The 47,252-nt window shown below is 60.7% G+C and carries 48 protein-coding genes and 1 pseudogene (1 of these 49 only partly in view); 34 read left to right on the top strand and 15 right to left on the bottom strand.

Annotated elements, in window-relative coordinates; all coding sequences use genetic code 11:
- The 3 genes from EI969_RS13605 to EI969_RS13615 all read left to right on the top strand — a co-directional run.
- Nucleotides 1-37 carry the final stretch of a chemotaxis protein CheW gene (locus tag EI969_RS13605; protein ID WP_007980742.1) on the top strand. It extends 449 nt beyond the left edge of the window, so the window shows 37 of its 486 coding nt (coding positions 450-486); the start codon falls outside the window, past its left edge; its stop codon occupies nt 35-37.
- The gene (locus tag EI969_RS13610) at nt 38-430 is read left to right on the top strand and encodes a DUF2802 domain-containing protein (RefSeq protein WP_160388261.1); all 393 of its coding nucleotides are present in this window, start codon (nt 38-40) and stop codon (nt 428-430) included.
- Nucleotides 431-859: 429 nt separating this feature from the next.
- Nucleotides 860-3,313, top strand: coding sequence for an RICIN domain-containing protein (locus EI969_RS13615; protein WP_160388262.1), 2,454 nt, complete (start codon nt 860-862; stop codon nt 3,311-3,313).
- 55 nt (nt 3,314-3,368) lie between these two features.
- On the opposite strand, the gene EI969_RS13620 is transcribed toward EI969_RS13615, so the two are convergent.
- Entirely contained in the window at nt 3,369-3,698 is a 330-nt protein-coding gene (locus EI969_RS13620) for an EscU/YscU/HrcU family type III secretion system export apparatus switch protein (RefSeq protein ID WP_160388263.1), read from the bottom strand.
- Nucleotides 3,695-5,269, bottom strand: a complete 1,575-nt coding sequence (locus EI969_RS13625) for a flagellar hook-length control protein FliK (protein WP_160388264.1) — start codon at nt 5,267-5,269, stop codon at nt 3,695-3,697. Before EI969_RS13625 ends, EI969_RS13620 begins: the two co-directional genes overlap by 4 nt.
- Nucleotides 5,270-5,468: 199 nt before the next feature.
- Between EI969_RS13625 and ccmA the strand changes: the two genes are divergently transcribed.
- The 23 genes from ccmA (at nt 5,469) to phnP (ending at nt 24,227) form a co-directional block, all read left to right on the top strand.
- The gene (gene ccmA, locus EI969_RS13630; protein ID WP_160388265.1) at nt 5,469-6,104 is read left to right on the top strand and encodes a cytochrome c biogenesis heme-transporting ATPase CcmA; all 636 of its coding nucleotides are present in this window, start codon (nt 5,469-5,471) and stop codon (nt 6,102-6,104) included.
- The gene (gene ccmB, locus EI969_RS13635) at nt 6,101-6,769 is read left to right on the top strand and encodes a heme exporter protein CcmB (RefSeq protein ID WP_007980754.1); all 669 of its coding nucleotides are present in this window, start codon (nt 6,101-6,103) and stop codon (nt 6,767-6,769) included. The genes ccmA and ccmB overlap by 4 nt, the downstream gene beginning before the upstream one ends.
- A gap of 73 nt (nt 6,770-6,842) precedes the next feature.
- Nucleotides 6,843-7,598 (top strand): heme ABC transporter permease, encoded by a 756-nt coding sequence (locus EI969_RS13640; RefSeq protein ID WP_150716474.1) that lies wholly within the window; start codon nt 6,843-6,845, stop codon nt 7,596-7,598.
- Nucleotides 7,595-7,771, top strand: coding sequence for a heme exporter protein CcmD (gene ccmD / locus EI969_RS13645; RefSeq protein WP_007980758.1), 177 nt, complete (start codon nt 7,595-7,597; stop codon nt 7,769-7,771). Before EI969_RS13640 ends, ccmD begins: the two co-directional genes overlap by 4 nt.
- Nucleotides 7,768-8,223, top strand: a complete 456-nt coding sequence (gene ccmE, locus EI969_RS13650) for a cytochrome c maturation protein CcmE (RefSeq protein ID WP_008052305.1) — start codon at nt 7,768-7,770, stop codon at nt 8,221-8,223. Before ccmD ends, ccmE begins: the two co-directional genes overlap by 4 nt.
- Before the next feature lie 3 nt (nt 8,224-8,226).
- Complete coding sequence (locus tag EI969_RS13655) at nt 8,227-10,215, top strand: heme lyase CcmF/NrfE family subunit (protein ID WP_160388266.1); 1,989 nt, start codon at nt 8,227-8,229, stop codon at nt 10,213-10,215.
- A complete protein-coding gene (locus tag EI969_RS13660; RefSeq protein WP_160388267.1) occupies nt 10,212-10,748 on the top strand; it encodes a DsbE family thiol:disulfide interchange protein in 537 nt (178 codons plus the stop codon). The genes EI969_RS13655 and EI969_RS13660 overlap by 4 nt, the downstream gene beginning before the upstream one ends.
- On the top strand, nt 10,745-11,218 hold the full coding sequence (locus tag EI969_RS13665; protein ID WP_160388268.1) for a cytochrome c-type biogenesis protein: 474 nt from the start codon (nt 10,745-10,747) through the stop codon (nt 11,216-11,218). Before EI969_RS13660 ends, EI969_RS13665 begins: the two co-directional genes overlap by 4 nt.
- Complete coding sequence (gene ccmI, locus EI969_RS13670) at nt 11,211-12,413, top strand: c-type cytochrome biogenesis protein CcmI (RefSeq protein WP_160388269.1); 1,203 nt, start codon at nt 11,211-11,213, stop codon at nt 12,411-12,413. The genes EI969_RS13665 and ccmI overlap by 8 nt, the downstream gene beginning before the upstream one ends.
- A gap of 14 nt (nt 12,414-12,427) precedes the next feature.
- A complete protein-coding gene (locus tag EI969_RS13675; protein WP_160388270.1) occupies nt 12,428-12,835 on the top strand; it encodes a hypothetical protein in 408 nt (135 codons plus the stop codon).
- Between the two features lie 859 nt (nt 12,836-13,694).
- Nucleotides 13,695-14,528, top strand: a complete 834-nt coding sequence (phnC, locus tag EI969_RS13680) for a phosphonate ABC transporter ATP-binding protein (protein ID WP_160388271.1) — start codon at nt 13,695-13,697, stop codon at nt 14,526-14,528.
- A gap of 44 nt (nt 14,529-14,572) precedes the next feature.
- Nucleotides 14,573-15,574, top strand: a complete 1,002-nt coding sequence (gene phnD / locus EI969_RS13685; protein ID WP_160388272.1) for a phosphonate ABC transporter substrate-binding protein — start codon at nt 14,573-14,575, stop codon at nt 15,572-15,574.
- 128 nt (nt 15,575-15,702) lie between these two features.
- Complete coding sequence (gene phnE / locus EI969_RS13690) at nt 15,703-16,497, top strand: phosphonate ABC transporter, permease protein PhnE (protein ID WP_178120662.1); 795 nt, start codon at nt 15,703-15,705, stop codon at nt 16,495-16,497.
- A 38-nt stretch (nt 16,498-16,535) separates the two neighbouring features.
- Nucleotides 16,536-17,240, top strand: coding sequence for a phosphonate metabolism transcriptional regulator PhnF (gene phnF, locus EI969_RS13695; RefSeq protein WP_178120663.1), 705 nt, complete (start codon nt 16,536-16,538; stop codon nt 17,238-17,240).
- A gap of 11 nt (nt 17,241-17,251) precedes the next feature.
- Nucleotides 17,252-17,701 carry a phosphonate C-P lyase system protein PhnG gene (gene phnG / locus EI969_RS13700; protein ID WP_256678312.1) on the top strand — a complete coding sequence of 150 codons (450 nt, stop codon included), beginning with the start codon at nt 17,252-17,254 and terminating at the stop codon, nt 17,699-17,701.
- A complete protein-coding gene (phnH, locus tag EI969_RS13705; protein WP_160388275.1) occupies nt 17,701-18,291 on the top strand; it encodes a phosphonate C-P lyase system protein PhnH in 591 nt (196 codons plus the stop codon). The genes phnG and phnH overlap by 1 nt, the downstream gene beginning before the upstream one ends.
- Nucleotides 18,291-19,367 (top strand): carbon-phosphorus lyase complex subunit PhnI, encoded by a 1,077-nt coding sequence (locus EI969_RS13710; protein ID WP_160388276.1) that lies wholly within the window; start codon nt 18,291-18,293, stop codon nt 19,365-19,367. The genes phnH and EI969_RS13710 overlap by 1 nt, the downstream gene beginning before the upstream one ends.
- Nucleotides 19,360-20,232, top strand: coding sequence for an alpha-D-ribose 1-methylphosphonate 5-phosphate C-P-lyase PhnJ (locus EI969_RS13715; RefSeq protein ID WP_160388277.1), 873 nt, complete (start codon nt 19,360-19,362; stop codon nt 20,230-20,232). The genes EI969_RS13710 and EI969_RS13715 overlap by 8 nt, the downstream gene beginning before the upstream one ends.
- The gene (gene phnK / locus EI969_RS13720) at nt 20,229-21,035 is read left to right on the top strand and encodes a phosphonate C-P lyase system protein PhnK (protein WP_160388278.1); all 807 of its coding nucleotides are present in this window, start codon (nt 20,229-20,231) and stop codon (nt 21,033-21,035) included. Before EI969_RS13715 ends, phnK begins: the two co-directional genes overlap by 4 nt.
- 28 nt (nt 21,036-21,063) lie before the next feature.
- Complete coding sequence (gene phnL / locus EI969_RS13725) at nt 21,064-21,783, top strand: phosphonate C-P lyase system protein PhnL (RefSeq protein WP_160388279.1); 720 nt, start codon at nt 21,064-21,066, stop codon at nt 21,781-21,783.
- Nucleotides 21,773-22,918 carry an alpha-D-ribose 1-methylphosphonate 5-triphosphate diphosphatase gene (locus EI969_RS13730; RefSeq protein ID WP_160388280.1) on the top strand — a complete coding sequence of 382 codons (1,146 nt, stop codon included), beginning with the start codon at nt 21,773-21,775 and terminating at the stop codon, nt 22,916-22,918. The genes phnL and EI969_RS13730 overlap by 11 nt, the downstream gene beginning before the upstream one ends.
- Nucleotides 22,918-23,487: a phosphonate metabolism protein/1,5-bisphosphokinase (PRPP-forming) PhnN gene (gene phnN / locus EI969_RS13735; RefSeq protein WP_160388281.1), complete on the top strand. Its 570-nt coding sequence runs from the start codon at nt 22,918-22,920 to the stop codon at nt 23,485-23,487. The genes EI969_RS13730 and phnN overlap by 1 nt, the downstream gene beginning before the upstream one ends.
- Nucleotides 23,478-24,227: a phosphonate metabolism protein PhnP gene (phnP, locus tag EI969_RS13740; RefSeq protein ID WP_160388282.1), complete on the top strand. Its 750-nt coding sequence runs from the start codon at nt 23,478-23,480 to the stop codon at nt 24,225-24,227. The genes phnN and phnP overlap by 10 nt, the downstream gene beginning before the upstream one ends.
- 129 nt (nt 24,228-24,356) lie before the next feature.
- Here the strand turns inward: phnP and EI969_RS13745 are convergent, their stop codons facing one another.
- Nucleotides 24,357-25,562: an MFS transporter gene (locus tag EI969_RS13745; protein WP_160388283.1), complete on the bottom strand. Its 1,206-nt coding sequence runs from the start codon at nt 25,560-25,562 to the stop codon at nt 24,357-24,359.
- 208 nt (nt 25,563-25,770) lie between these two features.
- On the opposite strand from EI969_RS13745, the gene EI969_RS13750 reads away from it, so the two are divergent.
- A complete protein-coding gene (locus EI969_RS13750; protein WP_160388284.1) occupies nt 25,771-26,214 on the top strand; it encodes a hypothetical protein in 444 nt (147 codons plus the stop codon).
- Nucleotides 26,215-26,345: 131 nt separating this feature from the next.
- Here EI969_RS13750 and EI969_RS13755 read toward each other — a convergent pair whose 3' ends face one another.
- The 8 genes from EI969_RS13755 to gcl form a co-directional block, all read right to left on the bottom strand.
- Complete coding sequence (locus EI969_RS13755; protein ID WP_150716452.1) at nt 26,346-27,344, bottom strand: sulfate ABC transporter substrate-binding protein; 999 nt, start codon at nt 27,342-27,344, stop codon at nt 26,346-26,348.
- Between the two features lie 93 nt (nt 27,345-27,437).
- Nucleotides 27,438-28,265, bottom strand: a complete 828-nt coding sequence (locus tag EI969_RS13760; protein ID WP_160388285.1) for an ion transporter — start codon at nt 28,263-28,265, stop codon at nt 27,438-27,440.
- Between the two features lie 21 nt (nt 28,266-28,286).
- Nucleotides 28,287-29,201 carry an urea transporter gene (locus tag EI969_RS13765; RefSeq protein ID WP_160388286.1) on the bottom strand — a complete coding sequence of 305 codons (915 nt, stop codon included), beginning with the start codon at nt 29,199-29,201 and terminating at the stop codon, nt 28,287-28,289.
- Nucleotides 29,202-29,318: 117 nt separating this feature from the next.
- Nucleotides 29,319-30,734 (bottom strand): pyruvate kinase, encoded by a 1,416-nt coding sequence (gene pyk, locus EI969_RS13770; RefSeq protein WP_046037667.1) that lies wholly within the window; start codon nt 30,732-30,734, stop codon nt 29,319-29,321.
- Complete coding sequence (locus tag EI969_RS13775; protein WP_160388287.1) at nt 30,724-32,004, bottom strand: glycerate kinase; 1,281 nt, start codon at nt 32,002-32,004, stop codon at nt 30,724-30,726. The genes pyk and EI969_RS13775 overlap by 11 nt, the downstream gene beginning before the upstream one ends.
- Before the next feature lie 144 nt (nt 32,005-32,148).
- Nucleotides 32,149-33,042 carry a 2-hydroxy-3-oxopropionate reductase gene (locus tag EI969_RS13780; protein WP_150716447.1) on the bottom strand — a complete coding sequence of 298 codons (894 nt, stop codon included), beginning with the start codon at nt 33,040-33,042 and terminating at the stop codon, nt 32,149-32,151.
- Between the two features lie 150 nt (nt 33,043-33,192).
- Entirely contained in the window at nt 33,193-33,975 is a 783-nt protein-coding gene (gene hyi / locus EI969_RS13785) for a hydroxypyruvate isomerase (RefSeq protein ID WP_160388288.1), read from the bottom strand.
- Nucleotides 33,976-34,112: 137 nt separating this feature from the next.
- Complete coding sequence (gcl, locus tag EI969_RS13790) at nt 34,113-35,888, bottom strand: glyoxylate carboligase (RefSeq protein ID WP_160388289.1); 1,776 nt, start codon at nt 35,886-35,888, stop codon at nt 34,113-34,115.
- Between the two features lie 281 nt (nt 35,889-36,169).
- Here gcl and EI969_RS13795 point away from each other — a divergent pair, with 281 nt between their 5' ends.
- Together EI969_RS13795 and EI969_RS13800 are read left to right on the top strand one after the other, a co-directional pair.
- On the top strand, nt 36,170-36,610 hold the full coding sequence (locus EI969_RS13795; protein ID WP_103394780.1) for a heme-binding protein: 441 nt from the start codon (nt 36,170-36,172) through the stop codon (nt 36,608-36,610).
- Between the two features lie 206 nt (nt 36,611-36,816).
- Entirely contained in the window at nt 36,817-37,275 is a 459-nt protein-coding gene (locus tag EI969_RS13800; protein ID WP_160388290.1) for a transposase, read from the top strand.
- Nucleotides 37,276-37,401: 126 nt separating this feature from the next.
- Here the strand turns inward: EI969_RS13800 and EI969_RS13805 are convergent, their stop codons facing one another.
- A complete protein-coding gene (locus tag EI969_RS13805; protein ID WP_160388291.1) occupies nt 37,402-38,010 on the bottom strand; it encodes a TetR/AcrR family transcriptional regulator in 609 nt (202 codons plus the stop codon).
- A 135-nt stretch (nt 38,011-38,145) separates the two neighbouring features.
- Here EI969_RS13805 and EI969_RS13810 point away from each other — a divergent pair, with 135 nt between their 5' ends.
- The gene (locus EI969_RS13810) at nt 38,146-39,060 is read left to right on the top strand and encodes a DUF808 domain-containing protein (RefSeq protein ID WP_160388292.1); all 915 of its coding nucleotides are present in this window, start codon (nt 38,146-38,148) and stop codon (nt 39,058-39,060) included.
- Nucleotides 39,061-39,121: 61 nt separating this feature from the next.
- Here the strand turns inward: EI969_RS13810 and EI969_RS13815 are convergent, their stop codons facing one another.
- Nucleotides 39,122-39,910 (bottom strand): VacJ family lipoprotein, encoded by a 789-nt coding sequence (locus tag EI969_RS13815; protein WP_160388293.1) that lies wholly within the window; start codon nt 39,908-39,910, stop codon nt 39,122-39,124.
- A complete protein-coding gene (locus EI969_RS13820) occupies nt 39,903-41,201 on the bottom strand; it encodes a serine/threonine protein kinase (RefSeq protein WP_160388294.1) in 1,299 nt (432 codons plus the stop codon). Before EI969_RS13820 ends, EI969_RS13815 begins: the two co-directional genes overlap by 8 nt.
- Before the next feature lie 225 nt (nt 41,202-41,426).
- Here EI969_RS13820 and EI969_RS13825 point away from each other — a divergent pair, with 225 nt between their 5' ends.
- A complete protein-coding gene (locus EI969_RS13825; protein WP_160388295.1) occupies nt 41,427-41,795 on the top strand; it encodes a hypothetical protein in 369 nt (122 codons plus the stop codon).
- A 124-nt stretch (nt 41,796-41,919) separates the two neighbouring features.
- On the opposite strand, the pseudogene EI969_RS13830 reads toward EI969_RS13825, so the two are convergent.
- Nucleotides 41,920-43,516: pseudogene (locus EI969_RS13830) on the bottom strand (beta (1-6) glucans synthase).
- Between the two features lie 287 nt (nt 43,517-43,803).
- On the opposite strand from EI969_RS13830, the gene EI969_RS13835 reads away from it, so the two are divergent.
- The 3 genes from EI969_RS13835 to EI969_RS13845 all read left to right on the top strand — a co-directional run bounded on the left by EI969_RS13835 (nt 43,804) and on the right by EI969_RS13845 (nt 46,851).
- Nucleotides 43,804-44,655: a glycine betaine ABC transporter substrate-binding protein gene (locus EI969_RS13835; protein ID WP_150716436.1), complete on the top strand. Its 852-nt coding sequence runs from the start codon at nt 43,804-43,806 to the stop codon at nt 44,653-44,655.
- A 229-nt stretch (nt 44,656-44,884) separates the two neighbouring features.
- The gene (locus tag EI969_RS13840; RefSeq protein WP_008061165.1) at nt 44,885-45,196 is read left to right on the top strand and encodes a DUF485 domain-containing protein; all 312 of its coding nucleotides are present in this window, start codon (nt 44,885-44,887) and stop codon (nt 45,194-45,196) included.
- Nucleotides 45,193-46,851, top strand: coding sequence for a cation acetate symporter (locus EI969_RS13845; protein WP_160388297.1), 1,659 nt, complete (start codon nt 45,193-45,195; stop codon nt 46,849-46,851). The genes EI969_RS13840 and EI969_RS13845 overlap by 4 nt, the downstream gene beginning before the upstream one ends.
- Nucleotides 46,852-47,252: the final 401 nt, after the last annotated feature.

The raw sequence follows: 47,252 nt of genomic DNA on the forward strand, positions 1-47,252 counted from the left end.
GAGCGAAGAAGAATGGTCGGAACTGGAGAGTATCTGATTGATTCTCGAGGTTGCGGTCATTGTCCTGTTCCTGTTCTGGGCAGGCACGCTGGCAATGTTTCTGGGCTACATTCGCGCGCAGAAGCAGATCGCCGCGCAACAGGCCCAGGGTGATGCGCTGCGCGACCAGCGCATCAAGGACCTGGGCAAACGCGTTGACAACTACCAGAACGGCAACGTGCGCATGGGTGAAGACCTGCATGAGCTGCGCGCGATCGTCGCGCCGTTGCCGGACAAACTGGCGCAGCTGGAGCAACGCGATCCGACCAGCCTGTCGTTTGCCCAGGCAGCGCGGCTGGTGGGCATGGGCGCCAGCGTCGACGAACTGACCCAGTCCTGCGGCTTGACCCAGGCTGAGGCGGAGTTGATGAGCAAGCTGCACAAGAACTGATTCTTGCGCTTGGCCTGCGATCCACTTCGCGGGCAAGCCCGCTCCCACACTGGATCAATGTCGTACACAAAATTTGTCCTCACAGAAGACCAAATGTGGCAGCAACTGTCTTGACCATGCCACTCGTCATCGCCATTCGGCACCTTCCCGCAACATGGCATTCAGCCTGATCAGCAAGACACAAATGCAGGCAAGAGCGCGACTTTCGCGCTCTTGCCTCGCTCCCGATCATTGCCTGCTTCAAAAATCACACCGCACTCAGTGACCGCTCGTCTCAACTGGTATTTCTGACAGTAGTAAAGTGCGCTGGACGTAATAATACTCGAACATTATTTGGTGACGTTGGATTGGACTTTTCGTTCTAGTGCAAAGGGTTGGTTTTCTATCTGTCCGTGAATGATTACCGCTCTATTAATGGAGGACTCGTGTATGGAAACCAAGCTGGAGTATGGGGTTAAACTTTTTTTGCTGCGGCGTGCAAGAGCATTGGCGATACTGGTGCTCGCATTGAGTGGCACCGCTTTCGCAAGTGAGTCATTTAAGATAATTCCCTACGGTGGGTTGAATCCAGAACGTGCAGCTTGTTCTGGAAATCATCTTGTTAGTGTTGTCGCTCATATGGATGATGATCTGCTATTTGTTGAATCCGGCATATCAGAGGTCTTGGCTCAAGGTGGTTGTGTTACGGTTATTTTTATGGTTGGTGGGAGTTCTGGAGCGGGGTTTGAGTATGTGCTGAAACGAGAAAGAGCCTCCGAAAAAGCTTACGAAAGGATGCTGGGAGTCCGTACGGAATGGGCACCTTCTATAATTGAAGTCGGTCTCGTGAGCTTGAGAAGTGTAGTGGCTACTGCTAATTCAAGGTTAAGGTTGATTTTTTTAAGGGTGAAAGGTGGGCATGTCAGAGGTGGAGAAGTTCCTTTGGCAGATATGTTTGATTCTAACAGTCATGTGGTTAGCTGGTCGTATACAAATGATGTCTCGGGCCCAGCGAATATTTATACCAAGGCTACATTGGTTATGAACCTGGCGAAAATTATCGAGGGGTTGGGTGCAACGAAAGTGTATGCCTTGAATCCTGATACAACTCCCTATATTGAACACCCGGATCATATTTACTCAGCCCGATTTGCGCGTGCTGCTCTTCGTAATGTGAGTCGAGATATTCCGGTTGCCTATCATGAAACCTATCCATCCGCCGGCGGTGTTGCATCGCTATCTCCAGAGGCTACACAGCGTAAGCGCGATATCGCTGCTACCTATTTTCATTATGAAGGAGCGGAGCCGGTAAGCAGTGTCTTTAGTGAGGCTACGTGGAATGGGAATTGGGTGGCTCGCAGGAATTTTAAACTGAGCAACGCTCACGAATTAGTACCAGAGGTAAACATCCCGCTGGAGCCTTTGGTTAACTTTGAAACTCAGCGGTGTTTGACTTCTAATGGAGAGGGAACAGAACCAGTCCTGTATGGGTGTAAGAAAGACGATGCACAGCTTTGGTCGTTTGTGCCCTCGTCAATCAAAGTGGGAGAAATGGGGGCTGCACTGTTAAAGAGTAAGTCGGGGCAGTGTGTTGCGATTGAAAATAATAGGTTAATCGAAAGGGGCTGCTCTGGAGGTGATGTCGCCCAGCAATGGACACCATGGGATTTCGGAAAAATATTTACGCCGCCGGTAGGCGCCGGTCGTTGCCTTGATGCATCGGCTGAATCATTAGTTAGCCATTGTGCACAGTTCAATGGTGCCGCGTTATGGACAAGGAAAATAATTAATGTCGATAGCGACACAAAAGTCGAAGTTGCATTGGTAGGCGATGTTGTTGGTGATGGAACAAGTAGTTTGGTGAAGGTGATCAGGCGTTCGGACGGCCCAGGGGTCGATGTATGGGTCTCTTCAACTAAAGATGGAATGGTTGAAAGTAAAGAGTGGTATGCAGGGCGAGTGGCTTTTGATGCGGAGTCTTTACAGTTTACGTGTGGAAATAATGAAATTTGTTATGATCAATCTCGTTATTTGCTGGCTGATTTTGATGGTGATGGCAAGGCTGATTTAATGGCAATTTCACCGGGAAAAGGCGGCGGAACTCTGTTCAGTCTGATGAAGAACCTTAACAATAATTTCGACCATCCTGAAGTATGGGCGACGTTAACTTCTCCATTTGATTATGAGCTTGCCCAGCAATACTTGGCGGGTGACTTTCGTGGTGTCGGCAAACAGGATGTGTTGATTGCGCATACCCGTGGCGATTCAGGTTTGAATTTTTGGGTGATGACGAATGAAGGAGGGGGGTTGAACGCTCCTTCCCTTTGGGCTCAAGCAGCAGGCCTTGGCAAGGCCGCGCATCTTTTTGTGGTTAATTCCGAGGGGGATGGTTTTTCAGATGTACTTGCGGTTGACTCGGTTGATGAGCATTTGAGGATGTCAGTACTTAAAAGTACGGGAAGCGGGTTTGTTGTTGGTCCGCCAAGAAATTACGTTGATTTTCACTATGCTCGATCAAAAATCGTCACAGTTAACTCACCTGTTACTCATCTGACGGATGTTTGGGTTTTGCACGCAAGGGGCGACGGGGCTGCAACTAATTTTTGGAGGCTTGCCAATAATGGTGATGGATCATTTACGCCATCTGGATCTCCTGTCTACCAGGATGCTTCTCTAGCGTGGGCCGATATACAGCCCTATGCACGAACGTCAGGGACAGGTAGTCAAATTTTACTGGTCCATCGTGTTAATAACCCCGTTGGGGAATATTATTGGCGAGTGGGTCCTGTCGGCGTGAAAGCGCTTAATCTGAATGCTACCGGAGTTCCATTGGATTTAATTAATTATGGTCAATTAGGCCTGTTTCAGTGGGCGAATCTGAAATGGCGGGCTCGTTTGAATTGAAAGAGGAACCGTGCGGATTTATATGAGCAGTGCAACATGGCGATGTGTAAAGTAGTTAGTAGTCATCGCCACGTTCCGTTATGTCTTTTTCCTGCAAGGGCATCTGCGGCCCTATCGCCGTCGGAAACTTCCCCTTCAAACTCCACGCAAACGCAATGATCTCGGCAATCGTCAGATAGAGCTCCTGGGGAATGCTGTCCCCCAGTTCCATTCTCGCCAACAGTCTCACCAGTTCGGCGTTTTCGTAGATCGGCACTTCGCAGTCGCGGGCGATGCGCAGGATTTCTTCCGCGAGCTCCTCGTCGCCCTTGGCGGTGAGGGTCGGGGCGTGGGTGCCGTCGTATTTGAGGGAGATGGCCTGGCGTGGGGTGTTGGGGTTTTTCATGCGGTTTCGTCGACCCAGCGTTGTTCGAGGCGGGTTTGTGGGCCTTGGGGTGGCGTGCCGAGGTGGCAATCGAGGTCGCCGACGTTGAGGCCGGCGGACAGCAGGCGATCACGCAGCCCGGCCAGGTTGCTTTCGATCAGGCTGGCGGTGTACGGCTTTTCGGCCCAGAGCTGGCCGGAAAGGCTGCCGGTGATCAGTTGCGCCTGGATTTGCAGCGGCCCCAAGGGCTCCATGGCGAAGGCCAGTTCCACTCGCCACAGCTGTTGCTTGGGTTCGCGTTCTTCGCGACGTTCCTTTGGCTGTTCTTTTTCGGGTGAGTCTTCACGCTGGAACTTGACCTGCAGCGGCACGATGTCTTGCATGTTGCGCATCGGGATTTCCATCTGCCAGGTGCTCATCAGCCGTCCGTCGGCGGTGACGCCGGTTTGCTCCAGGCTCGACAGCTGATGGCTTTGCAGGCGCGAAACCGCGGCGGCGGCCAGGCGCAGAAGGTGTTCGAGGTCGCCTTCACCGTCGGAGCTTTGCAGCAGGCGTTCGGGCAGCGGGAAGCCGCTCGGCGACGGTTTGGCACTGACCTGGCCGAGCATGCCCAGGGCATTGCGGACAAAATTCGGCATGGCCTGGGCCAGGGTATTGGCGGCGATGATCGCGCCGAGGCTGGTGTTGGCCGGCAAGCCCTGACTCAGTTGCGCGACCAGTTTGAGCAAATCGCCTTTCATGTCCGGCGTCAGCGTCGGGTTTTGCCCGCTCAACAGTTTGCTTTCGAGAAAAGCGCCGCTGCCGGCCAGCGCCAGCGCCAGGCCCTTGGCAGTGCTCAGTTGCTGGACATCCGGCAGGCCGGCGAGCAGGCGGGTGGCGGCGCTGCGCAGTTCGGTGGAGGTCTGGTCCGAGGCAGGAAGGTTCTGCAGTAGCTTGAGCAAGCCATCCAGCGAGCCCTGGCGGCTTTGCTGGTCGACCAGTTGCCGGGTCACCGCCAGTTGTTCCTGGCGGCTGCTCAGTGGCACGAATTTCAATGTCTGGCTGTCCTGCACCTGCGCACTCAGCAGGGTGCCGATGCGCAAGGGCTGCGAACTGTCGATGTTCAGGGTGCTGCCGCTCAGTGCGGTGTTGAGCAGGCTCACCATCGAGCGAAACACCATGGGCTGGCCCGGCACCTGCGGCAGCACTTGCGAGGTCAGCACCTTGCCCTGCAGCAGGGTGCCCACGGGCAATTGCGCGGTATCGATGCGGGTGAGGGTGGCAACACTGGAGGCAATGGCCTGTTGCACCGTCACGGCCAGGTTGCCGGCCGAGGGCTGGCTGACGAGCAGCGTCGTGCCCTGGGCGAGCGGTTGATTGCTGGTGGTCTGGACCGTGGTCTGGCGTCCGCTGTCGAGGGTGACCTTGAGCAGCATCTGGAAAGTCTGATCCGCCTGCTTGAGCGACAGCACTTCGGCCTGGGCGGTCTGACCGACGCTGATCAAACCTTCCACCGGCGTCAGCAACTTGAGCAGTTCACCGCTGACCGCCGGCGCACGCGAGGTCGCCGGGAGGGTTTGCGGTAGCGGGAGGATGTTCATTTCGCCTGTCATACGCGGTCACAACCTGAGGAAAATGCACTCTTTAGAGTAGGATCTGGCATGTATAATGCCGCGCCGTTGTATCCAAAAATGGCGAAAACTTTGCAATTGTTTGACGCAGCTCTCTAGAACAAGACGTCATTGCATCTATGCTGCATCTCTTTAACGGCCGCGCCAGTGCCGACTTGAACCGTATAAGGCCCGTGAACCCTTGACCAGTCCTGTCCTGCAAACCGTTGCCCTTGCCTGTGAGCGAGACCTTCGGCTGCTCTTCGAAAATCTCGATTTGCGACTGGCCAGTGGCGAAATGGTACAAATCAGCGGCCCCAACGGCAGCGGCAAGACCAGCCTGTTGCGCCTGCTCTCGGGGCTGATGCAGCCGACCGCCGGTCAGGTGCTGCTCAACGGCCAGCCGCTGAACGAGCAACGCGGTGAGCTGGCGCGCAACCTGCTGTGGATCGGCCACGCGGCCGGGATCAAGGATTTGCTGACGCCGGAAGAGAACCTGAGCTGGCTGTGTGCCTTGCATCACCCGGCAAGCCATGAGGCGATCTGGCAGGCGCTGGCCGCGGTCGGGCTGCGTGGTTTCGAGGATGTTCCCTGTCATACGTTGTCCGCTGGTCAGCAGCGCCGCGTCGCGCTGGCGCGCCTGTACCTGGACAGCCCGCCGCTGTGGATCCTCGATGAACCCTTTACCGCCCTCGACAAGCAGGGCGTTGCGCAACTTGAAGAACACCTGGCCGGCCACTGCGAGCGCGGCGGCATGGTGGTGTTGACCACTCATCACACGCTGAGCCGGATGCCGGCCGGTTATCGTGACATCGATCTGGGGAGCTGGGCCGTATGAGTGTTTTCGGCCTGTTGGTCGCCCGTGAGGCCCGTCTGCTGTTCCGCCGTCCTGCGGAGCTGGCCAATCCGTTGGTTTTCTTCGCCATTGTGGTTTCGCTGTTCCCGCTGGCGGTCGGCCCCGAGTCTCAATTGTTGCAAACCTTGTCTCCGGGGCTGGTCTGGGTCGCGGCTCTTTTATCGGTTTTGCTCTCGCTGGACGGGCTTTTCCGCAGTGATTTCGAAGACGGATCCCTCGAACAGTGGGTCCTTTCGCCGCACCCCCTGGCTCTTCTGGTTTTGGCCAAGGTGCTGGCACACTGGGCTTTTTCCGGCCTGGCACTGGTTTTGCTCGCACCCTTGCTGGCGTTGATGCTCGGTTTGCCTGCCGCCTGTCTGCCGGTGTTGCTGCTTTCGCTGCTGCTCGGTACACCGGTACTGAGCCTGCTCGGTGCGGTGGGGGCGGCACTGACCGTGGGCCTGAAGCGCGGTGGCCTGTTACTGGCACTGCTGATTCTGCCGCTGTACATCCCGGTGTTGATCCTTGGCAGTGGCGCCTTGCAGGCTGCCTTGCAGGGCATGCCGGCGACCGGTTATCTGTTGTGGCTTGGTAGCCTGACCGCCCTGGCGATAACCCTGACACCCTTTGCAATAGCTGCTGGCCTGAAGATCAGCGTCGGCGAATAATGAGGTCTGATCAAATTTTGATCAGCAAAGACCCAAGCTCTTCACAGTAAAGAGCAACCGTGATGGAAACAGTATGAACTGGACGTGGTTTCACAAACTCGGCTCGCCCAAATGGTTTTACGGCATCAGCGGCAGAATGCTGCCCTGGTTGAGCGTCGCGGCGTTGCTGCTGATCAGCGTTGGCGTGGTCTGGGGCCTGGCCTTCGCGCCGCCGGACTATCAGCAGGGCAACAGCTTTCGCATCATCTATATCCACGTCCCGGCCGCCATGCTGGCGCAGTCCATCTACGTGATGCTGGCCGTGTGCGGCATCGTCGGTCTGGTATGGAAGATGAAACTGGCCGACGTCGCCCTGCAATGCGCGGCGCCCATCGGTGCCTGGATGACCGCCGTGGCGCTGGTCACCGGGGCGATCTGGGGCAAGCCGACCTGGGGCTCGTGGTGGGTCTGGGATGCACGCCTGACGTCGATGCTTATCCTGCTGTTCCTGTACTTCGGTCTCATTGCACTGGGCAACGCCATCAGCAATCGTGACAGCGCCGCCAAGGCCTGTGCGGTGCTGGCGATCGTCGGCGTGATCAACATCCCGATCATCAAGTACTCGGTGGAGTGGTGGAACACCCTGCACCAGGGCGCAACCTTCACCCTCACCGAAAAACCGGCGATGCCCGCCGAGATGTGGCTGCCATTGCTGCTGACAGCGTTGGGTTTCTACTGTTTCTTCGGCGCGGTGCTGTTGCTGCGCATGCGTCTTGAAGTGCTCAAGCGCGAAGCCCGGGCCAGTTGGGTGAAAGCGGAAGTGGAAAACAGCCTGGAGGTCGCTCGATGAGTTTTGCTTCATTCGGCGACTTCATCGCCATGGGTCATCATGGCCTGTATGTCTGGTCAGCCTATGGCATCTGCCTGGCGGTATTGGCCCTCAACGTGGCGGCGCCGATCCTGGCCCGCAAGCGGTATCTGCAACAAGAGGCGCGTCGTCTGCGCCGGGAGAACGGCAAGTGAATCCGCTGCGCAAAAAGCGTCTTATCATCATTCTTGCGATCCTGGTCGGGGTCGGCGCTGCCGTTGGCCTGGCCCTGAGCGCCCTGCAGCAGAACATCAACCTGTTTTACACACCAACGCAGATCGCCAATGGCGAAGCGCCACAAGACACACGCATCCGTGCCGGCGGCATGGTCGAGGCCGGTTCCTTGCAGCGCTCCGGCGACTCGCTGGACGTGAAATTCGTCGTCACCGATTTCAACAAATCCGTGACCATCACTTATCGCGGCATCCTCCCGGACCTGTTCCGCGAAGGGCAGGGCATCGTCGCCCTGGGCAAGCTCAACGCCGATGGCGTGGTGGTGGCCGATGAAGTGCTGGCCAAGCACGACGAGAAATACATGCCGCCGGAAGTGACCAAGGCGCTGAAAGACAGCGGCCAGTCGGCACCCACTCCCGCGAAAGAGGGCTAACTGATGACAGCTGGAATCTTCATCCCCGAATTGGGCCACCTGGCCATGATCCTGGCGCTGTGTTTCGCGCTGGTCCAGGCCGTGGTGCCATTGGTCGGTGCCTGGCGCGGTGACCGCTTCTGGATGAGCCTGGCCCAGCCGGCCGCGTGGGGGCAGTTCGCGTTTTTGCTGTTCGCCTTCGGCTGCCTGACCTACGCCTTCATGGTCGATGACTTCTCCGTGGCCTATGTGGCCAACAACTCCAACAGTGCCTTGCCGTGGTACTACAAGTTCAGCGCGGTGTGGGGTGCCCACGAAGGGTCCCTGCTGTTGTGGGCCCTGATTCTCGGCGGCTGGACCTTCGCGGTGTCGGTATTTTCCCGGCAGTTGCCGCAGGTCATGCTGGCCCGCGTGCTGGCGGTGATGGGCATGATCAGCACCGGTTTCATGCTGTTCCTGATCATGACCTCCAACCCGTTCAAGCGCATCCTGCCGCAAATGCCCACGGACGGCGCCGACCTCAACCCGCTGCTGCAGGACATCGGCCTGATCGTGCACCCGCCGATGCTGTACATGGGCTACGTCGGTTTCTCGGTGGCCTTCGCCTTCGCCATCGCCGCGCTGATGGGCGGTCGCCTGGATGCCGCGTGGGCGCGCTGGTCGCGGCCGTGGACCATCGTGGCCTGGGCGTTCCTCGGTATCGGCATCACCCTCGGCTCGTGGTGGGCGTACTACGAACTCGGCTGGGGCGGCTGGTGGTTCTGGGACCCGGTGGAAAACGCCTCGTTCATGCCATGGCTGGTGGGCACCGCACTGATTCACTCGTTGGCGGTCACGGAAAAACGTGGCGTGTTCAAGAGCTGGACCGTATTGCTGGCCATCGCCGCATTCTCCTTGAGCCTGCTGGGGACCTTCCTCGTGCGTTCCGGCGTGCTGACCTCGGTGCATGCGTTTGCGTCCGATCCGGAGCGCGGCGTGTTCATCCTGATTTTCCTGCTGTTCGTGGTCGGCGGTTCATTGACGCTGTTCGCCCTGCGCGCGCCGGTGGTCAAGAGCCAGGTCGGCTTCAACCTCTGGTCCCGGGAAACCCTGCTGCTGGGCAACAACCTGGTGCTGGTGGTGGCGGCTTCGATGATCCTGCTCGGCACCCTGTATCCGCTGATTCTCGACGCCATGACCGGCGCCAAGCTGTCGGTCGGCCCGCCATACTTCAACGCGCTGTTCATTCCGTTGATGGGGTTGCTGATGGTGGTGATGGCGGTAGGCATGCTGGTGCGCTGGAAAGACACGCCGGTGAAATGGCTGGTGAGCATGCTCACTCCGGTGCTGCTGGGCAGTGCGGCCATGGCCGTGGTGGCGGGTGTCGCCTACGGTGATTTCAACTGGGCCGTACTGGCGACTTTCATGCTCGCCGCCTGGGTGTTGCTGGCCGGTGTGCGCGACATCTTCGACAAGACCCGCCACAAGGGCCTGATCAAAGGCTTGCCGACCCTGACCCGCAGCTACTGGGGCATGCAGGTCGCGCACCTGGGCATTGCCGTGTGTGCGCTGGGCGTCGTGCTGTCGAGCCAGAACAGTGCCGAGCGCGACCTGCGCCTGGCGCCGGGCGAGTCCATGGACCTGGCCGGTTACCACTTCGTCTTCGAGGGCGCCAAACACTTCGAAGGCCCGAACTTCACCTCCGACAAGGGCACCGTGCGGGTGATCAAGGGCGGCAAGGAAGTCAGCGTGCTGCACCCGGAAAAACGCCTGTACACCGTGCAGAACTCGGTGATGACCGAAGCCGGCATCGACGCCGGGTTCACTCGCGATATCTACGTTGCCCTCGGCGAACCCCTGGGTGACGGCGCCTGGGCTGTGCGCGTGCACGTCAAACCGTTCGTGCGCTGGATCTGGTTCGGCGGTTTGCTGACAGGTTTCGGCGGCTTGTTGGCGGCGCTGGATCGGCGTTATCGGGTCAAGGTAAAATCCAAGGTGCGTGATGCACTGGGCATGTCGGGAGCCACTGCATGAAGCGTTGGTTGATGTTGTTGCCACTGGCGATTTTCCTGGTGGTCGCTGTATTCCTTTACCGTGGGCTGTACCTGGATCCGGCCGAGTTGCCTTCGGCCATGATCAACAAGCCGTTCCCGGAGTTTTCCCTGCCGTCGGTGCAGGGCGACAAGACCCTGACCCGCGCGGACATCCTCGGCAAACCGGCGCTGGTCAATGTCTGGGGCACCTGGTGCATTTCCTGCCGGGTCGAACACCCGGTGTTGAACAAGCTGGCCCAGCAGGGTGTGGTGATCTATGGCATCAACTACAAGGACGTCAACGCCGATGCCTTGAAGTGGCTGACGGACTTCCACAACCCGTATGCGCTGGACATTCGTGACGACGAAGGCTCGCTGGGTCTGAACCTCGGCGTGTACGGCGCACCGGAAACCTTCTTCGTCGATGCCAAGGGCATCATCCGCGACAAGTTCGTCGGCGTGATCGACGAGCAGGTCTGGCGGGAAAAACTGGCGGGCAAGTACCAGGCGCTGGTCGACGAGGCCAAGCCATGAAGCGCTGGTTTGCTGCCGTTGTGCTGGGCTTGAGCCTGGCCGGCGTGGCCCACGCGGCCATCGACACTTATGAATTCGCCAAGGAAGGCGACCGCGAGCGTTTTCGCGAGCTGACCAAGGAGCTGCGTTGCCCCAAGTGCCAGAATCAGGACATCGCCGATTCCAACGCACCGATTGCCGCCGACCTGCGCAAAGAGATTTTCCGCATGCTCGGCGAGGGCAAGGACAACCAGCAGATCATCGACTTCATGGTCGACCGCTATGGTGATTTCGTCCGCTACAAACCGGCCCTGAACGCCAAGACCGCCTTGCTCTGGTTCGGCCCCGCCGGCCTGTTGCTGGGCGGTGTCGTGATCATCGCGGTGATCGTCCGCCGTCGTCGCGTGCAACGCGCCGACACTCCGGGCTCGCTGTCTGCCGAGGAGCGCTCGCGCCTCGACCACCTGTTGGATAAAACCAAGAATGATTGATTTCTGGCTCGCTGCAGGTCTGCTGCTTCTGGTTGCCCTGAGTTTTCTGTTGATCCCTGTTCTGCGCAGCCGTCGCGCCCAGCGTGAAGAGGATCGTACCGCCCTGAACGTCGCGCTGTATCAGGAGCGCGTGGCCGAGTTGCAGACCCAGCAGGAAGAGGGCGTGCTCGATGGGGCGCAAATGGACGCCGGTCGCGCCGAAGCCGCCCGTGAATTGCTGGCGGACACCGAGGGCGTCGAAGCGCCACAGGCGTCGCGTCTGGGCAAGCCCTTGCCATTGCTGGCGGCCGTGCTGGTGCCGGTGCTGGGCCTGGGGCTGTACCTGCATTACGGCGCCAGCGACAAGGTTGAGCTGACCCGCGAGTTCGCCCAGGCACCGCAGTCGATGGAAGAGATGACCAAGCGCCTGGAGCGCGCGGTGGCTGCACAACCGGATTCTGCCGAAGGCATGTACTTCCTCGGTCGCACCTACATGGCTCAGGACCGCCCGGCGGACGCGGCGAAGATGTTCGAGCGCACGGTGAACCTGGCCGGTCGTCAGCCCGAGCTGTTGGGGCAATGGGCCCAGGCCCAGTACTTCGCCGACGGCAAGAAGTGGTCGGACAAGGTCCAGGCCCTGACCGACGAAGCGCTCAAGGCTGATCCGAAGGAAGTCACCAGCCTCGGCCTGCTCGGCATCGCCGCGTTTGAGGGCGAGCGTTATCAGGAGGCCATCGACTATTGGAATCGCCTGCTGGCGCAACTGCCACCGGAAGACCGCTCCCGCGAAGCGTTGCAGGGCGGGATCACCCGGGCCACGGAAAAACTGCTGGCCAGTGGCGGCCAGGTTGCGCAAGCGCCGGTGGCCAAGGCTGCGGCACTGCTCAAGGTCAGCGTCGATCTGGCCGCGGACCTCAAGGCCAAGGTCCAGCCGGGTGACAGCGTGTTCATCTTCGCCCGTGCGATCTCCGGTCCTCCGGCCCCGCTGGCGGTCAAGCGTTTGACCGTGGCCGATCTGCCGGTGACCGTCGAGCTGGGTGATGCCGACGCGATGATGCCGCAATTGAAACTGTCGAACTTCCCTGAAGTCCAACTGGTTGCGCGCATTTCCCGCGCCGGCAAACCCACCGCCGGTGAGTGGATCGGTCGCAGCCAGCCCCTGGCCAGCAGCACTACCGCGCCGCAAACTCTGACCATCGACAGTCCGGACAAATAACAGGAAACGCCACCATGACCGCCATCGCTCGTATTGCCCTGCTCAGCGTCGTTTTGGGGTTGAGCGCTTGTGCGGTCCAGCGGCCACCGGAGCAGACAGCTCCGCCGCCGATCCCGCCGTCGCAGCCGCGTCCAACGCCATCGACGTCACCCGTGCCGAGCAAGCCGTCCGTTCCGGCCAAGCCTTCCAAGCCGTTGCCGCGCACTTCGGCCAGCTTTGCGCCGCCGCCGGGGGGCAATAGCCATTGGGATCCGAAGCTTGGCGTTTATGTGCTGGATGATCAGCCCAATACCTTTTATCGCCAGCGTACCTATTACCGCTGGGATAACGGCTGGAGCCGGTCGATCAGTCCGAAAGGGCCGTGGGAGGAGACTGATATTCACGGTGTGCCGGGGGGGTTGGGGCGGCAGTTCGGGCAGTAAGGTACCAAGGCGACTTTCGGGTCGCCTTTTTTGTGCCTGCTGAATAATTTGGCCCAACCCTTGATTCCTGTAGGAGCTGGCTTGCCAGCGATGGCGGCCTGACAGCCGACCAGCCTTTTGTTGACCGTGTACATATCCATTCCTGCGGTAACGGCAACTTATGGTTTCGCCCTTACGGCGACTCACTTTTTTTACAAGCGCCAAAAAAAAGTAAGCAAAAAAACGCTCGCCCCTTGCGTCCGGCCCCTCGCTTAGGCTCGGCGTTCCTTCGCTCCGGTATCCATCCGGGGACACTGCCCTCCGGTCGGCTTCGCTTCGACCTACATGCAGCGTGTTCGACTGCGTCGAACGGCGCTGCGCGCCAATCCCCGGATGAACACCTCCGCTCAGCCTCCCGAGGGGGCGGGTGGATCAAGATCAAGAGCTGCAGGCGAGCTAACGCTCGGCCTGATGAGTGGTGAAGAGCAGCGGGTGTACGCGGCTTTTGCTTTTGTTTTTGCACTTCTGTGGGAGCTGGCTTGCCAGCGATGGCGGCCTGACAGCCGACCAGTCTCTTTCAGACGTACTCAGTCCTTGTAGGAGCTGGCTTGCCAGCGATGGCGGTGTGTCAGGTGTAGCAGGGTTGGCCGGGCTACCGCCATCGCGGGCAAGCCCGCTCCCACAGGGTTCCTCCGTGGACACCCAATCTGGCTACAACCGCGACCAAATGCGCAAACCTCCAGCTCAACCTTTCACAAAACCTTCATCAAATGGCCCATCCAGTGACATGTGCAAGTCATAGGGCTGACATGCCCGGTGCCTAAAGTCTGTTGAACTCAAATGCAGCCACGGATGGCTGTTCAACCAGACAGAGAAGCCCATGAACGCAGCTATCCATGTCGATCATCTGAACAAGACCTTTGCGCGTAAAACCGCACTGGTCGACCTCGAACTGACCATCGCGGCCGGTGAGATGGTCGCGCTGATCGGCGCGTCCGGCTCCGGCAAGTCCACTTTGCTGAGGCATCTCGCGGGCCTGGCCTGTTGCGATCGCAACAACGGTGGCAGCGTCAGGGTGCTGGGCCGCGAGGTGCAGGCATCCGGCCGTTTGAATGGCAAGGTGCGCCGCCTGCGCGCCGACATCGGCTACATCTTCCAGCAGTTCAACCTGGTCAACCGTTTGAGCGTGCTCGACAACGTACTGCTCGGCTGTCTGGGGCGCATGCCGCGCTGGCGTGGCAACCTGAGCCTGTTCAATGCCGAGGAAAAGCAGTTCGCCATGGAGTCCCTGGACCGGGTCGGCCTGGCTGACCTGGCGGCACAACGGGCTTCGACCCTGTCCGGTGGTCAGCAGCAGCGCGTGGCGATTGCCCGTGCCTTGACCCAGCGGGCCGAGGTGATTCTGGCGGACGAGCCGATTGCCTCCCTCGACCCGGAGTCGGCCCGCAAGGTCATGGAGATTCTCGCCGACATCAATCGCCGCGACGGCAAGACCGTTGTGGTGACCCTGCATCAAGTCGATTACGCCACCCGTTATTGCCCGCGCGCCGTGGCGCTCAAGGCCGGGCGGATTCATTTCGACGGTCCGGGTTCGCAATTGAGCGGCCAGTTCCTCAATGATTTGTACGGTGCCGACATCGACACCAGCCTCATGTGTTCCGAGTCATCCCGTCACAGCGAAGCGGCGCCGCGACTGGTGCTGGCGCGCGCGTGATCAACCTCGAACTCCCTAGCCGTTCACCCTCAGGAAGCCTTTCCATGTTGAACCGTATCGGTCGCGTTTTTGCTGGCGCAGCGCTGCTCGCCAGCTGTGTATCGGGCACTGCCCACGCTGAAGAAAAAGCCATCAACTTCGGCATCATGTCCACCGAGTCGTCGCAAAACCTCAAGAGCATCTGGCAGCCGTTCCTGGATGACATGCACAAGAAGACCGGCCTGAAGATCAACGCCACGTTTGCCTCCGACTATGCCGGCCTGATCCAGGGCATGCGCTTCAACAAGGTCGATGTGGCCTGGCTGGGCAACAAGGCCGCCATCGAGGCGGTGGACCGCTCCAACGGCGAGATCTTCGCCCAGACCGCTGCCGCCAGTGGCGCCGCCGGTTACTGGAGCGTGCTGATCGTGCGCAAGGACAGCCCGATCAACTCCGTCGACGACATGCTGAAAAATGCCAAAAACCTGACCTTCGGCAACGGTGATCCGAACTCCACCTCGGGCTATCTGGTGCCGGGCTACTACGTGTTTGCCAAGAACAACGTCGATGCCGCCACCGCTTTCAAGCGCACGCTCAACTCCAGTCATGAAGTCAACGCGCTGAGCGTGGCCAAGGGGCAAGTGGATGTGGCGACCTTCAACACCGAAAGCTGGGATCGCCTGGAAGTCACCCAGCCGGATAAAGCCGCTCTGCTGAAAGTGATCTGGAAGTCACCGCTGATCCCCGCCGACCCGCTGGTGTGGAGCAAGAACCTGAGCGACAGCGAAAAGACCAAGATCCGCGATTTCATCTTCAGCTATGGCGACACCAACGAAGAGAAGGCGGTGCTCAAGGGCATGCAACTGGGCAAGTTCCTCAAGTCCAGCGACGACCAGTTGTTGCCGATCCGTCAGCTTGAGCTGTTCAAGCAACGCACCACGATCAGCGCCGACGACAAGCTGGAAGCTGCGGACAAGGCCAGGAAGCTGGCGGATATCGATGCCGAGCTGGCGAAGCTGCAAGAGCGTCTGACCTTGCTCGACAAAAAAACCGCAGCCAACGGCTAACCCCCGTAGGAGCGAGCTTGCTCGCGATGGTCGGCAACGATGACGCGGGAAACCGGGAGACACGCGGCGTCCTTACGTTCATCGCGAGCAGGCTCGCTCCCACAGGTTTTTGTACAAAGCATAATTTTTTGAGAACCCTCATGACCACTCTGCACGCTGAAGCTGTTGGCAAGCGCACCTGGCCGCAGTACGTCGGTTGGGGCCTGTTCCTGGTCATGCTGACCTGGGCCTGGCACGGCGCCGAAATGAATCCGATGGCGCTGTACCGCGACTCGGGGAACATGGCGACCTTCGCCGCGGATTTCTTCCCGCCGGACTTCCATGAATGGCGCATGTACCTCAAGGAAATGATCGTCACCGTACAAATCGCCCTGTGGGGCACGGTGCTGGCGATTGTCTGTTCGGTGCCGCTGGGCATTCTCTGCTCGGAAAACATCACGCCGTGGTGGATTCACCAGCCGTTGCGCCGGGTGATGGACGCCTTCCGTTCGATCAACGAAATGGTGTTTGCCATGTTGTTCGTGGTGGCCGTCGGCCTGGGGCCCTTTGCCGGCGTGCTGGCGCTATGGATCAGCACCACCGGGGTACTCGCCAAGCTGTTCGCCGAAGCCGTCGAGGCAATTGATCCGGGACCGGTCGAAGGCGTTCGCGCCACCGGCGCCAGTGCCTTGCAAGAAGTGATCTACGGCGTGATCCCGCAAGTGATGCCGCTGTGGGTGTCCTACGCGCTGTATCGCTTCGAGGCCAACGTGCGCTCGGCGACGGTGGTGGGAATGGTCGGGGCGGGCGGGATCGGGGTGATTCTCTGGGAGAACATCCGCGCCTTCCAGTTTGTGCAGACCTGCGCCGTTTTGCTGGTGATCATCGTCGTCGTCAGCCTGATCGACATCCTCTCGCAACGCCTGCGCAAGCAGTTCATCTGATTTTTCGGAGGGGTGCCCGCGGGCGCTTTTTTTAAAGCATGAACTTGTCTAGACAAGATGAACCGGTGTACCGCGAATTGGCCGACATCCTGCGTCGGGAGCTGGCGGATTACCGCGCCGGAGATTTCCTGCCGGGGGAGGTGATGTTGGCCGAACGCTTCGGGGTCAACCGCCATACCCTGCGCCGCGCCATCGATGAACTGGTGTTCGAAGGCAGCCTGTTGCGGCGCCAGGGCAAGGGCACCCAGGTGCTGGAGCGGCCGCTGATTTACTCGATGACCGCCGAGAGTGCCTACAGCCAGTCGCTGTCGGCCCAGGGGCATGGCGTCCAAGCGCTGTTGCTCAAGCGCCGCTACTGCTTCGCCAGTCGTGAAGAGGCGCAATACCTGGGTATCGCCGAAATGGCACCAATGATCGAGTTGCAGACCTTGCGCAAGCTCGATAACCAACCGGTCAGCCTGATCCGCCATCGCTACTGCGCCAGCCACGCGCCGCTGCTGGCCGACTACAACGGCGGTTCCCTGCGCCAGTACTTGCGCGAGCGCGATATGCCGCTGACCCGCACCCAGAGCCTGATCGGCGCCCGTTTGCCCAACCGCGAAGAAGCCGCGTTGCTGCTGATGCCCCGGCATCTGCCGGCCCTGAGCGTGTTCACCCTTTCCCGCGATCGCGACGGCCGTGCGGTGGAGCTGGCGCAGTCCACCAGCCGTTCGGATCGCTTCCAGTACCAGGTCGTCACCTGATGGAGAACGCAATGCAAAACCCAGCTTCTCACACCGAACGGCAGCACTGGATCGGCGTGCTGGCCCGCGCCAGCCGCAGTGAATTGCAGCCCTTCGAAGACGCGTTGCGCGACGTCGAGTACCGACTGATCCGCGCCCCGGAAATCGGCATGACCCTGGTCCGTGGCCGCATGGGCGGTAATGGCGCGCCGTTCAACGTCGGCGAAATGAGCGTGACCCGCTGCGTGGTGCGCCTGGCCGATGGCCGTACCGGTTACAGCTATCTGGCGGGTCGCGACAAGGTTCGCGCCGAACTGGCCGCCCTGGCCGATGCGCATTTGCAGGGCGTGCAACAGCGCCATTGGCTGGCGGAGATGATCACGCCGCTGGCGACTGTCCAGGCCGAACGCCGGGCGCAAAAAGAGGCGGAAACCGCCGCCACCAAAGTCGAATTCTTCACCCTCGTGCGAGGAGAAAACTGATGAGCGCACAGCTGTTGCAACCGGCGTTCGCCGACCCGGTGCTGGATGCCCAGCGCGGATTTCGCGCAGCCCTCAAGGCCTTGGCCGGCCCCGGTGTGATCCAGACGTTGCACGCCACGCCGAGCCTCGAAGGCTTGGCACCCGCGACCTATGCGCTATGCCTGGCGCTGTTGGATGTCGACACGCCGCTGTGGCTGGCGCCGTGTTTCGACACGCCGCTGATCCGCGCCAACCTGGCGTTCCACTGTGGTTGCCCGCTGACCGCCAAGCGTGAAGATGCGCGGTTTGCCTTGCTTGCCGCTGACGATCTGCTGGACCTGAGCGGTTTCGACACAGGCAACGACCGTTACCCGGACCAGTCCTGCACCTTGCTGGTTCAGCTGCCAAGTCTTTACGGCGGGGCAGGGCTGGTGTGGCGCGGGCCGGGCATCGAAAGCGAACACAACGTGGCGCTGCCGCTGGCCGCTGGCTTTTGGCGCGAACGCGAACGGCGCAACGAATTCCCCCGTGGGCTGGACCTGTTTTTCACCGCCGGCGACGACCTGATCGGCCTGCCCCGCAGTACCCGTATCGCAGAGGAGCGCGCCTGATGTACGTAGCCGTCAAGGGTGGCGAACAGGCCATCGACAATGCCCACCGTCTGCTGGCGAAAAAGCGCCGGGGCGATACCTCGGTCACTGAACTGAGTGTCGAGCAGATCCGTCAGCAACTGCCGCTGGCGGTGGCGCGGGTGATGAGCGAGGGCTCGCTGTACGACGAAGAACTCGCAGCGCTGGCGATCAAGCAAGCGGCGGGGGATCTGGTGGAAGCGATCTTCCTGCTGCGGGCCTACCGCACCACGTTGCCGCGCTTCAGCCCGAGCCTGCCGATCGATACCCAGAACATGCAGCTCAGCCGACGTTTGTCCGCGACCTTCAAGGACGTACCAGGCGGCCAACTGCTGGGCCCGACCTTCGATTACACCCATCGTTTGCTGGACTTCGCATTACTGGCCGAAGGCGAATACCCGGGGCCGCAAGTCACCCCGAATGCCAGCCTCGAAGCATGCCCGCGAGTCCTCGGATTGCTGGCGCAGGAAGGCCTGATCAAGAACGAATCCGACAACGGCGAAAGCGTGGCCGACATCACCCGCGACCCACTGGAGTTGCCGGCCAGTCGCGCGCAACGTCTACAAGCCTTGGCCCGTGGCGACGAAGGTTTCCTGCTGGCGCTGGGTTATTCCACCCAGCGCGGCTATGGCCGCAATCACCCGTTCGCCGGGGAAATACGCATCGGTGAAGTCGAGGTGTGGATCGACCCCGAAGAGCTGGGCTTCCCGATCAACCTGGGCTGCATCGAAGTCACCGAGTGCGAGATGGTCAACCAGTTTGTCGGCTCGGCCACGGAGCTGGCGCACTTTACCCGTGGCTACGGCCTGGCCTTTGGACACGCCGAGCGCAAGGCCATGGGCATGGCGCTGGTCGACCGTGCGCTGCGCGCTGACGAATACAACGAAGAGATCGTCTCGCCGGCCCAGCAGGAAGAGTTCGTGCTGATGCACTGCGACAACGTCGAGGCCGCAGGCTTCGTCTCGCACCTGAAGTTGCCTCACTACGTCGACTTCCAGGCCGAACTGGAACTGATCCGCAAACTGCGCAAGCCTGCCGAGGGGCAAAACCATGAATGACTTGAGCCAGGCACCGGTGCGCGATGCGGCGTACAACTTCGCCTACCTCGATGAGCAGACCAAACGCATGATCCGCCGCGCCTTGCTCAAGGCCGTGGCGATCCCCGGGTACCAGGTGCCGTTCGGCGGCCGCGAGATGCCGTTGCCCTACGGCTGGGGCACCGGCGGCATGCAATTGACCGCGGCGATTCTCGGCGACGATGACGTGCTCAAGGTCATCGACCAGGGCGCGGACGACACCACCAACGCGGTGTCTATCCGCCGCTTCTTCGCTCGCACCGCAGGGGTCGCAACCACCGAAAGCACGCCGGACGCGACGGTGATCCAGACCCGCCACCGCATCCCCGAAACGCCGCTGCATGCCGATCAGATCATGGTCTATCAGGTGCCGATTCCCGAGCCGCTGCGTTTTATCGAACCGTCGGAAACCGAGACCCGGACCATGCACGCCCTCAACGATTACGGGGTCATGCACGTCAAGCTCTACGAAGACATCGCCACCTTCGGCCACATCGCCACGGCGTACGCCTATCCGGTGATGGTCGACGAGCGCTATGTGATGGATCCGTCGCCGATCCCCAAGTTCGACAACCCGAAACTCGACATGAGCCCGGCGCTGATGCTGTTCGGCGCCGGCCGTGAGAAGCGTCTGTACGCGGTGCCGCCGTACACCAAAGTCACCAGCCTCGACTTCGAGGATCACCCCTTCGAAGCGCAGAAGTGGGAAGAGTGCTGTGCCATCTGCGGCAGCCGCGATTCGTTCCTCGATGAGTTGATTCTCGACGACGCCGGCACCCAGAGCTTCGTCTGTTCCGACACCTATTACTGCGCCCAGCGCGTCAGCCAGCAGGAGCAGGGCCAATGAACCAGGCGCTGAAAAACCAATTGTCCGTGTCCACCGAACCCTTGCTGCGGGTGCGCGATCTGTCGCTGTTGTACGGGCTGGAGAAGGGTTGCCAGGACGTCAGCTTCGATTTGTACCCCGGTGAAGTGCTGGGGATTGTCGGCGAGTCCGGGTCGGGTAAATCGACCTTGCTCTCGTTGCTCAGCGGACGCTTGCCACCGCAGCGAGGACAGATCGGCTACCGCGACAAACAGGGCCAGTGGCTCGATTTGTACAGCGCCAGCGAAGCCGAGCGCCGCACCTTGCTGCGCACCGAATGGGGTTTCGTCGAGCAGAACCCGCGTGACGGTTTGCGCATGGGCGTGTCTGCCGGGGCCAACATCGGCGAGCGCCTGATGGCTCAAGGCGTGCGCAATTACCAGCAACTGCGCGGAGCAGGCCTGGACTGGCTGAGCCAGGTGGAAATCGATCCGCAGCGCATCGACGACTTGCCCCGGACCTTCTCCGGCGGCATGCAGCAGCGCCTGCAAATCGCCCGCAACCTGGTGTCGAGTCCACGGCTGGTGTTCATGGACGAGCCAACCGGTGGCCTCGATGTCTCGGTGCAGGCGCGCTTGCTTGACCTGCTTCGTGGGCTGGTGCGTGAGCTGGACCTGGCCGTGGTGATCGTCACCCACGACCTGGCGGTGGCGCGTCTGCTGGCCGACCGCTTGATGGTGATGCGCCGCTCACGGGTGGTGGAAACCGGGCTGACCGACCAGATCCTCGACGATCCGCAGCACCCTTACTCGCAACTGCTGGTGTCCTCGGTGTTGCAGCCGTGAAGCCCCGTTCAATAGTGGAAACCCTGCGATGAATACCTTGATCGAGGTCCGTGACCTCTCGAAAACCTTCACCCTGCATCAGCAGAACGGCGTGGTCCTCAACGTGCTGCGCGGGGTGGATTTCAGTGTGGCGGCCGGTGAATGCCTGGTGCTGCATGGCCAGTCCGGCGCCGGTAAAAGCACCTTGCTGCGCACCCTGTACGGCAACTATCTGCCTGCGGGCGGCAGCATCCGTGTGCAGCACGACGGCGAGTGGCTGGAGCTGGTGGGCGCCGAACCCCGGGACATCCTGCAAGTGCGTCAGCGCACCTTGGGTTATGTCAGTCAGTTCCTGAGAGTGATCCCGCGGGTCGCGTGCCTGGACGTGGTGATGGAGCCGGCCCTGGCCCGTGGTTGGGCGAAAGAGCAGGCGCAAGCGCGCGCCGAATTGCTACTCACGCGCCTGAACATCCCGCAACGCCTCTGGCAACTGGCGCCCGGCACCTTCTCCGGTGGCGAACAGCAGCGAGTCAACATCGCCCGCGGGTTCATGGTGGCCTGGCCGGTGATGTTGCTCGATGAACCAACCGCATCACTCGACGACAACAATCGCCAGGTGGTGCTGGAACTGATGAATGAAGCAAAGGCCGCCGGTGCCGCGCTGATCGGCATCTTCCACGACCGCATCGCCCGCGCGGCGGTTGCCGACCGCCATCTCGACATGACCCCAGCCGCTGTGACTGAAAAGGAGTACGCCGATGTCCGTTGAACAGATCCTCAGCAATGCCCAACTGGTCAGCGCTGACCGTGTGTTCTACGGCACCGTGCTGCTGCGCGACGGCTTGATCGCCGAGGTCGCCGAAGGCCCGAGCCGTTTGCCCCAGGCTCTGGACCTCAATGGCGACTACCTGCTGCCGGGTCTTGTCGAGCTGCACACCGACAATCTGGAACGCCACATGACCCCGCGTCCCGGTGTGGACTGGCCGTCCGTGCCGGCGGTGCTCAGTCACGATGCACAGATCATCGCGGCCGGCATCACCACGGTGTTCGACGCGGTGTCGATCGGCGATGTGAACCCCAAGGGCAATCGCATGCAGAAACTGCCGGCGATGCTCGACGCCATCTCCAAAGCCAGCGACGCCGGGCTGACCCGCGCCGAACACCGCCTGCACTTGCGCTGCGAACTGTGCCACCCGGACACCCTCAGCGTGTTCCGCGATCTGGTGGAGAACCCGCTGGTGCAATTGGTGTCTGTTATGGACCACTCGCCGGGTCAGCGCCAGTTCGTGCTGGAATCCAAGTACCGTGAGTACTACATGGGCAAGTACCACCTGACCACTACACAGATGGATGAATTCATCACCCTGCAGATGGCCAACTCGCGCACCTATGGCGACCGCTACCGCGCGGCGATTGTCGAGCACTGCCTGGCCCTTGGCCTGTCGGTTGCCAGCCATGATGACGCGACCCTGGCCCACGTCGAGGAGTCGGCGCGCTACGGCATGACCATCGCCGAGTTCCCGACCACCGTCGAGGCCGCGCGCGGTTGCCGGGAGCACGGCATGAATGTGTTGATGGGCGCACCGAACATTGTGCGCGGCGGGTCGCACTCGGGTAACGTGGCCGCCTTCGATCTGGCCGACGAAGGCTTGCTGGATATTCTGTCCAGCGACTACTACCCGGCAAGCCTGCTGCAATCGGCGTTCGCGCTGGCGGCGCAGAGTGAGCGGATCGGTCTGGCCGAAGCGGTGCGCATGGTCAGCCTGAATCCGGCCCGGGCCGCCGGGTTGAACGATCGTGGCGAGATTGCACCGGGTCTGCGCGCGGATCTGCTGCAAGCACGTAGCCAGGATGGCTTGCCAGTGGTCCAGCAAGTATGGCGACAAGCGAAGAGGGTGTTTTGATGGCGGGCAGGTTGATCTATCTCATCGGGCCCTCGGGCTCAGGCAAGGACAGCCTGTTGGATGCGGCGCGAGAGCAGTTGGCAGAACGCGGCTGCCGGATCGTGCGCCGGGTCATCACCCGTTCGGCGGAAGCGGTGGGCGAGGCGGCACTGGGCGTCAGCCCGCAGCAGTTTGCCGACATGGAGGCAGACGGCGCGTTTGCCCTGAGCTGGCATGCCAATGGCCTGTCCTATGGCATCCGACGGGAAATCGACGACTGGCTGGCCGCCGGGCACGACGTGCTGGTCAATGGCTCGCGGGGGCATTTGCAGAAAACCCGCGAGCGCTATCCGAATGTGCTGGTGTTGTTGCTGACCGTGAACCAGGCCGTGTTATGTGAGCGCCTGCTGGCGCGCGGGCGGGAATCGGTGGCCGAGATCGATGCCCGGCTGGCGCGCAATGCGCGCTTCAATCAGCGTGTGCTCGCTGACAATGACCCGACGCTGCATGTGCTGGATAACTCCGGCGCACTGGAGCATACGGTGGCACGCATGCTGGCCTGCATCGATGGCCAGGCTGCATGCGCCTGACGTTGCTGGGCACCGGCGACGCCCGACAAGTCCCGGTCTACGGCTGTGAATGTGTGGCTTGTGATGCGGCCCGCAAGGATGAGCACTTGCAGCGTCGACCCTGCAGCGCGCTGATCGAGTGTGGCGATCAGCGCTGGTTGATCGACAGCGGCTTGCCTGACCTGTGCGAACAGTTCCCGCCGCACAGTTTCAACGGCATTCTCCAGACCCATTACCACGCCGATCATGCCCAGGGCCTGTTGCATCTGCGCTGGGGCCAGGGGCTGGTGATTCCGGTCCACGGCCCGGTGGACCCGGAGGGCCTCGCCGACCTCTACAAACACCCCGGCATTCTCGATTTCAGCCAACCCTTCGACGGCTTTGAAACCCGGCAATTCGGTGCGCTCAGTGTCACCGCGCTGCCGCTGCAACACTCGAAACCGACCCTCGGTTATCTGCTGGAAGGCGAAGGGCGGCGAATCGCCTACCTGACCGACACCGTGGGCCTGCCGCCGGACACTTCGAGCTGGCTGCAGCGTGAGCCACTGGATGTGCTGGTGCTGGATTGCTCCCTGCCACCGCAACCCCAGGCCCCGCGTAATCACAACGACCTGAACCTGGCCTTGCAGTGCATCGACGAGTTGCAGCCGAAGAAGGCGGTATTGACCCATGTCGGGCATACCCTGGATGCCTGGTTGATGCAGCATCGGGGTGAATTGCCGGTGAATGTCAGGGTCGGGTTTGATGGGGGGGTGTTGTAGGAGGGAGCGGCAAGCCCGCTCCCACACTTGTCAGGTGGCGTTAATCAGAACGCGGCCTCCGTCGAACTCGTACGTCTGGGCCGTTGACCTCGGCGTAACAGATCCCGCCATCCCCGGGCGGCGATTGAACTAAGCCGTCGCCAGCGAACCTTTCTGCGAAACACTCAGGAAACGCAGCAACGCCAGCAACGGGAACGCACTGCCGACGATCACGATCCACAACCAGCCGCCGTGTTCGTACACCGCGCTGGCCACCGAAGAACCGAAGGCACCGCCGATGAAGATGCTGGTCATGTACAGCGCATTCAGGCGGCTGCGGCTTTTGCCGTCGAGGGCGTAGACCGCGCGCTGGCCGAGGACCATGTTCATCTGCACGCAGAAGTCGAGCACCACGCCGGTCACGGCCAGGCCGATGACGCTGTAGGCCGGATGGATAAACGCCGGCAGGAAACTCAGGCTGGCGAACACCAAGGCCAGCAACGAGGCGATGCGGGTATGGCCGGCATCGGCCAGGCGTCCGGCGATCGGTGCGGCAATGGCGCCGATGGCGCCCACCAGCGCGAAAATCGCGATGCCGCTTTGCGACAAACCATGATTGCGCGCCAATTCAAGCGGCACGGCAGTCCAGAACAGGCTGAAAGTGGCAAACATGCAACCCTGGTAAAACGCCCGTTGACGCAGTACCGGTTGCTTGCACAACAGCGTCCACAGCGAGCCCAGCAACTGGCCGTAGGACGCGCTGTGATCGGGCTCACGCTTGGGAATGGTCACGGCCAGCACGATGCTGATGGCCGCCATCAACACGGCGGCAATCATGAACATCGCCCGCCAGCCGAAGTGATCGGCCACCACGCTGGACACCGGCCGGGCCAGCAGAATGCCGAGCAACAGACCGCCCATGATCCCGCCCACTACACGCCCCCGGGTTTCTTCCGGCGCCAGGTGCGCGGCCAACGGGATGAGGATTTGCACCGACACCGAACTGAACCCCACCAACAGCGAAATCAGCAGGAACACGTTGGGCTGATCGGTGAATGCCGCACCCAGCAGGCTGACAATCGCCACCAGCGTGGTGATGATCATCAGCCGACGGTTCTCCAGCAGGTCCCCCAGTGGCACGAGGAAAAACAGCCCCAGTGCATAGCCGATCTGCGTCAGGGACACGATCAGGCTGGCCATGGTGTTGGTCAGGCCGATGTCCGGCGCGATCAGGCCGATGATCGGCTGGGCGTAGTAGATGTTGGCGACAATGGCGCCGCAGCAGAAGGCGAACAGCAGCACCATGCCTCGGGTCATTGTCGCGGTGCCGTGGGGCACGTGGGTCGCAGGGGTCATAACGGGTCTCGCTGTACGGAATGGAATGCGCGCAGGCTAACGGGCTGACTGAAAACGCGGAAGCGGGATTGGAGTGATAGTAATCATGCCATTGCGTAATGATCAGCACATGGCAACCGGCCATCCGAAGAAAAACCCGCAGGGCCCCGGCAGCTAGAATCTACAGGGGGGATCACTTCAATGTGTCCTTACAAGCGGGAGTATCACGATGAAAATCGTATCTTCGCTGGCGTTAGTCTTAGCGTTCGGCGGGCTCTGTGGTTGTTCGACAGTGCCTGACAACCAGGTCACCAACGTTCCCCTGAATGGCACCGCGATCAATGCCGGAAATATTGGCCGGCCGATCATGATGCCCAGCGGGCATGACACCGTGTTCTGGTTTGCGCTCAGTGGTGAGCCCATGGGCAGTGCGCTGCCGGGCCGTTTGATGGCTTACATCTACCCGGGCAGCTGCGAGAACCTGGGTGCGAAACCGGCCTATGACATGAACGACGGACCCAACGCGCGGTTCTATTCTGCGGCCTCGCACCAGTATTTCTGGAAGAGCGCACCGGTCGCCGTCGAAACCCTTCGAGCCGGCGGCTACGCCTTGGTGGTGCGTGAAAGCCCGGCCGATGGTCACCAGGCCATTTTCTGCGGCAACTTGAGCTGAAACAGCAGGCGAAAAAAACTGTGGGAGCGAGCTTGCTCGCGATGGCGTAATGACAGTCAACGTCGATGTTGACTGTGCAATTGTCATCGCGAGCAAGCTCGCTCCCACAGGAATTGCTGTGTTCCAGGCGATTATTGACCGGTGTAGATCTGGTCGAAAACCCCACCATCGTTGAAGTGGGTCTTCTGCACGGTACGCCAGTCACCGAAGGTCTTCTCGACGGACAGGAAGTCCACTTTCGGGAAGCGGTCGGTGTACTTGGCCAGCACGGCCGGGTCACGCGGGCGCAGGTAGTTCGCCGCAGCAATCTCCTGGCCTTGCGGCGACCACAGGTATTTCAGGTATTCCTCGGCGGCGGCGCGGGTGCCTTTCTTGTCGACGGTCTTGTCGACCACCGACACCGGTGGCTCGGCTTCGGCGGAAACGCTTGGGTAGATGACTTCGAACTGATCACGGCCGAACTCGCGGGCGATCATTTCCGCTTCGTTCTCGAAGGTCACCAGCACGTCACCGATCTGGTTGGTCATGAAGGTGGTCGTGGCGGCACGGCCACCGGTGTCGAGTACCGGCGCTTGCTTGAACAGCTTGCCGACGAAGTCTTTGGCCTTGTTCTCGTCACCGCCGTTTTTCAGCACGTAGCCCCAGGCGGAAAGGTAGGTGTAGCGACCGTTGCCGGAGGTTTTCGGGTTCGGCACGATGACCTGGACGCCGTCCTTGAGCAGGTCCGGCCAGTCTTTCAGGGCTTTCGGGTTGCCCTTGCGCACGATGAACACGGTGGCCGAGGTGAACGGCGCGCTGTTGTTCGGCAGGCGCGTGACCCAGTTGTCCGGGACCAGTTTGCCGTTGTCCGCCAGGGCGTTGATGTCGGTGGCCATGTTCATGGTGATCACGTCAGCCGGCAGGCCGTCGATGACCGAGCGCGCCTGTTTGCTGGAGCCGCCGAAGGACATTTGCAGGGTGATGTTTTCGTTGTGCTCGGCTTGCCAGTGTTTCTGGAACGCAGTGTTGTAGTCCTTGTAGAAATCGCGCATCACGTCGTAGGAAACGTTGAGCAGGGTCGGTGCGGCCTGAGCCACGCTGGTCAGTGCCAGGCCAGCGGCCAGAAGAGAGGCGCCAAAGAGTTTTTTCACTGCGCAATCCTTGTTCTATTTAAAAGATGGGGCATTTTGCCAGCGACTATAACCGGGGTCGTATAGTCCCTTAAAGATTAAAAAGCTCTTTGCTTATTCCAATTTCTTGAACAACGCATTGCCACAACGGGAGCAGAACGCGGCGCCGTGTTCGTGGTTGTTTTTCTTGCACACCGGGCAGTCGTGCTGCAGTTGATCGCCACGCATGGCGTTGGCCAGTTCGGCAGTGAAAATACCGGTGGGCACCGCAATGATCGAGTAACCCGTGATCATCACCAGAGAGGAAACCACCTGGCCCAGCGGCGTTTTCGGCACGATGTCACCGAAACCCACGGTAGTCAGCGTCACGATTGCCCAATAGATGCCTTTGGGAATGCTGGTGAAGCCATGTTCCGGGCCTTCGATGACATACATCAGCGTGCCGAACACCGTCACCAGCGTGCAGACGCTGACCAGGAACACCACGATTTTCTGCTTGCTGCCGCGCAGCGCCGCCATCAGGTAGTTGGCTTGTTTCAGATAGGGGCTGAGCTTGAGCACGCGGAAAATCCGCAGCATGCGGATGATGCGGATAATCAGCAGGTACTGCGCATCGGCGTAATACAGCGCGAGGATGCCCGGCACGATCGCCAGCAGATCCACCAACCCGTAAAAGCTGAAGGCGTAGCGCAAGGGCTTAGGCGAGCAGTACAGGCGCAGGATGTACTCGCCCAGGAAGATCACCGTGAAACCCCACTCGATGTACGCGAGGACATCGGCGTAGTTCTGGTGAATGCTGTCGATGCTGTCGAGCATCACGATCACCAGGCTGGCGAGGATGATCAACAGCAGAATGCCGTCGAAGCGTCGACCCGCCTTGGTGTCGCTTTGGAAAATCATGACGTAAAGCTGTTCACGCCATTGTTTGTTGCTGATGTCCATGGATAACGCCTGACTCGAAGATCAGCGCAGCCTAGGTTGATTCTCCTCCAGAGTGCAAGGCTCACTGGCAACCGTGGCCTTGCCAAGCATTTGCACCGCGCTGCGGACCAGCCAGCAGGCAAGAATGAACGGCGCGGTCAGCGTCGGCAGACCGATGGCGGCGAACAGCGGGGTCAGCGCCAGCGCCAGGCCGATGCCCAGCAGCGGCAGCCACGGCTGGCGACGCTGCGAGCTGAAGGCGAGGGCGGCGAGTACGGCGTTATAGCCACCCAGACCGAGCAGCGCCGTGTAGAAATCGTGCTGCAGCATGCTCCAGCCCATGCCCGCGACAGAGGCCAGCAACGCCCAGAAAAATGCACGGCGATCAGCGATCAGCAAGCCGGCGGCAATCATCGCACCGGCCAGCGGATGGCCGAGGAACATCACTTGGCCAATGCCTTTGAAGGGGGCGGCGAGCATGTTCAGGGTGCTGACTTCGATCAAGTGCGCCTCGGTCGACGGCGTGGCGAAGCACAGCAGCCCCCAGCTCAGCACCACGAACGGCGTGGTGTAGGCGGGGAGGTATTGGCTGAACCGGACGCGCTTGAGCCACTGCTGGGTGATCATCGCGCTCAGGCCACCGGCGGCCAGAATCAGCGGCGGCATCATCGCCGACCAAGGGAAATACAGGCTCAGCAACAGTCCGAGCAGAACGCCGTTGTAGCTGAACAACCCGGCCTGGCGATCAGCCTTGGCATAGTTGCGGCGTTGCGCAGTGAGCAGCCCGGCGACACCGCCCAGGAGGGCACCGCCGAGCAGGGCCGGGGCGGTGAACAGGATGGCCGAAAGAATCAGCAAACCGCACAGCGGATTGCGCTGGAGGAATATTTGACTGAAACCGTTGAGCAAGGCTTCGGCCCAGTCGGGGCAGTGGGTGTTGAAATGGTTGGCGGGCATGGCAGATCTGAAAGTCAGTGGGACCGAGTTGCCCGCATCGCCAGCAAGCCGGCTCCTACAGAAATACGCTGTCCCTGTAGGAGCCGGCTTGCTGGCGATGAGGCCGGTATGGGCGTTCTAGATCAACGTCTCGATACGCAAAGAGTTAGTCGACCCCGGCTGCCCAAAGGGCACACCGGCGGTGATCAACAGCGTGTCGCCTCGCTGGGCCATGCCTTGTGCCTGGGCGATCTCAAGCGCCGTGGAGCAGACTTCATCGACCTGGCGCAGGCGATCGTTGACCACCGAGTGCACACCCCAGGCCACGCTCAGGCGACGGGCGGTCTGCAGGTTCGGCGTCAGGTTGAGGATCGGCACCGTCGGCCGTTCCCGCGCCGCACGCAGGCTCGATGCGCCGGACTCGCTATAGTTGACCAGCACCGCCACCGGCAGCACGTTGCTGATGCGGCGAATGGCGCAGCTGATCGCGTCGGAAACTGTCGCCTCGGCTTTCGGCCGGCTGACGTCGAGTTGAGTCTGATAGTCCGGACCGTTCTCCACCTGACGGATGATCTTGCTCATCATCTGCACGGCTTCGAGCGGGTATTCGCCGGACGCGGTTTCGGCCGACAGCATCACCGCGTCCGCACCTTCGGCCACCGCGTTGGCCACATCGGTTACCTCGGCGCGGGTTGGCGCCGGCGAGAAGCGCATCGACTCGAGCATCTGCGTCGCCACCACCACCGGTTTGCCGAGTTGGCGGCAGGTGCTGATGATGTTCTTCTGAATCTGCGGCACGCTTTCGGCGGGCACTTCCACGCCCAGGTCACCCCGGGCGACCATGATCGCGTCGCTCAATTCGGCGATCTCGCGCAGTTGTTCAACGGCAGACGGCTTTTCGATCTTGGCCATCAGGAACGCCTTGTCGCCGATCAGGGTACGGGCTTCGCGGATGTCATCGGGGCGTTGCACGAACGACAGCGCCACCCAGTCCACACCCAGCTCCAGGCCGAAGGTCAGGTCGCGGCGATCCTTGGCGGTCAGCGGGCTCAGGTCGAGCACCGCTTGTGGCACGTTCACGCCTTTGCGGTCCGACAGTTCACCGCCGTTGAGCACGGTGGTGTCGATGGCGTCGGCGTATTTGGTCACCACCCGCAGACGCAGCTTGCCGTCGTCGAGCAGCAGGTCCATGCCCGGCTCCAGGGCGGCGATGATTTCCGGGTGCGGCAGGTTGACCCGGCGCTCATCGCCCGGCGTGGCATCGAGGTCCAGGCGCAAGGCCTGGCCGCGCACCAGTTGCACCTTGCCTTCGGCGAACTTGCCGACCCGCAGTTTCGGGCCTTGCAGGTCCATCAGGATGCCCAATGGGTAATTCAGCTGGCGCTCGACTTCACGGATCCACTGAAAACGCTGGGCGTGGTCGGCGTGATCGCCATGGCTGAAGTTCAGGCGGAAGATGTTCACCCCGGCCAGCACCAGCTCACGGATGGCGTCGATGCCGTCGGTGGCAGGTCCCAGGGTGGCGAGGATTTTGACCTTTTTATCAGGCGTCATGTTTAGTGCTCTCAAGGATCAGAATGGCGCGGAAGTCGTTGACGTTGGTACGGGTCGGCTCGGTGACGATCAGCGCGTCGAGTGCCTCGAAGTAGCCGTAGCCGTTGTTGTTGTCCAACTCGTCGCTGGCGCTCAGGCCTAGCGCGGCGGCGCGGGCGAAGCTGTCCGGGGTCATGATTGCGCCGGCGTTGTCTTCGGAACCGTCGATGCCGTCGGTGTCACCGGCCAGCGCGTAGACGCCGGGCAGGCCCTTGAGGCTGTCGGTCAGGCTCAGCAGGAACTCGGCGTTGCGCCCGCCACGGCCATTGCCGCGCACGGTCACGGTGGTTTCACCGCCGGAGAGAATCACGCAGGGCGCCGCCAGTGGCTGGCCGTGCAGGACGATCTGCCGCGCGATGCCGGCGTGGACTTTCGCCACCTCGCGGGATTCGCCTTCGAGGTCGCCGAGGATCAGCGGGCTGAACCCGGCCTTACGGCATTTCACCGCCGCCGCTTCCAGCGATTGTTGCGGGCGGGCGATCAACTGGAAATGACTGCGGGCCAGGCTCGGGTCACCGGGCTTGACTGTTTCCGACTCGGGGCTTTGCAGCCAGGTGCGCACCGAGGCCGGAACCTCGATGGCGTAGCGCTTGAGGATCGCCAGCGCTTCGGCCGAGGTGCTTGGGTCGGCCACGGTAGGGCCGGAGGCGATGACCGTGGCGAGGTCGCCCGGTACATCGGAAATCGCGTAGGTGTAGACAGTGGCCGGCCAGCAGGCTTTGCCCAGGCGGCCGCCCTTGATCGCCGAGAGGTGCTTGCGCACGCAGTTCATCTCGCCGATGGTCGCCCCGGATTTGAGCAGGGCTTTGTTGATCGACTGCTTGTCGGCCAGGCTGATGCCGTCGGCCGGCAGTGCCAGCAGGGCAGAGCCACCGCCAGACAGCAGGAAGATCACGCGGTCTTCTTCGCTCAGGTCACTGACCAGCTCGAACACGCGCTTGGCGACGGCAAGACCTGCAGCGTCAGGCACCGGATGCGCGGCTTCGACCACTTCGATTTTTTCGCACGGGGCGCCGTGACCGTAACGGGTCACCACCAGACCGGACACTTCACCCTGCCAGCAGCGCTCGACCACCTGGGCCATGGCGGCGGCGGCTTTACCGGCGCCAATGACGATCACCCGACCGCTGCGATCTTTGGGCAAATGGGCTTCGAGGACTTGCTGAGGATGGGCCGCGTCGATGGCTGTGGCGAACAGCTCGCGCAGGAATTGTTGCGGATCGACCGACATGGCGGGCTCCCGGAATTCTTGTTATTTGAGGGTACGCGGTGCTGTAGGAGCCGGCTTGCTGGCGATCCAGGCGACACGGCCTGTCATGCACACCGCGGTGATGCCATCGCCAGCAAGCCGGCTCCTACAGGGAGGGGGCAGGGCTTACTTCTTGTCGCGAATCGAGAAGTTGGCCATGTGTTCCAGGCCCTTGATCAGCGCCGAGTGGTCCCAGTTGCTGCCACCGATGGCCGCGCAGGTGCTGAACACTTGCTGGGTGTTGGCGGTGTTCGGCAGGTTGATGTTCAGCTCCTTGGCGCCTTGCAGGGCCAGGTTCAGGTCCTTCTGGTGCAGGCTGATGCGGAAGCCCGGATCGAAGGTGCCCTTGATCATGCGCTCGCCGTGCACTTCGAGGATCTTCGAGGAGGCGAAACCACCCATCAGTGCTTCACGCACCTTGGCTGGATCGGCACCGTTTTTCGCAGCGAACAGCAGGGCTTCGGCTACGGCCTGGATGTTCAGGGCGACGATGATCTGGTTGGCGACCTTGGCGGTCTGACCGTCGCCGTTGCCACCGACCAGGGTGATGTTCTTGCCCATGGCCTGGAACAGCGGCAGGGCGCGTTCGAAAGCGTCGGCATCGCCGCCGACCATGATGCTCAGGGTCGCGGCCTTGGCGCCGACTTCACCACCGGAAACAGGTGCGTCGAGGTATTGCGCGCCTTTTTCGTTGATCTTCGCGGCGAAGGCCTTGGTGGCGGTCGGCGAGATCGAGCTCATGTCGATGACGACTTTGCCTTTGCCCACGCCGGCAGCGATGCCGTCGGCACGGAACAGCACGTCATCGACCTGCGGGGTGTCCGGCACCATGACGATGATGAATTCGGCTTCCTGGGCCACATCGCGCGGGTTCGCCAGGGCGACGGCGCCACCGGCAACCAGGTCGGCAGGGGCGGCGTCGTGGTGCGCCGACAGGAACAGGCTGTGACCGGCTTTCTGCAGGTTCAACGCCATTGGGTGGCCCATGATGCCGGTGCCGATAAATCCGATTTTAGCCATGAGAAAATCCTCTTGTTTTTATTGCTGCTTCAAACAAATTGGGAACTGCTTTTGTAGGAGCCGGCTTGCTGGCGATCCAGGCGACACGGTCTGTCTGATGCACCGCGGTGATGCCATCGCCGGCAAGCCGGCTCCTACAAGGGATTGCGTTCAGATCGCGTTGTGGGTTTTCAACCAGCCCAGGCCCGCTTCGGTGGTGGTCAGCGGCTTGTATTCGCAACCGACCCAACCCTGGTAACCGATGCGGTCCAGGTGTTCGAACAGGAAGCGGTAGTTGATTTCACCGGTGCCTGGTTCGTTGCGCCCCGGGTTGTCCGCGAGCTGTACATGGTTGATCTCGCCCAGGTGCGATTGCAGGGTGCGGGCCAGATCGCCTTCCATGATTTGCATGTGGTAGATGTCGTATTGCAGGAACAGGTTGGCGCTGCCGACCTGCTCGCGAATCGACAGGGCTTGCGCCGTGTTGTTCAGGTAGAAGCCCGGGATGTCACGGGTGTTGATCGCTTCCATCACCAGTTTGATGCCCGCCGCTTGCAGCTTGTCGGCCGCGTACTTGAGGTTGGCGACGAAGGTTTTTTCCACGGTGGCGTCGTCAAAACCCTGCGGACGAATACCGGCCAGGCAGTTGACCTGGGTGTTGCCCAGAACCTGCGCGTAGGCGATGGCCAGGTCGACACCGGCACGGAACTCTTCGACCCGATCCGGCAGGCACGCGATACCGCGCTCGCCCTTGGCCCAGTCACCGGCCGGCAGGTTGAACAGCACTTGGGTCAGACCGTTGGCGTCGAGCGTGGCCTTGATTTCGGCGGAGCTGAAGTCGTACGGGAACAGGTATTCGACACCACTGAAACCGGCCTTGGCGGCCGCTTCGAAACGGGCGAGAAAGTCCTGTTCGGTGAACAGCATGGACAGGTTGGCTGCGAAACGCGGCATGGTGGTCTCCCGTGTATGTATGAGGTCCCCTTGTAGGAGCCGGCTTGCTGGCGATGGCGTTGTGTCAGTCATATCAATGTCGATTGATACACCGCTATCGCCAGCAAGCCGGCTCCTACGGGAGAACGAGCAGCTATTTAATCGAGCAACGAAATCGCAGTCGGTGCGTCGTCGCCAACCAGCGCCAGGTCTTCGAATTCGTTGACGGCGTTGATCTCGGTACCCATGGAAATGTTGGTCACGCGTTCCAGGATGATCTCGACGATCACTGGCACCTTGAACTCTTCGATCAGCTCCTGGGCCTTGCGCAGGGCAGGCTGGATCTGGGACGGTTCGAACACACGCAGTGCCTTGCAGCCGAGGCCTTCGGCAACTGCGACGTGGTCCACACCGTAGCCGTTGAGTTCCGGTGCGTTGAGGTTGTCGAAGGACAACTGCACGCAGTAGTCCATGTCGAAACCGCGCTGCGCCTGGCGGATCAGACCCAGGTACGAGTTGTTCACCACGACGTGGATGTACGGCAGCTTGAACTGCGCACCCACCGCCAATTCCTCGATCATGAACTGGAAGTCATAGTCCCCCGACAGGGCCACGACTTTACGGTTCGGATCGGCCTTGACCACGCCCAGCGCAGCCGGAATGGTCCAGCCCAACGGGCCGGCCTGGCCGCAGTTGATCCAGTGACGCGGCTTGTAGACGTGCAGGAACTGCGCGCCGGCAATCTGCGACAGGCCGATGGTGCTGACGTAGCAGGTGTCTTTGCCGAACACCTGGTTCATTTCTTCGTAAACGCGTTGCGGCTTGACCGGCACGTTGTCGAAGTGAGTCTTGCGCTGCAGGCTGGCTTTACGCTGCTGGCAGTCTTGCAGCCAGGCGCTGCGGTTCTTCAGCTTGCCGGCGGCTTGCCATTCGCGAGCGACTTCGATGAACACGGTCAGCGCGGCAGCGGCGTCGGACACGATGCCCAGGTCCGGGGTGAACACGCGGCCAATCTGCGTGCCTTCAATGTCGACGTGGATGAACTTGCGACCTTCGGTATAGACGTCGACCGAACCGGTGTGACGGTTGGCCCAACGGTTGCCGATACCCAGTACCACGTCGGATTTGAGCATGGTCGCGTTGCCGTAGCGGTGCGAGGTCTGCAAGCCAACCATGCCGACCATCAACGGGTGATCGTCCGGGATGGTGCCCCAGCCCATCAGGGTCGGGATAACCGGAATACCGGTCAGCTCGGCGAACTCCATCAGCAGGTCGCTGGCGTCGGCATTGATGATGCCACCACCGGCTACCAGCAGTGGACGCTCGGCCTGATCGAGCAGGGCCAGAGCCTTCTCGACCTGAACGCGGCTGGCGGTCGGCTTGGCCAAAGGCAGCGGCTGGTAGGCGTCGATGTCGAATTCGATCTCGGCCATCTGCACGTCGAACGGCAGGTCGATCAGCACCGGGCCTGGACGGCCGGAGCGCATTTCAAAGAAAGCTTTCTGGAACGCGTAAGGCACCTGGCCCGGTTCGAGAACAGTGGTCGCCCACTTGGTGACTGGCTTGACGATGCTGGTGATGTCGACAGCCTGGAAGTCTTCCTTGTGCATACGGGCGCGGGGTGCCTGGCCGGTAATGCAGAGGATTGGAATCGAGTCGGCCGAGGCGCTGTAGAGCCCGGTGACCATGTCGGTGCCGGCAGGGCCGGAAGTCCCGATGCACACGCCGATGTTGCCGGCCTTGGTGCGGGTGTAGCCCTCGGCCATGTGCGAGGCGCCTTCAACGTGGCGAGCGAGTACGTGATCGATGCCGCCGACTTTTTGCAAGGCGTTGTACAGCGGGTTGATGGCTGCACCTGGGATGCCAAAAGCGGTATCAACCCCTTCACGGCGCATCACCAGAACGGCGGCTTCGATTGCTCTCATTTTGCTCATGGTTTTGTGCCTCTTTACGTTTTGTAATTGTATACAAGTGGCTTTGCGCAGAGTGTATTCACGGCGGACGGCGCAGGTCAATCCATTTTCTCAAGCGCTTGTTTCATTCGACGGAAGGCCAGTCTACTGTGGCTTTTCGTCGCATGTGGCGCTTTTCGAGAATTATTGTATACAAAAAAATAATTCATTGTGTTCTATTTGTTGCATCGGGCTGCGGCAGATCGTCTCGCACATGTGCCGCAGCCCCACGGCTTTCCGAAAAACAAAATGAGGACGGCACCATGAGCGCTTTAACCTTGAAAGTCGCAGTCAACCTGGTCAACGAAGCCATCAGCGCAGGGCGTGCGATTTCCGCTGCACCCTTGACCATCGCGGTACTGGATGCCGGCGGGCATCTGATCACCCTGCAACGCGAAGACGGTGCGAGCCTGCTGCGCCCGCACGTCGCCATCGGCAAAGCCTGGGGCGCCATCGCGCTGGGCAAGGGTTCACGCCTGCTGGCGCTGGACGCCCAGCAACGCCCGGCGTTCATCGCCGCGTTGAACAGCCTGGGGCAGGGCAGCGTCGTGCCGGCACCGGGTGGTGTGCTGGTTCGCGATCAGGACGGGAATGTGCTGGGGGCGGTAGGCATCAGCGGCGATCTGTCGGATGTTGACGAGCAGTGCGCGATCAATGCGATCGAGGCGTTGGGGTTGGTGGCGGATGCGGGGGTGGCGGCTTGATCGGCAGCGCCTGAGCTAATGCCATCGCGGGCAAGCCCCACAATGATCGAAGGTGCTCACATATTTTATGTACACCATCAGGCCCTGTGGGAGCGGGCTTGCCCGCGATGGCAATCGACGGGACACATCCAGCTAAAGGTCTGCATGACCATCCGGCATTTCCGGGGCTAGCCTTCTCATGACTTCATCATGAGAGTGGCAAAGGAATGCCGGATTCACCCGCTTCACATCGCCTGCGCACGGGTCGCTATGCCGAACCCAATCGAATCTATTTACTGACCACCAATACGCTTGGCCGAGAACCGGTTTTTGCCGATTACGCTTTGGGCAGATTGGTAGTTCATCAATTTCGCCGGGCATATGATCTTGGGTTGGCAAAGTCACTGGCTTGGGTTGTCATGCCCGACCATTTTCATTGGCTGGTCGAATTGGAAAACTGTTCGCTCAGAAAGCTCATGCGCCAGACTAAATCCCTGATTACGCGGGACGTGAATCTTTCGAATGGTAGAGGTGGACCGCTTTGGCAGCAGGGTTATCACGACCGGGCGTTGAGGCGGGAGGAGGATTTGGTGAGGTTAGCTCGGTATGTGGTAGCAAATCCACTGCGAGCCGGGCTTGTTGAAAAGCTTGGTGACTATCCGTTGTTGGATGCCGTTTGGGTTTGAACCGGTACCGAGTCGCCTTCATCGCTGGCAAGCCAGCTCCCACAGGTTGCCGTGTTGAACTCAAGCTTTGTGAACGGCACAAATCTCTGTGGGAGCTGGCTTGCCGGCGATTGGTGGCACCACGGTCTACCTGTCCGGCTCACACCCCTTCAACACCAACCGGATAATCGTCTGCGCCGCCGCTTCATAATCCTCTTCATCCAGCCGGGCCTTGCCGGTGATGGCGGTGATTTGCCAGTCGAAGTCGGCGTAGGTCTGGGTCGCGGCCCAGATGCTGAACATCAGGTGGTTGGGGTCGATGGGGGCGATTTGGCCGCGGTCGATCCAGGTCTGGATGCACTCGATGTTGTGTTTGGCCTGGCCATTGAGCTGTTCGACCAGATCGCTGCTCAGGTGGGGGGCGCCGTGCATGATTTCGCTGGCGAACACCTTGGAGGCGAAAGGCAGGTCGCGGGAGATGCGGATTTTCGAGCGAATGTAGCCGCTGAGCACTTCACCGGGTTCGCCGTCCGGGTTGAACGGCGTCGAAGCCTGCAGGATCGGCTCGATGATGCTTTCCAGGACCTCGCGGTAGAGGTTTTCCTTGGATTTGAAGTAGTAGTAGACGTTGGGCTTGGGCAATCCCGCCTTGGCTGCGATGTCACTGGTTTTGGTCGCAGCGAAGCCCTTGTCGGCGAACTCCTCACTGGCGGCACGCAGGATCAATTGTTTGTTGCGCTCGCGGATAGTGCTCATAAACCCGGTGATTCCTTGCCTGTTCTGGCGGTTGCGCATGGTATCACCGGCCTCGCGCGGCGCTCAAGAATGCACCGCAGCCCGTGATGCCGCGCTATGCTGCTGCGCATTCATTTGCAGAAGGAAACCCGATTCATGGCAGGAAGCAGTTTGCTGGTGCTGATCGACGACATCGCGGCCGTGCTGGACGACGTGTCGGTGATGACCAAAATGGCCGCCAAGAAAACCGCCGGCGTACTCGGTGACGACCTGGCACTCAATGCCCAGCAAGTCAGCGGCGTGCGTGCCGAGCGGGAAATCCCGGTGGTCTGGGCGGTCGCCAAGGGTTCGTTCATCAATAAATTGATCCTGGTGCCGTCGGCGCTGGCGATCAGTGCGTTCATTCCGTGGCTGGTCACCCCGTTGTTGATGGTGGGTGGCGCCTACTTGTGCTTTGAGGGTTTTGAAAAGCTCGCCCACAAGTTCCTGCACAGCAAGGCCGAAGACCACGCTGAGCATGCCGAACTGGTCGAGGCGGTGGCGGACCCGGCGGTCGACCTGGTGGCGTTCGAAAAGGACAAGATCAAAGGCGCGATCCGCACCGACTTCATTCTTTCGGCGGAAATCATCGCCATTACCCTCGGCACCGTGGCCGGTGCGCCATTGAGCCAGCAAGTCATCGTGCTGTCGGGCATTGCCATTGTCATGACTGTCGGCGTGTACGGATTGGTAGCCGGCATCGTCAAACTCGATGACCTCGGATTGTGGCTGACCCAGAAGCCGGGCCAGATGGCCAAAAGCATCGGTGGCGCCATCCTGCGTGCTGCACCGTACATGATGAAAAGCCTGTCGGTGATTGGCACGGCGGCAATGTTTCTGGTCGGCGGCGGCATCCTGACCCACGGCGTGCCGGTGGTGCATCACTGGATCGAAAGTGTCAGCGCGGCGGCGGGTGGCGGCGGATTTATCGTGCCGGTGTTGCTCAATGGCGTAGCGGGGATTGTCGCAGGGGCGGTGGTGTTGGTTGGCGTCATGGCTGCCAGCAAGATCTGGAAAGCCCTGAAAGGCTGAAGACAGCACAAAACAACTGTGGGAGCGGGCTTGCTCCCACAGTGTTTTTCGGCTGCCTTGTTTACTCCGCGACCTGCAACTTGCGCGCTTCGGTGTACACGTAGCGCACTTTCTCGTACTCGAACGGCGAGTTCATCTGGCCATAGCGGAAGCTGGTCTGGTTGCGCTTGTCGATGCCGCGCAGGATCCAGACTTCCGGATGGTTGGAGCTGACTTCGGCCACGTTGAGGAAGTTGATCGCATTCTCGGCCGTGTAGTCCACCAGCAGGCCGCCGGTGTCACGCAGGTTCGACGGGCCGAGGATCGGCAGGACGAAGTAGGCGCCGCCCGGCACGCCATAGAAGCCCAGGGTCTGGCCGAAGTCTTCGCTCTGGCGCGGCAGGCCCATGGCGGTGGCCGGGTCCCACAGGCCGGCGATGCCGATGGTGGTGTTGAGCAACAGGCGCCCGGTGGTTTCCAGCGAACGCTGACCCTTGAGTTGCAGCAGGCTGTTCAACAGGTTGGGCACGTCGCCGAGGTTGTTGAAGAAGTTGCTGACACCGGTGCGCAGGAAGCTTGGGGTGACGTAGCGGTAACCGTTGACCACCGGCAGGAATACCCATTGGTCGAAGCGGTAGTTGAAGTGATAGACGCGCCGGTTCCACTCTTCCAGCGGATCGTAGACGGCCAGTGCGCCGAGCGTCGAGCGCTCGAACTCGCGCTGATCCAGGCCCGGGTTGAATTTGAGTTTACTCAGCGGTTCCTTGAAGCCGTCACTGTCGACGACCACGGGGGCGTTGGCTTTGCTGTTGTCTGCCTGGGCGACGCCTGCACAGAGTAACGCTGCAAGAAGCAGGAGATATTTAGCCACGGAAGAACTCCAGCATGGCGTCGCTGTTGACGCGGTAGTTAATGTTGCCGCAATGCCCACCCAGCGGGTAAACGGTCAAGCGGTCACCGAAAGTCTTGCGCAGGAAGCCCAGGTCGCCAGGGCCGAGGATCACGTCATCGGCGTTGTGCATCACGGCGATTTTCGGGCTTTTTTGCAGATAGTCCTTCAGCGCATACAGGCTGACCTGGTCAATCAGTTGTAGCAGGCTGCCGCCGTCGGTGCGGGCGCGCCACATCGGGATGACCTGTTCGGTGATGTAGCAGTCGAAGTCGCATTGCAGCGCACGCTTGAGGAATGGCGTGAGGCTGGTGCCCTCGGTGATCGGGAACTTGGGCGGGGTGATCAGGCCGCGACGGTTGATCAGGTCCGAGGTGAAGGCGATGTCCGCCGCCGAGAAACGGAACGACGTACCGATCAGCATGGCCATCTGCTCGTTGGTCAGGTGCTGTTTGGATTGCTGGAAGTCGTAGAGCAGGGCGTCGTTAAGGTCGATGTAGCCCTTTTGCTGGAAGTAGCGGGTCAGCTTGTCCAGCACCAGTTCATAGAAGGTGGTGCTGTTGTTGATGCCCTTGACCTCGGTCTGGACCAGCTTGTCGAGGTTGCTGATCGAGGTGTAGAGATTGACCGGCGGGTTGAGCAGCAGGACTTTCTTGAAATTGAAGCTGCGCCGGGTTTCGTCCAGGTGCGCGACGAAAGCGGCATCCAGCGCACCGAGGCTGTACCCGGTCAGGTAGTAATCGGTGACCGGCAATTTCGGGTTCTGTGCCCGCACGGCCTGCATTACCCGGTACAGGTCTTCGGCGTCTTCCTTGGACACGCCCGGCGTGGCGAAGCGCGATGCGGCGCTGATGAAGTCATAGCTGGTGGGCGATGACAGCTGCACCACGTGGTAGCCGGCCTTGTAGTAGAGCTTCTTCAGGTATTCGTTCAGGGTGCTGTCGTAGCGTGCACCGGTACCGGCGATCAGGAAAATCAGCGGTGCGGCGTGATCCTGCGTGGCAATGAGGTAGTTGAGTTTCTTCACCGCCCAGAAATTGTCCGGCAGCTCGAACGCCCGTTCCGGACGCAAGGTGACGCTGCGCACTGACTGATCGATGTCTTCGTCCAGCGGTAGCTCCGGACGCAGGTCCGGAGGCGTGGTCGCGATGGTCGCCTCGAACGGGTTGGTCAGGGGGTAGCCATAACTGGCGGCGTCAATGTCGACCGCCAGTGCAGACGCACTCAATATAAGGCCGCCAAACAGGGCGGCGAAGCGCAAGGAACGGAGCATGACTAAATCCCTTAGAAGAAGGTGCCGGATGAATTTCGCAGGCTATGACCACCGGATATGCGCCTAAGTGCCAACCATCGGCACCAAACAGGCTTGATTTCGAAGTAATAGTAGCTGGACGATACACTTTGCAGCGATTGAATGACCAGTTAACAGTTGTTATAGCTTGCGAAACGTTTAAGGGCGATTAAGCTGGCCGCCGTTTTTCGCCGATTGGAGTGTTCCATGTCTCGCCGCCTGCCCGTGATTCTGCTGCTCGTTTTGCTGCCTGTATGGCTGGCCGCCAGTTATGGCGCGCGTTATGGCTTCATGGAGGATGCGCAGTGGGTCGGCATTTGCGTGGATGGGGTCAGCCGCTGGGAATGCCAGGTGCGTTCGAACCTGGGCTTGATGATTCACTTCGCGGTGCTGGGCTGGGCTGCGTTGGCGTCAGCCATCGTCGGCTTCGTCGTGCCGGGACGGGCAGGGTGGTGGCTGGCGGTGCTGGCGTTGGTGCTCGGGTTCCCGGCGCTGGCGTTGTACAACACCACGCTGGCGGTGTTTGCGGTGGTGATTGCGGGGTTGCGGTTGGTCAGGGCGTCTCGTAGCGTCTGACTGGCCTCATCGCGGGCAAGCCCGCTCCCACAGGGATCTTTGTCGTACACAAACTCTGTGTTCACTGAGTAACCCTGTGGGAGCGGGCTTGCCCGCGATGGCGAACTATCCGGTCACTAAAGAATCAAGCCTTGCGAACGCGCAGGCAGCGCCACAACGCAGCCACCATCAACCCGCTCACCAGCGCCCAGCCCAAGGCCTGCTGGTTCTGCAGGCCTTCAACGAACAACTGCGGCGCAATACCGGCACCGATGATGAACGTCAGCAAGGCAATCTCGCGGCGCGGCACGTTCACCGGGCGGCACAGATAAACCAGCGCCGGCACGATGAACGCGACACTCGGGAAGCTGCGGTAGCGCGGGTCGAGCACCAGTTCCAGCATCATCACGGCTGCCGCGAAGCCTGCCGTTGCCACCAGCCAGCCAGCCCGACGTTCCAGCACGTTGAAAGCCTGTGCGCGCCAACCGCTGCGAGAGCTCAATGCCAGTGCGGCATGGGCCAGCACCAGCAGATTCAGAGCGGTCAGCAAACCGACCCATAGCCATTCGCTGGCAAAACGCGTGGTCACCCGTGCCAGGTCACCCCAGGCGCCAATCGAACAGGCCGCCAACGCGGCGAGCAGCGGCAGCACCAGCGCCGAGCGCGTCGTGCGAACCCGGCCGCCCAGCAACAACGTGCCGATGAAGATCAAGCCACCCACCGCCAGCCATTGCGACCAGTACGGTACGTTTGTCACCGGCCCGGCCAGTACGCCCTTGTCCTGGCGATCGGCATCGAACAGTCCCCAGTAACCGCCGACCGCACCTTCACTGGCGCGTTTCCATGGCTGGTCGAAGGCTTCGATCAGGTTGTAGTGCCAGCCCTGTTGTTCGGCCATGGCGACAAAACCACGAATGAACCTGGCTTCGTTGACCCGACTTGGAACAGCGATGCGGCGCTGACGGCCTTCACTGGGCCAGCCAGTTTCGCCGATAAACACTTCCTTGGGGGCGAACATACTGCCGAACATCTTGCGCACATCGGCAAGTTGCGACAGGGAGACCTCGACGTCCCAAGGGTAATCGCCCCAGTAAGGCAACAGGTGGATAGTCACGAAGTCCACCGATGGAGCGATTTCCGGATGCTTTTGCCAAAACTCCCAAACGTCAGCGTAGGTGACGGGTTGTTTGACCTGACTCTTGACTCGATCAATCAGTTTTATCAGCTGGGTGCTGGTGACTTCCTTACGCAACAGGGCCTCGTTGCCGACGATTACCGCAGTGACCACGTCCGGGTTGGCGTTGGCTTCGGCGATCAGCAGCTCCACTTCCTTGGCGGTATCCACCGGGTTGCTGTTGACCCAGGCGCCGATCATCATTTTCAGGCCATGCTTGCGCGCCAGTTCCGGCAGGGCTTCGAGGCCGGTCATGGAATAGGTGCGGATGCATTCGAAGCTTTTGGACAGCAGCGCCAGGTCGGCATCCATGCGCTCGGGGCGCAAGTTGAATGGAACGTCGAATGGCGACTGGTCTTTATCGAACGGGGTATAAGAGGCGCATTGCAGCTTGTGCGTCGCACTGGCGACATCCGGCAGGATCACCGGTTTGCCGAGGCCGTACCAGAAGCCGCCAAGGGCAAACAACCCCAGCAGGCAAGCGAATAGATAAGCAGCAAAAGGGAAACGGGATGTCGCGGACATGGTCACTGCCGTGTGGGAGCAAAGCGGCGCATGTTACCTGCATTTAACACGTGTCTGGTGGCTTGCATGATTTTGACATGCAAAGTTCGGGCGGGTTGGCGTGGGTGTTTGTCGTGGTCAGGATTAATGGCTTTCTGATGTCGTTTCTCGATGCCTTGAGGTCGCTGGCAGAGCAGGTCGCGATGAGCGTCAGGTTGATTATCGAGGCGTCAGTACTCCGCTGATGTTCGGACGAGTTTGCGGTGAGGCGTGATGGGGGCGCTGAGCACCATAACAATACGTTTAAGCGACTCGGCATCCGTCGAGCGCAGCACTTTCGGGGAAGTAACGATGAAGATGCGACGACTCTTGGGCGCAGGTGCCGCTTTGGTGCTGGCAATCAGCTCCACCGTGGCCAGTGCCGCCGGTAAGGAAGTGACTCTCGGTTATGTCGATGGCTGGTCGGACAGCGTTGCCACGACCAACGTGGCTGCGGAAGTGATCAGGCAGAAACTCGGTTATGACGTGAAGCTGCAAGCCGTCGCCACCGGGATCATGTGGCAGGGCGTTGCCACCGGCAAGCTCGACGCCATGCTGTCGGCCTGGCTGCCGGTGACCCACGGTGATTACTGGACGAAGAACAAGGATCAGGTCGTCGATTACGGCCCGAACTTCAAGGACGCGAAAATCGGCCTGATCGTGCCGGAGTACGTTAAAGCCAAGTCCATCGAGGACCTGAAGACCGACGATAGCTTCAAGAACCGCATCGTCGGCATCGACGCCGGTTCAGGCGTGATGCTCAAGACCGATCAGGCCATCAAGGACTACGACCTGACCGGCTATCAACTCAAGGCCAGTTCCGGCGCCGGCATGATCGCCGAGCTGACCCGTGCCGAGAAGAAGAATGAATCCATCGCAGTGACCGGCTGGGTGCCGCACTGGATGTTCGCCAAGTGGAAACTGCGCTTCCTCGAAGACCCGAAAGGCGTGTACGGCGCGGCTGAAACCGTGAACAACATCGGCAGCAAAGGCCTGGAGGCCAAGGCGCCGGAAGTGGCCAAGTTCCTGAAGAACTTCCAGTGGGAATCCAAGGATGAGATCGGTCAGGTGATGCTGGCGATCCAGGACGGTGCCAAGCCAGAAGCGGCGGCGAAGGATTGGGTAGCCAAACACCCAGAGCGTGTTGCTGACTGGACCAAGTAACAGGCATCTCGCTGTACCCTGTAGGAGCGAGCCTGTTCGCGATGGACGTGAACGTTAACGCGTGCTTTCAGAAATAGCGTGGCGTCTGCGAATTCATCGCGAGCAAGCTCGCTCCTACAATTGGCAGTTCTGTCATGTGGTTCTAAGACTAAGGTCGTCTGGAACCTGCCCCGCAGCCGCATAGAGTGGATACCGTTCCAACTTAATCTGTGCTGCGAGGATAAAAACAATGAACGACAGCATTTACCTCTCGATTCAAAACAGCCCGCGCTTCAAGGAGCTGGTTAGCAAGAGGGAACGATTCGCCTGGATTCTTTCGGCGATCATGCTAGGGCTTTACTCCGGATTCATCCTTTTGATTGCTTACGGGCCGCATGTTCTGGGGGCGAAGATCAGCCCTGAGTCCTCGATTACCTGGGGCATCCCGATTGGTGTCGGGCTGATTGTCTCGGCCTTCATCCTGACCGGCATCTACGTGCGCCGCGCCAATGGCGAATTCGACGACCTGAACAATGCGATTCTCAAGGAGGCTCAGCAATGATCCGGCGTCTAATGGCTCTTTTGAGCATCGCAGCGTTCGCACCTGGCGCCTGGGCGGCTGACGCCCTGACCGGCGCCGTGCAGAAGCAACCCCTCAACGTTTCCGCGATCCTGATGTTCATCGCATTCGTCGGCGCGACCCTGTGCATCACGTACTGGGCGTCCAAGAAAAACAAGTCGGCCTCCGACTACTACGCCGCTGGCGGCAAGATCACCGGTTTCCAGAACGGTCTGGCGATTGCCGGTGACTACATGTCCGCGGCGTCTTTCCTGGGTATTTCCGCGCTGGTGTTCACCTCCGGCTACGACGGCCTGATCTACTCGATCGGCTTCCTGGTGGGCTGGCCGATCATTCTGTTCCTGATCGCCGAGCGCCTGCGTAACCTGGGCAAATACACCTTTGCCGACGTGGCGTCCTACCGCCTCGGGCAAACCCAGATCCGCTCGCTGTCCGCCTGCGGTTCGCTGGTGGTGGTGGCGTTCTACCTGATCGCGCAAATGGTGGGTGCCGGCAAGCTGATCCAGTTGCTGTTCGGTCTCGACTACCACGTTGCGGTGATCCTGGTCGGTATCCTGATGTGCCTGTACGTGTTGTTCGGCGGCATGCTGGCGACCACCTGGGTGCAGATCATCAAGGCAGTGTTGCTGCTGTCCGGCGCTTCCTTCATGGCGCTGATGGTGATGAAGCACGTCAACTTCGACTTCAACGCACTGTTCTCCGAGGCGATCAAGGTTCACCCGAAAGGTGAGGCGATCATGAGCCCTGGCGGCCTGGTGAAAGACCCGATCTCGGCGTTCTCCCTTGGCCTGGCACTGATGTTCGGTACCGCTGGCCTGCCGCACATCCTGATGCGCTTCTTCACCGTGAGTGACGCGAAAGAAGCGCGCAAGAGCGTGCTGTACGCAACCGGCTTCATTGGTTACTTCTACATCCTGACCTTCATCATCGGCTTCGGCGCGATCCTGTTGGTCAGCACCAACCCGGCCTTCAAGGATGCTGCTGGCGCTCTGTTGGGTGGCAACAACATGGCGGCGGTGCACCTGGCCAACGCGGTCGGTGGCAGCATTTTCCTGGGCTTCATCTCGGCGGTGGCGTTCGCGACCATTCTGGCAGTGGTTGCCGGTCTGACCCTGGCCGGTGCTTCGGCGGTGTCCCATGACCTGTACGCCAGCGTGATCAAGAAGGGCAAGGCCAACGAGAAGGACGAGATTCGCGTCTCGAAAATCACCACTATCGCTTTGGCGGTGCTGGCAATTGGTCTGGGTATCCTGTTCGAGAGCCAGAACATTGCGTTCATGGTGGGCCTGGCGTTCTCCATCGCGGCGAGCTGCAACTTCCCGGTGCTGCTGCTTTCCATGTACTGGAAAAAGCTGACCACCCGCGGTGCGATGATTGGTGGTTGGTTGGGCTTGATCAGCGCTGTTGGCTTGATGGTCCTTGGGCCAACCATCTGGGTGCAGATCCTGCATCACGAGAAGGCTATCTTCCCGTATGAGTATCCAGCTCTGTTCTCGATGATCATTGCGTTTGTCGGTATCTGGTTCTTCTCGATTACTGACAAATCCACGGCGGCTGACAATGAGCGTGCGCTGTTCTTCCCGCAGTTTGTTCGTTCGCAGACTGGGTTGGGGGCGAGTGGGGCTGTTTCGCACTAAGGCTTCATGGCTTTATATGTAGGTTGCACTGACATTGAATGCCCCGGTCGAGAGATCGGGGCATTTTTTATTGGTCGATAACCGCCCCGTATTTGGCTGATGTACGTGGTCTTGTAGGAGCTGGCTTGCCAGCGATGGCTATCTGACTGAGTACATATCCATTTCTGCGGTAACGGCGGCTTATGGTTTCGCCCTTACGGCGAGTCACTTTTTTTACAAGCGCCTAAAAAAAGTAACCAAAAAAACGCTCGCCCCGAGCGTCCGGCCCCTCGCCTAGGCTCGGCGTTCCTTCGCTCCGGCATTCATCCGGGGGCATCGCCCTCCGGTTGGCTTCGCTGGCACCTACATGCGATGAGTTCGACTGCGTCGAACGGCGCTGCGCGCCAATCCCCGGATGAACA

Source organism: Pseudomonas sp. PB101 (genome assembly GCF_009764265.1).
GTDB lineage: Bacteria > Pseudomonadota > Gammaproteobacteria > Pseudomonadales > Pseudomonadaceae > Aquipseudomonas.

Excerpts from the sequence above, each read along its gene's own strand:
- EI969_RS13615 (WP_160388262.1), top strand. The coding sequence starts at position 860 with ATGGAAACCAAGCTGGAGTATGGGGTTAAACTTTTTTTGCTGCGGCGT.
- EI969_RS13620 (WP_160388263.1), bottom strand. The coding sequence starts at position 3,698 with ATGAAAAACCCCAACACCCCACGCCAGGCCATCTCCCTCAAATACGAC.
- EI969_RS13625 (WP_160388264.1), bottom strand. The coding sequence starts at position 5,269 with ATGACAGGCGAAATGAACATCCTCCCGCTACCGCAAACCCTCCCGGCG.
- ccmB (WP_007980754.1), top strand. The coding sequence starts at position 6,101 with ATGAGTGTTTTCGGCCTGTTGGTCGCCCGTGAGGCCCGTCTGCTGTTC.
- EI969_RS13640 (WP_150716474.1), top strand. The coding sequence starts at position 6,843 with ATGAACTGGACGTGGTTTCACAAACTCGGCTCGCCCAAATGGTTTTAC.
- ccmD (WP_007980758.1), top strand. The coding sequence starts at position 7,595 with ATGAGTTTTGCTTCATTCGGCGACTTCATCGCCATGGGTCATCATGGC.
- EI969_RS13655 (WP_160388266.1), top strand. The coding sequence starts at position 8,227 with ATGACAGCTGGAATCTTCATCCCCGAATTGGGCCACCTGGCCATGATC.
- EI969_RS13660 (WP_160388267.1), top strand. The coding sequence starts at position 10,212 with ATGAAGCGTTGGTTGATGTTGTTGCCACTGGCGATTTTCCTGGTGGTC.
- EI969_RS13665 (WP_160388268.1), top strand. The coding sequence starts at position 10,745 with ATGAAGCGCTGGTTTGCTGCCGTTGTGCTGGGCTTGAGCCTGGCCGGC.
- ccmI (WP_160388269.1), top strand. The coding sequence starts at position 11,211 with ATGATTGATTTCTGGCTCGCTGCAGGTCTGCTGCTTCTGGTTGCCCTG.
- EI969_RS13675 (WP_160388270.1), top strand. The coding sequence starts at position 12,428 with ATGACCGCCATCGCTCGTATTGCCCTGCTCAGCGTCGTTTTGGGGTTG.
- phnC (WP_160388271.1), top strand. The coding sequence starts at position 13,695 with ATGAACGCAGCTATCCATGTCGATCATCTGAACAAGACCTTTGCGCGT.
- phnD (WP_160388272.1), top strand. The coding sequence starts at position 14,573 with ATGTTGAACCGTATCGGTCGCGTTTTTGCTGGCGCAGCGCTGCTCGCC.
- phnF (WP_178120663.1), top strand. The coding sequence starts at position 16,536 with ATGAACTTGTCTAGACAAGATGAACCGGTGTACCGCGAATTGGCCGAC.
- phnG (WP_256678312.1), top strand. The coding sequence starts at position 17,252 with ATGCAAAACCCAGCTTCTCACACCGAACGGCAGCACTGGATCGGCGTG.
- phnH (WP_160388275.1), top strand. The coding sequence starts at position 17,701 with ATGAGCGCACAGCTGTTGCAACCGGCGTTCGCCGACCCGGTGCTGGAT.
- EI969_RS13710 (WP_160388276.1), top strand. The coding sequence starts at position 18,291 with ATGTACGTAGCCGTCAAGGGTGGCGAACAGGCCATCGACAATGCCCAC.
- EI969_RS13715 (WP_160388277.1), top strand. The coding sequence starts at position 19,360 with ATGAATGACTTGAGCCAGGCACCGGTGCGCGATGCGGCGTACAACTTC.
- phnK (WP_160388278.1), top strand. The coding sequence starts at position 20,229 with ATGAACCAGGCGCTGAAAAACCAATTGTCCGTGTCCACCGAACCCTTG.
- phnL (WP_160388279.1), top strand. The coding sequence starts at position 21,064 with ATGAATACCTTGATCGAGGTCCGTGACCTCTCGAAAACCTTCACCCTG.
- EI969_RS13730 (WP_160388280.1), top strand. The coding sequence starts at position 21,773 with ATGTCCGTTGAACAGATCCTCAGCAATGCCCAACTGGTCAGCGCTGAC.
- phnN (WP_160388281.1), top strand. The coding sequence starts at position 22,918 with ATGGCGGGCAGGTTGATCTATCTCATCGGGCCCTCGGGCTCAGGCAAG.
- phnP (WP_160388282.1), top strand. The coding sequence starts at position 23,478 with ATGCGCCTGACGTTGCTGGGCACCGGCGACGCCCGACAAGTCCCGGTC.
- EI969_RS13745 (WP_160388283.1), bottom strand. The coding sequence starts at position 25,562 with ATGACCCCTGCGACCCACGTGCCCCACGGCACCGCGACAATGACCCGA.
- EI969_RS13750 (WP_160388284.1), top strand. The coding sequence starts at position 25,771 with ATGAAAATCGTATCTTCGCTGGCGTTAGTCTTAGCGTTCGGCGGGCTC.
- EI969_RS13760 (WP_160388285.1), bottom strand. The coding sequence starts at position 28,265 with ATGGACATCAGCAACAAACAATGGCGTGAACAGCTTTACGTCATGATT.
- EI969_RS13765 (WP_160388286.1), bottom strand. The coding sequence starts at position 29,201 with ATGCCCGCCAACCATTTCAACACCCACTGCCCCGACTGGGCCGAAGCC.
- pyk (WP_046037667.1), bottom strand. The coding sequence starts at position 30,734 with ATGACGCCTGATAAAAAGGTCAAAATCCTCGCCACCCTGGGACCTGCC.
- EI969_RS13775 (WP_160388287.1), bottom strand. The coding sequence starts at position 32,004 with ATGTCGGTCGATCCGCAACAATTCCTGCGCGAGCTGTTCGCCACAGCC.
- EI969_RS13780 (WP_150716447.1), bottom strand. The coding sequence starts at position 33,042 with ATGGCTAAAATCGGATTTATCGGCACCGGCATCATGGGCCACCCAATG.
- hyi (WP_160388288.1), bottom strand. The coding sequence starts at position 33,975 with ATGCCGCGTTTCGCAGCCAACCTGTCCATGCTGTTCACCGAACAGGAC.
- gcl (WP_160388289.1), bottom strand. The coding sequence starts at position 35,888 with ATGAGCAAAATGAGAGCAATCGAAGCCGCCGTTCTGGTGATGCGCCGT.
- EI969_RS13795 (WP_103394780.1), top strand. The coding sequence starts at position 36,170 with ATGAGCGCTTTAACCTTGAAAGTCGCAGTCAACCTGGTCAACGAAGCC.
- EI969_RS13800 (WP_160388290.1), top strand. The coding sequence starts at position 36,817 with ATGCCGGATTCACCCGCTTCACATCGCCTGCGCACGGGTCGCTATGCC.
- EI969_RS13805 (WP_160388291.1), bottom strand. The coding sequence starts at position 38,010 with ATGAGCACTATCCGCGAGCGCAACAAACAATTGATCCTGCGTGCCGCC.
- EI969_RS13810 (WP_160388292.1), top strand. The coding sequence starts at position 38,146 with ATGGCAGGAAGCAGTTTGCTGGTGCTGATCGACGACATCGCGGCCGTG.
- EI969_RS13820 (WP_160388294.1), bottom strand. The coding sequence starts at position 41,201 with ATGCTCCGTTCCTTGCGCTTCGCCGCCCTGTTTGGCGGCCTTATATTG.
- EI969_RS13825 (WP_160388295.1), top strand. The coding sequence starts at position 41,427 with ATGTCTCGCCGCCTGCCCGTGATTCTGCTGCTCGTTTTGCTGCCTGTA.
- EI969_RS13835 (WP_150716436.1), top strand. The coding sequence starts at position 43,804 with ATGAAGATGCGACGACTCTTGGGCGCAGGTGCCGCTTTGGTGCTGGCA.
- EI969_RS13840 (WP_008061165.1), top strand. The coding sequence starts at position 44,885 with ATGAACGACAGCATTTACCTCTCGATTCAAAACAGCCCGCGCTTCAAG.
- EI969_RS13845 (WP_160388297.1), top strand. The coding sequence starts at position 45,193 with ATGATCCGGCGTCTAATGGCTCTTTTGAGCATCGCAGCGTTCGCACCT.